The 57,671-nt window shown below is 34.5% G+C and carries 50 protein-coding genes and 3 tRNA genes (1 of these 53 cut by a window edge); 27 read left to right on the top strand and 26 right to left on the bottom strand.

Features of this window, described 5'->3' with window-relative positions:
* The 4 genes from NWE55_RS03135 to dnaB all read left to right on the top strand — a co-directional run.
* A protein-coding gene (locus NWE55_RS03135; protein WP_155092038.1) for an LptF/LptG family permease crosses the window boundary here: on the top strand, window positions 1–252 show its 3' end. 822 nt of this gene lie to the left of the window's left edge; only the last 252 of its 1,074 coding nucleotides appear in the window; its start codon lies beyond the left edge, outside the window; the stop codon is at window positions 250–252.
* A complete protein-coding gene (locus tag NWE55_RS03130; RefSeq protein ID WP_155092037.1) occupies window positions 239–1,132 on the top strand; it encodes a DMT family transporter in 894 nt (297 codons plus the stop codon). The genes NWE55_RS03135 and NWE55_RS03130 overlap by 14 nt, the downstream gene beginning before the upstream one ends.
* 63 nt (window positions 1,133–1,195) lie before the next feature.
* Window positions 1,196–2,149, top strand: a complete 954-nt coding sequence (locus NWE55_RS03125; protein ID WP_155092036.1) for an acetyl-CoA carboxylase carboxyltransferase subunit alpha — start codon at window positions 1,196–1,198, stop codon at window positions 2,147–2,149.
* Window positions 2,150–2,291: 142 nt separating this feature from the next.
* A complete protein-coding gene (gene dnaB / locus NWE55_RS03120; protein WP_155092035.1) occupies window positions 2,292–3,839 on the top strand; it encodes a replicative DNA helicase in 1,548 nt (515 codons plus the stop codon).
* 57 nt (window positions 3,840–3,896) lie between these two features.
* On the opposite strand, the gene NWE55_RS03115 is transcribed toward dnaB, so the two are convergent.
* The 7 genes from NWE55_RS03115 to rsfS all read right to left on the bottom strand — a co-directional run bounded on the left by NWE55_RS03115 (window position 3,897) and on the right by rsfS (window position 9,460).
* On the bottom strand, window positions 3,897–4,649 hold the full coding sequence (locus tag NWE55_RS03115; RefSeq protein WP_258204604.1) for a superoxide dismutase: 753 nt from the start codon (window positions 4,647–4,649) through the stop codon (window positions 3,897–3,899).
* Window positions 4,639–4,917 carry an acyl-CoA-binding protein gene (locus NWE55_RS03110; RefSeq protein ID WP_155092033.1) on the bottom strand — a complete coding sequence of 93 codons (279 nt, stop codon included), beginning with the start codon at window positions 4,915–4,917 and terminating at the stop codon, window positions 4,639–4,641. Before NWE55_RS03110 ends, NWE55_RS03115 begins: the two co-directional genes overlap by 11 nt.
* 17 nt (window positions 4,918–4,934) lie before the next feature.
* Window positions 4,935–5,585 (bottom strand): phosphatidylserine decarboxylase family protein, encoded by a 651-nt coding sequence (locus tag NWE55_RS03105; protein ID WP_155092032.1) that lies wholly within the window; start codon window positions 5,583–5,585, stop codon window positions 4,935–4,937.
* A gap of 2 nt (window positions 5,586–5,587) precedes the next feature.
* Window positions 5,588–6,379, bottom strand: coding sequence for a phosphatidate cytidylyltransferase (locus NWE55_RS03100; RefSeq protein ID WP_155092031.1), 792 nt, complete (start codon window positions 6,377–6,379; stop codon window positions 5,588–5,590).
* A gap of 1 nt (window position 6,380) precedes the next feature.
* On the bottom strand, window positions 6,381–6,992 hold the full coding sequence (locus NWE55_RS03095) for an LUD domain-containing protein (RefSeq protein ID WP_155092030.1): 612 nt from the start codon (window positions 6,990–6,992) through the stop codon (window positions 6,381–6,383).
* 112 nt (window positions 6,993–7,104) lie between these two features.
* Window positions 7,105–9,072 (bottom strand): ATP-dependent zinc metalloprotease FtsH, encoded by a 1,968-nt coding sequence (gene ftsH, locus NWE55_RS03090; protein ID WP_155092029.1) that lies wholly within the window; start codon window positions 9,070–9,072, stop codon window positions 7,105–7,107.
* Between the two features lie 16 nt (window positions 9,073–9,088).
* Window positions 9,089–9,460, bottom strand: a complete 372-nt coding sequence (rsfS, locus tag NWE55_RS03085; RefSeq protein WP_155092028.1) for a ribosome silencing factor — start codon at window positions 9,458–9,460, stop codon at window positions 9,089–9,091.
* 97 nt (window positions 9,461–9,557) lie between these two features.
* Between rsfS and NWE55_RS03080 the strand changes: the two genes are divergently transcribed.
* On the top strand, window positions 9,558–10,289 hold the full coding sequence (locus NWE55_RS03080; protein WP_155092027.1) for a biotin--[acetyl-CoA-carboxylase] ligase: 732 nt from the start codon (window positions 9,558–9,560) through the stop codon (window positions 10,287–10,289).
* Between the two features lie 36 nt (window positions 10,290–10,325).
* On the opposite strand, the gene msrB is transcribed toward NWE55_RS03080, so the two are convergent.
* Together msrB and NWE55_RS03070 are read right to left on the bottom strand one after the other, a co-directional pair.
* The gene (msrB, locus tag NWE55_RS03075) at window positions 10,326–10,727 is read right to left on the bottom strand and encodes a peptide-methionine (R)-S-oxide reductase MsrB (protein ID WP_155092026.1); all 402 of its coding nucleotides are present in this window, start codon (window positions 10,725–10,727) and stop codon (window positions 10,326–10,328) included.
* 80 nt (window positions 10,728–10,807) lie between these two features.
* On the bottom strand, window positions 10,808–11,680 hold the full coding sequence (locus NWE55_RS03070) for an alpha/beta hydrolase (protein WP_155092025.1): 873 nt from the start codon (window positions 11,678–11,680) through the stop codon (window positions 10,808–10,810).
* A 458-nt stretch (window positions 11,681–12,138) separates the two neighbouring features.
* Here NWE55_RS03070 and NWE55_RS03065 point away from each other — a divergent pair, with 458 nt between their 5' ends.
* From NWE55_RS03065 to NWE55_RS03040, 6 genes are all read left to right on the top strand, one after another.
* Window positions 12,139–12,951 carry a M48 family metallopeptidase gene (locus tag NWE55_RS03065; RefSeq protein ID WP_155092024.1) on the top strand — a complete coding sequence of 271 codons (813 nt, stop codon included), beginning with the start codon at window positions 12,139–12,141 and terminating at the stop codon, window positions 12,949–12,951.
* A 56-nt stretch (window positions 12,952–13,007) separates the two neighbouring features.
* Window positions 13,008–14,318, top strand: coding sequence for an MFS transporter (locus tag NWE55_RS03060; RefSeq protein ID WP_155092023.1), 1,311 nt, complete (start codon window positions 13,008–13,010; stop codon window positions 14,316–14,318).
* Window positions 14,319–14,377: 59 nt separating this feature from the next.
* Window positions 14,378–15,352: a hypothetical protein gene (locus tag NWE55_RS03055; RefSeq protein ID WP_258204603.1), complete on the top strand. Its 975-nt coding sequence runs from the start codon at window positions 14,378–14,380 to the stop codon at window positions 15,350–15,352.
* A gap of 199 nt (window positions 15,353–15,551) precedes the next feature.
* On the top strand, window positions 15,552–18,032 hold the full coding sequence (gene lon, locus NWE55_RS03050; RefSeq protein WP_155092021.1) for an endopeptidase La: 2,481 nt from the start codon (window positions 15,552–15,554) through the stop codon (window positions 18,030–18,032).
* A 516-nt stretch (window positions 18,033–18,548) separates the two neighbouring features.
* Entirely contained in the window at window positions 18,549–19,235 is a 687-nt protein-coding gene (gene cmk, locus NWE55_RS03045; RefSeq protein ID WP_155092020.1) for a (d)CMP kinase, read from the top strand.
* A 70-nt stretch (window positions 19,236–19,305) separates the two neighbouring features.
* Window positions 19,306–20,640: an MFS transporter gene (locus NWE55_RS03040; RefSeq protein WP_155092019.1), complete on the top strand. Its 1,335-nt coding sequence runs from the start codon at window positions 19,306–19,308 to the stop codon at window positions 20,638–20,640.
* A 76-nt stretch (window positions 20,641–20,716) separates the two neighbouring features.
* On the opposite strand, the gene NWE55_RS03035 is transcribed toward NWE55_RS03040, so the two are convergent.
* The 3 genes from NWE55_RS03035 to NWE55_RS03025 all read right to left on the bottom strand — a co-directional run bounded on the left by NWE55_RS03035 (window position 20,717) and on the right by NWE55_RS03025 (window position 24,399).
* Window positions 20,717–22,072: a DEAD/DEAH box helicase gene (locus NWE55_RS03035; RefSeq protein ID WP_155092018.1), complete on the bottom strand. Its 1,356-nt coding sequence runs from the start codon at window positions 22,070–22,072 to the stop codon at window positions 20,717–20,719.
* Between the two features lie 300 nt (window positions 22,073–22,372).
* Window positions 22,373–23,134 carry a C40 family peptidase gene (locus NWE55_RS03030; RefSeq protein WP_155092017.1) on the bottom strand — a complete coding sequence of 254 codons (762 nt, stop codon included), beginning with the start codon at window positions 23,132–23,134 and terminating at the stop codon, window positions 22,373–22,375.
* Between the two features lie 86 nt (window positions 23,135–23,220).
* Window positions 23,221–24,399, bottom strand: coding sequence for an acetyl-CoA C-acyltransferase (locus NWE55_RS03025; RefSeq protein ID WP_155092016.1), 1,179 nt, complete (start codon window positions 24,397–24,399; stop codon window positions 23,221–23,223).
* Between the two features lie 501 nt (window positions 24,400–24,900).
* Between NWE55_RS03025 and NWE55_RS03020 the strand changes: the two genes are divergently transcribed.
* The 4 genes from NWE55_RS03020 (at window position 24,901) to NWE55_RS03005 (ending at window position 26,111) form a co-directional block, all read left to right on the top strand.
* A tRNA-Ser gene (locus NWE55_RS03020) sits at window positions 24,901–24,984 on the top strand.
* 7 nt (window positions 24,985–24,991) lie between these two features.
* Window positions 24,992–25,066 (top strand) — tRNA-Pro (locus NWE55_RS03015).
* A 24-nt stretch (window positions 25,067–25,090) separates the two neighbouring features.
* A tRNA-Arg gene (locus NWE55_RS03010) sits at window positions 25,091–25,164 on the top strand.
* A gap of 164 nt (window positions 25,165–25,328) precedes the next feature.
* Window positions 25,329–26,111, top strand: a complete 783-nt coding sequence (locus tag NWE55_RS03005; RefSeq protein WP_155092015.1) for an alpha/beta fold hydrolase — start codon at window positions 25,329–25,331, stop codon at window positions 26,109–26,111.
* On the opposite strand, the gene NWE55_RS03000 is transcribed toward NWE55_RS03005, so the two are convergent.
* The 3 genes from NWE55_RS03000 to NWE55_RS02990 form a co-directional block, all read right to left on the bottom strand.
* A complete protein-coding gene (locus tag NWE55_RS03000) occupies window positions 26,112–26,315 on the bottom strand; it encodes a hypothetical protein (RefSeq protein ID WP_155092014.1) in 204 nt (67 codons plus the stop codon).
* A 77-nt stretch (window positions 26,316–26,392) separates the two neighbouring features.
* A complete protein-coding gene (locus NWE55_RS02995) occupies window positions 26,393–27,301 on the bottom strand; it encodes a lytic transglycosylase domain-containing protein (RefSeq protein WP_155092013.1) in 909 nt (302 codons plus the stop codon).
* Window positions 27,298–27,963, bottom strand: a complete 666-nt coding sequence (locus NWE55_RS02990; RefSeq protein ID WP_155092012.1) for an alpha/beta hydrolase family protein — start codon at window positions 27,961–27,963, stop codon at window positions 27,298–27,300. The genes NWE55_RS02995 and NWE55_RS02990 overlap by 4 nt, the downstream gene beginning before the upstream one ends.
* Before the next feature lie 211 nt (window positions 27,964–28,174).
* Here NWE55_RS02990 and NWE55_RS02985 point away from each other — a divergent pair, with 211 nt between their 5' ends.
* The gene (locus NWE55_RS02985) at window positions 28,175–28,456 is read left to right on the top strand and encodes a GNAT family N-acetyltransferase (protein WP_155092011.1); all 282 of its coding nucleotides are present in this window, start codon (window positions 28,175–28,177) and stop codon (window positions 28,454–28,456) included.
* A gap of 99 nt (window positions 28,457–28,555) precedes the next feature.
* Here NWE55_RS02985 and mtaB read toward each other — a convergent pair whose 3' ends face one another.
* A complete protein-coding gene (mtaB, locus tag NWE55_RS02980; protein WP_155092010.1) occupies window positions 28,556–29,872 on the bottom strand; it encodes a tRNA (N(6)-L-threonylcarbamoyladenosine(37)-C(2))-methylthiotransferase MtaB in 1,317 nt (438 codons plus the stop codon).
* Window positions 29,873–29,958: 86 nt separating this feature from the next.
* On the opposite strand from mtaB, the gene NWE55_RS02975 reads away from it, so the two are divergent.
* From NWE55_RS02975 to trpB, 7 genes are all read left to right on the top strand, one after another.
* Complete coding sequence (locus NWE55_RS02975) at window positions 29,959–31,566, top strand: ABC transporter substrate-binding protein (RefSeq protein ID WP_155092009.1); 1,608 nt, start codon at window positions 29,959–29,961, stop codon at window positions 31,564–31,566.
* 1,028 nt (window positions 31,567–32,594) lie between these two features.
* Window positions 32,595–33,320 (top strand): LytR/AlgR family response regulator transcription factor, encoded by a 726-nt coding sequence (locus tag NWE55_RS02970; protein ID WP_155092008.1) that lies wholly within the window; start codon window positions 32,595–32,597, stop codon window positions 33,318–33,320.
* A complete protein-coding gene (locus NWE55_RS02965; protein ID WP_155092007.1) occupies window positions 33,308–36,310 on the top strand; it encodes a sensor histidine kinase in 3,003 nt (1,000 codons plus the stop codon). Before NWE55_RS02970 ends, NWE55_RS02965 begins: the two co-directional genes overlap by 13 nt.
* 5 nt (window positions 36,311–36,315) lie before the next feature.
* Window positions 36,316–37,425 carry a metallophosphoesterase gene (locus NWE55_RS02960; RefSeq protein WP_155092006.1) on the top strand — a complete coding sequence of 370 codons (1,110 nt, stop codon included), beginning with the start codon at window positions 36,316–36,318 and terminating at the stop codon, window positions 37,423–37,425.
* A gap of 78 nt (window positions 37,426–37,503) precedes the next feature.
* A complete protein-coding gene (locus NWE55_RS02955) occupies window positions 37,504–39,363 on the top strand; it encodes an ABC-F family ATP-binding cassette domain-containing protein (RefSeq protein WP_258204602.1) in 1,860 nt (619 codons plus the stop codon).
* 329 nt (window positions 39,364–39,692) lie between these two features.
* Window positions 39,693–40,334 (top strand): peptidoglycan-binding protein LysM, encoded by a 642-nt coding sequence (locus NWE55_RS02950; protein WP_155092005.1) that lies wholly within the window; start codon window positions 39,693–39,695, stop codon window positions 40,332–40,334.
* Between the two features lie 293 nt (window positions 40,335–40,627).
* Window positions 40,628–41,809 (top strand): tryptophan synthase subunit beta, encoded by a 1,182-nt coding sequence (gene trpB / locus NWE55_RS02945; RefSeq protein ID WP_155092004.1) that lies wholly within the window; start codon window positions 40,628–40,630, stop codon window positions 41,807–41,809.
* 84 nt (window positions 41,810–41,893) lie between these two features.
* Here the strand turns inward: trpB and fumC are convergent, their stop codons facing one another.
* A complete protein-coding gene (gene fumC, locus NWE55_RS02940) occupies window positions 41,894–43,288 on the bottom strand; it encodes a class II fumarate hydratase (RefSeq protein ID WP_155092003.1) in 1,395 nt (464 codons plus the stop codon).
* A gap of 147 nt (window positions 43,289–43,435) precedes the next feature.
* On the opposite strand from fumC, the gene NWE55_RS02935 reads away from it, so the two are divergent.
* Window positions 43,436–43,612, top strand: coding sequence for a hypothetical protein (locus NWE55_RS02935; protein WP_166520748.1), 177 nt, complete (start codon window positions 43,436–43,438; stop codon window positions 43,610–43,612).
* Between the two features lie 390 nt (window positions 43,613–44,002).
* Here NWE55_RS02935 and NWE55_RS02930 read toward each other — a convergent pair whose 3' ends face one another.
* Window positions 44,003–46,480 carry a TonB-dependent receptor gene (locus NWE55_RS02930; protein WP_155092002.1) on the bottom strand — a complete coding sequence of 826 codons (2,478 nt, stop codon included), beginning with the start codon at window positions 46,478–46,480 and terminating at the stop codon, window positions 44,003–44,005.
* 87 nt (window positions 46,481–46,567) lie between these two features.
* Window positions 46,568–46,909 carry an arsenate reductase (glutaredoxin) gene (gene arsC, locus NWE55_RS02925; RefSeq protein ID WP_155092001.1) on the bottom strand — a complete coding sequence of 114 codons (342 nt, stop codon included), beginning with the start codon at window positions 46,907–46,909 and terminating at the stop codon, window positions 46,568–46,570.
* A gap of 42 nt (window positions 46,910–46,951) precedes the next feature.
* Between arsC and NWE55_RS02920 the strand changes: the two genes are divergently transcribed.
* From NWE55_RS02920 to glsA, 3 genes are read left to right on the top strand one after another with little or no spacing between them, the layout of a single operon-like run.
* A complete protein-coding gene (locus NWE55_RS02920; RefSeq protein ID WP_155092000.1) occupies window positions 46,952–47,857 on the top strand; it encodes a CPBP family intramembrane glutamic endopeptidase in 906 nt (301 codons plus the stop codon).
* 8 nt (window positions 47,858–47,865) lie between these two features.
* On the top strand, window positions 47,866–48,897 hold the full coding sequence (locus tag NWE55_RS02915; protein ID WP_155091999.1) for an AMP-binding protein: 1,032 nt from the start codon (window positions 47,866–47,868) through the stop codon (window positions 48,895–48,897).
* Window positions 48,898–48,912: 15 nt separating this feature from the next.
* Window positions 48,913–49,941 carry a glutaminase A gene (gene glsA / locus NWE55_RS02910; protein ID WP_155091998.1) on the top strand — a complete coding sequence of 343 codons (1,029 nt, stop codon included), beginning with the start codon at window positions 48,913–48,915 and terminating at the stop codon, window positions 49,939–49,941.
* 74 nt (window positions 49,942–50,015) lie between these two features.
* Here the strand turns inward: glsA and NWE55_RS02905 are convergent, their stop codons facing one another.
* The 7 genes from NWE55_RS02905 to NWE55_RS02875 form a co-directional block, all read right to left on the bottom strand.
* Window positions 50,016–50,435, bottom strand: a complete 420-nt coding sequence (locus NWE55_RS02905) for a nucleoside-diphosphate kinase (protein ID WP_258204601.1) — start codon at window positions 50,433–50,435, stop codon at window positions 50,016–50,018.
* A gap of 91 nt (window positions 50,436–50,526) precedes the next feature.
* Entirely contained in the window at window positions 50,527–51,723 is a 1,197-nt protein-coding gene (gene pncB / locus NWE55_RS02900) for a nicotinate phosphoribosyltransferase (protein ID WP_155091996.1), read from the bottom strand.
* A 5-nt stretch (window positions 51,724–51,728) separates the two neighbouring features.
* Window positions 51,729–52,430, bottom strand: coding sequence for a hypothetical protein (locus NWE55_RS02895; RefSeq protein ID WP_155091995.1), 702 nt, complete (start codon window positions 52,428–52,430; stop codon window positions 51,729–51,731).
* Window positions 52,431–54,260, bottom strand: a complete 1,830-nt coding sequence (locus NWE55_RS02890) for an ABC transporter ATP-binding protein (RefSeq protein WP_155091994.1) — start codon at window positions 54,258–54,260, stop codon at window positions 52,431–52,433.
* A gap of 103 nt (window positions 54,261–54,363) precedes the next feature.
* Window positions 54,364–56,091, bottom strand: a complete 1,728-nt coding sequence (locus NWE55_RS02885) for a phospho-sugar mutase (protein WP_155091993.1) — start codon at window positions 56,089–56,091, stop codon at window positions 54,364–54,366.
* Between the two features lie 22 nt (window positions 56,092–56,113).
* The gene (locus NWE55_RS02880) at window positions 56,114–57,070 is read right to left on the bottom strand and encodes a glycosyltransferase family 2 protein (protein ID WP_155091992.1); all 957 of its coding nucleotides are present in this window, start codon (window positions 57,068–57,070) and stop codon (window positions 56,114–56,116) included.
* 24 nt (window positions 57,071–57,094) lie between these two features.
* The gene (locus NWE55_RS02875; RefSeq protein WP_155091991.1) at window positions 57,095–57,661 is read right to left on the bottom strand and encodes a DUF4199 domain-containing protein; all 567 of its coding nucleotides are present in this window, start codon (window positions 57,659–57,661) and stop codon (window positions 57,095–57,097) included.
* Window positions 57,662–57,671 lie beyond the last annotated feature (10 nt).

The raw sequence follows: 57,671 nt of genomic DNA, 5'->3' as shown, positions 1-57,671 counted from the left end.
AAGTACAGTGTACCTGTTTCTGCTTTTATTTTAACGATCATTGCTGTCTCTGTATCTTCTATGAAACGCAGAGGTGGGATGGGAATCAATTTAGCTATTGGTATCTCGTTAGCTTTTATATACGTGTTTTTTGACAAGGTATTTAGTGTTTTAGGAGAGGCATCGAGTATTCCTCCTATTGTTGCTGTTTGGATACCAAACGTTGTATTTGCTATTTTAGGTTTATTTTTATTGAGAAATGCTCGCAGATAATATTAAGAGTTACTTCTACCTTCATATAATTGTCTTTATATGGGGTTTTACAGCGATTTTAGGTCAGTTAATTACTTTAAGTGCTTTGCCATTGGTATGGTATAGGATACTTATTGCAGTAATTACTTTGCTCGTTGTATTTGCATTTCGCAAGCAAACACTTCGCGTTAGCAAGAACAAATTGTTGCAGTTTTTAGCTGCAGGTGTTGTCATTGCCTTACATTGGCTCACTTTTTTTTGGGCGATTAAAGTTTCTAATATTTCTATTACGTTAGCTTGTTTGTCAACAGGAGCATTCTTTGCATCCTTGTTAGAACCTATATTTTACAAGCGAAAAATAGATTATATAGAGGTATTTCTCGGCTTAATTGTAATTGGTGCTTTGGTGTTGATTTTTAGTGTTAGCACTGAATATATTGAAGGGATAATATTGGGACTTGTAGCCGCTGCTCTTTCAAGTTTGTTTTCCATAATTAATGGTAAGTTAGTAAAAGATACGGCCGCGCCTATTATCACATTCTATGAAATGTTAGGAGGATTGTTGATTCTCAGTATTTTCTTAGCTGTGACAGGAGGCTTTACTTACGAATTTTTTCAAGTGAGTGAGATTGACTGGTTCTGGTTAGTGGTTTTAGGCGTGTTTTGTACAGCCTTTGCCTTTTTGGGATCAGTGTATATATTAAGAGATTTGAGTCCTTTTACAGTAATGCTCACGATTAATTTAGAGCCTGTATATGGAATTTTATTAGCATTGTTAATCTTTAAAGATGACGAGAAAATGAATGCGACTTTTTATTTTGCTGCCTCGTTAATTCTTTTGACAGTGATAATCAATGGTATTGTAAAAAATAGAAAAAGAAGAAAACTTGCAGTGAAATAGGTGTTCTATTAGTAGAAACTTATATCTTTGTAAATCATAATTGAAACTAAAACCTATTCATAAATGGAATATTTAGATTTTGAACTTCCAATTAAAGATCTTGAGGAGCAATTAGTAAAATGTACGTTGATCGGTGAAGAGTCAGAGGTAGATGTAACGAGTACTTGTAAGCAAATTGAGAAGAAACTTGCTGAAACGAAAAAGAATATATATAAGAACTTAACGCCTTGGCAAAGAGTTCAATTATCAAGACATCCAAATAGACCTTACACAATGGATTATATCAAAGCACTATGTGGAGATACTTTCCTTGAATTGTTTGGAGATCGCAATGTAAAAGACGATAAAGCAATGATCGGTGGTCTTGGAAAGATTGGTAATCAAAGTTATATGTTCGTTGGGCAGCAAAAAGGATATAACACGAAGACAAGACAATACCGCAATTTCGGTATGGCTAATCCAGAAGGTTATAGAAAAGCATTGAGATTAATGCAAATGGCTGAGAAGTTTAATATTCCAGTTGTTACATTAATCGATACTCCGGGAGCATATCCAGGATTAGAAGCTGAAGAAAGAGGACAAGGAGAGGCAATTGCGAGAAATATCTATGAGATGTTCCGTATCAAAGTGCCGATTATTTGTTTGATTATTGGTGAAGGAGCTTCTGGTGGAGCTTTGGGAATTGGTGTAGGAGATAAAGTTACTATGCTTGAGAATACTTGGTATTCTGTAATTTCGCCTGAGTCATGTTCTTCTATTTTGTGGAGAAGCTGGGAGTATAAAGAGCAAGCAGCAGAAGCACTGAAGTTAACTTCATTTGACATGAAGAAAAACAAATTAGTAGATGATGTTATTGCTGAACCTCTTGGAGGTGCACACTCAGACAGAGAGGCTACATTCAAGTCAGTAAAAGAATACATTGAGAAATCATATGCTGAGTTGAGTAAATTGTCAGTTGATAAATTACTTGATAAACGCATGGAAAAATATTTTGAAATGGGAGAATACAAAGATTAGTACTCTTTCTATTTTTATAAACAATTTAATCCGAGATACTGTCTCGGATTTTTTTTATTATCAACAGTTTTGTTTGAGTTGTTGATATTATGTGCTCAAAAAAATGATTTATTAATCTTTAAAAAAGGTGTATTTTCGCAATATGGAACAAGCAAAAGATATACGACCAATGAAATCTTTTTCTAAAGATGTGATTGCTTTAGAGAAAGGAAAATTACCGCCTCAAGCAATTGATTTGGAAGAGGCAGTATTGGGAGCAATGATGATTGATAAGAAGGGAATTGATGAGGTAATCGATATTCTTCAACCTGAAGCTTTTTACAAAGAGGCGCATAAGTATATTTTTGAAGCAATTGATCAATTATTTGTGAGTAATCAACCTATTGATTTACTTACCGTGTCAACGCAATTGAGAACTAATGGCAAATTAGACTTGGTTGGAGGGGACTATTATTTGGTTGGGTTAACGCAGCGTATTACTTCTTCAGCTCATATTGAGTTTCACTCGAGAATCATTCTTCAGAAATTCATTCAACGCAGTTTGATTCGCATTTCTAATGAAATTATCGAGGATGCATACGATGAGACCAGTGATGTTTTTGACTTATTGGATAAAGCAGAGGCAAAACTGTATGAAGTGACCCAAGGTAATATTAAAAAGAGTTCTGAAACAGCGCAGTCTTTAGTCGCTCAAGCTAAAAAGCGAATAGAGGAGATCAGTACGAAAGAAGGTTTAAGTGGTATACCTACCGGTTTTCACAAATTAGATGATTTGACTTCTGGATGGCAACCAAGTGACTTGATTATTATTGCCGCTCGTCCAGGTATGGGGAAAACGGCATTTGTATTGTCGATGGCTCGTAATATTGCAATAGATTCTGGTGCTGGTGTGGCTTTCTTCTCTTTGGAGATGTCTTCGGTACAGTTGATCACTCGTTTGATATCTTCAGAAACAGGGCTATCTTCTGAAAAATTGAGAACGGGTAAATTAGAAACTCATGAATGGGAGCAATTAAACGTGAAAGTGAAAGATCTGGAACGCGCTCCATTGTATATAGATGATACTCCTTCCTTGTCTATCTTTGATTTACGTGCCAAAGCAAGACGTTTAGCTTCGCAGCATGGTATCAAGTTGATTATTATTGACTATTTACAGTTGATGACCGCCGGAGGTAATCAAAAAGGGGGAGGAAACCGTGAACAGGAGATTTCGACTATTTCTCGAAACTTGAAAGCTTTGGCGAAGGAGTTAGACATCCCTGTAATAGCCTTATCTCAGTTGTCCCGTGCGGTGGAGACAAGGGGGACTTCAAAGCGCCCATTGTTATCGGATTTAAGGGAGTCAGGTGCGATTGAGCAAGATGCGGATATTGTTTCGTTTATCTATCGTCCGGAGTATTATAAGATTGATGAATGGGATGATGAGTTAGGAGGGTCTACTACAGGACAAGGAGAGTTTATTGTTGCGAAACACCGTAATGGTGGTCTGGATAATATTAGATTAAAGTTCTTAGGTCATTTTGGTAAATTTGACAATCTGGACAGTGATCTTTCATCTTCGGATGTTTTTGGCTCATCAATGAATACGAATGAGGGGTATGGTAACTCACGTAATTTTGCCAACAGTTTACCTCCTGCAGATGATGTTTTTGGAAGATCAAGTATAAATGATGACGATGTTCCGTTTTAAAAGACGTAGGATATAATCAATAAAAAAATCCTCATTCTATTTAGAATGAGGATTTTTTTATTGATTATATTGATCATTTACCCTTTGCCAATTAATGTACTTGAAATAGGTATCGATGTAATCACTTATGCTGTTTTCAAATTTAGTGTAATAGGAGTGTTCCCATAAATCTATTGCTAAAAGTGGTTTACCTAACTGGTATTCAGGCATCATTGGATTGATATTGTTATCGGTAGCAATCACTGCTAATGTTTCTCCTTTTTTGACAAGCCAAACATAACCTGCTCCGTCTAATTCGTGTGCTTTGCTTTTTAAAAGCTTTTTAAAGTCATTTAAAGACCCGAAATTAGTGTTTATTGCTGTTGCTACGATTTGACTTGGTTCTGTGCTTTTAGGCGTCATAGATTGCCAAAATAGGTAGTGATTGTAATATATACCAGCTAATTTTTTGATTTGTTTATCATTGTTGTTAGCTTGTTTGACAATGTCTTCTATGCTCAAGTTTTCAAACTGTGTACCGTGTATAGCGGAATTTAGTTTGTTGGCATTGTCTAATTGAACTACTGCATAATGCGTATAAAAATCTTCAGCACTAAATAATTCGGGTAACTCGTTGAATTGATAGCTTAATTTTGGCATATCAAACGGTCCTTGCTTTGTTTTAATTGTAGCAGGATCGGGAAAATCTTTCTTTGGTATAATAAAAGATTCCCTTTCTGGAATTTCAACTTCGGTAAGTTTATTTTGATTATTACAGCTTAGTGTAAGTAATCCAAGTAGTATTAATGAATAGATTTTGTTATTCATCATCTTGAGGATTGTCTAATATTTGTTTAGCGAGCTTGATATATTCCTCCTTCGCTTGAGTAGCTGACAGATGGCTAATTTGTGTCCAAGCGTTGAATTTGAAAGCTTTTTTCAAATCAGTAGACATATCTTGAAAGTCTCTGTGACTTAAGCCATTGGTAGCTTGTTTGTAATAAGCATATATGCGCAACATAATATCTGGAGCAAGGTTTCTTGCCTCATTCGAGATGCGTATATATGCTTCGTGAAATTCTTTATCTAAAGTGTTCATCACTTATTTTCGTACAATTACTTTTTTCCTACAATTGATGTTATATTCCCTTTCGCTTTTTGGTTCAATACGACGTTAACATCAGTTCCCAAAGGTAAGTATAAATCTACACGCGAACCAAATTTAATAAACCCAGCATCTGTACCTTGAATAGCTTGATCACCAACTTTAGCATAGTTAACGATACGTTTAGCTAAAGCTCCGGCAATCTGTCTATACATGATTTCGCCATATACAGGGTTGTCAATAACAACAGTAGTTCTTTCGTTTTCTTCACTTGCTTTTGGATGCCATGCAACAAGATACTTACCTGCGTGGTATTTACTGTATTTGATAATACCACTAAGTCCATATCTGGTAACGTGAACATTTATAGGAGACATAAAGATAGAAACCATCAGTCTTTTATCTTTAAAATACTCAGGCTCATATACTTCTTCAATAACTACAACTTTACCATCTACTGGAGCTAAAATTGTATCATCACAAGGTGTAATACCTCTATTAGGATTTCTGAAAAATTGTAAGATTAATAATAATAAAACAATGATTGTACACTGTACAACAATTCGAAGCCAATTAAAAGGTAAATAATCAGCAGCAAAAACTAATGCTATAGTTATTAGCATTGAGTAGAAAATAATTTTAGTTCCTTCCTTGTGAAACATGATTATAATATTTGAAAAATTATATACAAAAATGGTGCTACAAAAATAACACTATCAAGACGGTCTAATATACCGCCATGTCCTGGCATTATTGCCCCGCTATCTTTTACTCCTGCTTCTCTCTTGAATCGAGATTCCACTAAGTCTCCGATAGTTCCAAAAATTCCTACAAAAATAGCACTACTTATCCAAATAACGATAGAAAAGAAGTCAAAATATTGACTTAATATTATTCCTGCTAATATTGTAAATATAATTCCGCCGATAAATCCTTCTATTGTCTTTTTAGGAGATATTCTTTCAAATAATTTGTTTTTACCAAATTTTTTACCAACTATATAAGCAAAGGTGTCATTAGTCCATATCAGAATAAACATCCCTATTATGATTTGTGGTAGATATCCACTCTCTTTTGTTATAGGTAAAAAGAGTAAAGTGATAAAGGGCGCTATAATATATCCAAGGAATATAATTAGTTTAATAGGTAAAGAGCGATTAGGTTGTCTTTTAGAAAACAGTTCCGCCATTAAAGCTAAAAGGGTTAGAATCCCAAAAGTAGCTATCGCTATAGAGGGTAAAAGGTCTCTTTTCCAAAATACAATCGCTATTGCCAAAGCAGCAACAAACAAACAAAGTGACTTTGGTAGTTTAATAAGTTTTGAAAACTCAAATGCTCCTACAAGTAAGAAGAAGCTAAACAGAATTTCAAAGGCTAATTGATCAAATAGTGTTGCCCCTATTAATAAAGCTATATAGACTATTCCTGATATAGCACGAGTTAATGTTTCAGACATTTTATAAATCTTCTAAGAGGATTAAATATAAGTTTTTAGGTGTTCTTCCATAACTTAGGAAGTCACTTTCTACAGCGGAAGGCTTGAAGCAGTTAAAAGCAGTTATATTGCTTGGTAAAGAGCTTCCGTATTTTCTTTTTATCTCGCGTAGTCCATCACTCTTGGTTCGTGTGATCTGACTTGTTTTTGCTAATACTACAATATTGTAGGGTAGGTGGTTTGCTTTATTGTCTTTTAGTTGTCTATCTGAGAATAAAATAGCGCCATCATCAGCGATTAAACTTTCGCAAGTGGTAAAAAAGAAGGCAGGATTGTTTACTTCATTATACTTGACATTGTTCTCTTTTAATAAATGATGTAGAGAACTTTCATAGGTTAGTGCTTTTTTCTCAAACCAATCATTTTCCAATAAAATATTGACGAATGTCTCAGCAAGCTCTTCATTAGTTTCACAATAGAGGAATTTACCTCCATTCTGTGTGAAGTTAATAGTGAATAACTCATCGACAGGAAGAATTTTCTCAGGAAGATATTGACCTCTCTCCTCAGTGTTCTTTTCCTCTTCAGGTGCTGGTGATTCGAAAACTTTAAATAATTTCTTGAAAAAACTCATACGAAAAGTATAGAGATAAAATAATACTACTAGTATTCAAAGATAAAAAAAAACTTAACTTAAAGCTTGCTTTAAGTTAAGTTTTTTAGTGTTTACGTTACCTAAGGGAGGTTTATACTTCAGCCTCAGGCGTTTTATCTGTATCTTCTTCTGTGATATCTTCAATTATCTCCTTGTCAAAAGGACGTTTTCCAAAGATATTTTCTAAGTCTTGTTTGAAAATAACTTCTTTTTCGCATAGTAAATCGGCTAATTGAATAAGTTTTTCTCTATTTTGACTTAGAATTTCCATTGCTCTTTGATATTGTCCTTCTATAAGCTTAGAAATCTCTTCATCGATTACCTTGGCTGTTTCTTCTGAATATGGTTTAGAAAAGTTGTATTCACTTTGACCTGACGAATCGTAATAAGTGATATTACCTAATTTTTCATTTAATCCATAAACAGTTACCATAGCTTTTGCTTGCTTAGTAACCTTTTCAAGATCACTTAATGCTCCTGTTGATATTTTGTCAAAAATAATTTTCTCAGCAGCACGTCCACCCATTGTTGCACACATCTCATCTAACATTTGCTCTGTGCGAACGATTTGTCTTTCAGCAGGAAGGTACCAAGCAGCTCCTAAACTTTGACCTCTCGGAACAATAGTTACTTTTACTAATGGAGCAGCGTGTTCACACATCCAGCTTACAGTAGCGTGTCCAGCTTCGTGAATAGCAATTGCGTATTTTTCTTCTGGGCTGATAATTTTATTTTTCTTTTCAAGTCCTCCAATGATTCTGTCAACAGCATCTAAGAAGTCTTGCATATCTACTTGAGTTTTGTTTTTACGAGCAGCTGTTAAAGCAGCTTCATTACAAACGTTAGCGATGTCAGCACCCGAAAAACCAGGTGTTTGTTTTGCTAAAAAGTCAATATCTAAGTTGTCTACTTTCTTGATGTTTCTCAAGTGAACATTGAATATAGCTTCTCTTTCTTTAACATCTGGTAAGTCTACGTAAATTTGTCTGTCAAAACGACCAGCACGTAAAAGGGCTTTGTCTAATATCTCAGCTCTGTTCGTCGCTGCTAAAACAATAACGTTTGTATGTGAACCAAAACCATCCATTTCAGTTAATAGTTGGTTTAAAGTGTTCTCTCTTTCGTCATTTGAACCAGAGAAATTGCTTTTACCTCTTGCACGTCCTACTGCATCAATCTCATCAATGAAGATGATAGCTGGTGCTTTTTCCTTTGCTTGTTTAAATAAGTCTCGCACTCTCGATGCTCCAACTCCTACAAACATTTCAACAAAGTCAGAACCAGATAAAGAGAAGAAAGGTACATTTGCTTCTCCTGCTACCGCTTTTGCCAATAGTGTTTTTCCTGTTCCAGGAGGTCCTACAAGTAAAGCTCCTTTAGGAATCTTTCCTCCGATGGATGTATATTTTTCAGGATTCTTTAGAAATTCTACTATTTCTACTATTTCATCTTTTGCACCTTCTAAACCAGCAACGTCCTTGAAACTAACTTTTATGCTGTTTTTTTCATCGAATAATTTAGCTTTTGACTTTCCAATTGAGAAGATTTGACCTCCTCCACCAGCGCCACCGCCACCAGTCATTCTTCTCATCATGAATAACCAGAATCCGATGATAATAACAATAGGCAAGAAGCTTATAAATAAGTCTCCCCAGTTACTTTCAGGTTCAGATTTATATTCTGTTAGTTTTTGCTCTTGTACAGCAACGTCTAATTTTTCTTGTAAGATTTTAGGATCACCAATATCAGTAATGAATTGAGGTCCCTTAGTTTCTTGACCAAGGATAGGTTTGCTTTGTGCGTTTTTGAATTCCTCGTTATTTTGCAATACATCAGATTTGATGTACACCTTTGCAGCACTGCGATTAAATTCGATTTTTTCTACATATCCCTTTTCTACGAATTCATATAGTTTGGAAAGACTTAATTCTTTAGTGTTTCCAAAACTGCTTCCTTTCGTCAGCAGTTGGATAACCAAAATTATCACCAGTATGCTACCATACAATAGCCAAGGGTTAAATTTTGATTTATTTTGGTTTGGTTTCATATTTCCTGCCATGAATGATAGTTTTTATTTAGTATTGGCTTGTAATAGTAGTGATTTTTGCATCTCCCCATAAGTTTTCTATGTTGTAAAACTCACGGATGTGTTTTTGGAACACATGTACCACTACATTCACATAGTCCATCAGAATCCATTCTGCATTGTCTTCACCTTCAACATGCCATGGTTTATCGTGTAATTCTTTCGATACAGTTTTTTGGATTGCACCTGAGATAGCGTTTACTTGTGTGTTTGAGTTACCGTCACAGATGATAAAATAATCGCATGGTGTATTGTCTATTTCTCTTAGATCTAAGATAGTAATGTTGTCTCCTTTTACCGCTTCAATTCCTTTTATTACGTTAGCAATTAGTTCGTCGTTGTTGATATTCTTCTCTGCCATTTAATTTTTATCTTATTTATTGCGATTAAATATATTTGTTTTATAATTTGGCTCCAAATATAATGAATCAGTTTAGATTTGTCTATAATTATTTTATATGAATGTTATCAAACTCGATGCCACAGCATCTACTAATACTTATTTAAAAGATCTTTTAACTTCTTATGACTTAGATAATTTTACGGTTGTCAGTACTGAAAATCAATTTGCTGGTCGCGGTCAACGAGGAGAAGTTTGGTCCTCTGAAGTAGGTAGTAATCTTACTTTTAGTGTTTTAGTACGTGATTTTTTGTTTGAGGTAGAGGATGTGTTTTGTTTAAATATTATTGCTGCTTTAGCTGTGCGATCGGCTGTCAAAAAAATATTTACTTTGGAATTAGATGTTAAATGGCCAAACGACATTTTGTCAGTAAATAGAAAAGTTGGCGGTATTTTAATTGAGAATATTTTTAAGGCAGAGGGAGCTATTACATCCATAGTAGGAATTGGATTGAATGTCAACCAAGTTCAGTTTACAGATTTAATTAAGGCAACATCTCTTGCATTGCTTTTGGGAAGTCAAATTGACAAGGATGCGCTCATGCTGAAGGTTGTGGAAGAGTTAGAGATGTATTGTCAGCGTCTGCAAAAAGGAGAAAAAGAAAACTTGTGGCAGGAATATCTTGATGTCTTGTATCGCAAAGGAGTTCCTTCAGCATTTGAATTACCTACAGGCAAGAGGTTTATGGGGATAATTATCGGAGTGTCTATGTATGGTTTTCTTCAAGTTAAATTAGAGGATGACAGTGTGGAAGAATTTGGAGTTAAGGAAATAAAACTACTATACTAAAAAACAAAAAGAGCTGGTCACCTTGACCAGCTCTTTTTATTTTTCTTCTGATTGGAATTTGAGTGATATCGAATTCATGCAGTATCTTTCTCCAGTTGTTTCTTGGGGGCCATCCGGAAATACATGGCCAAGATGACCATTGCAATTAGAGCAAACAACTTCCGTTCTAACCATTCCATGCGATAAATCTTTGATGTATTTGACAGATCCCTTTATGGCTTGGTCAAAAGAAGGCCATCCACAGTGTGAGTCAAATTTGGTATTTGAATCAAAAAGCTTTTGGTTACAAGCTGCACAGTGATAGCTTCCTTTTTCATAAAAATCGTTGTATTCGCCTGTGAAAGGCCTTTCAGTCCCTTTCTGTCTCAATACAAAATATTCTTCAGGAGTAAGTATTTCTCTCCATTGTTCTTCTGATGTACTTTGGTTTTTTTCCATAGCGTGCGTTTTAATTGGTTGATTTCCTTTGCAGTTAACAAAGCTAAAATTCAATAATAATAAAAGGACAAAGTACTTCATTAAGATTCTTTTTGAACAAATTGTAGAATGCGTTCAATCACTTTCTTATCTCCTAATATTTTTCTATGACCTAATTCTTTAGTAATCATCAGTTCGCTATTAGGGCTGTGTTTCTTGATTTGATAGGCTGCTTTGTAGTGAACATCAGCGTCATCTTCATCATGAATGATTAGCAGCGGGATATTTACTTTTTCGGCTGCCAAATGCACGCAGTAACTCTGCATGGACTGCTTGAATTGAGACTCAAATCGCTCTTTTATCTTCGTAGAAATGATGGGTTTTAATTCGATCTGTTGTACAAATTCGTCAATCACATCTTCAACCACATCACCACTGCCAATGACTACAGCTTTTTTTGCTTTTAAACCATCTTTTAGACAATTGATTGTTGTCATACCTCCTAAGGAATGACCTACGACCAAGTCAAATGGGCCAAATTGTTGTTCTACTTCGAAAGCAGAAGCCATGAACTCGGTTAAATTAGTTTTAGTCTTAGGTGATTTTCCATGGCCAGGCGCGTCAAAACTCACAATATCGTAACCTTGTCGCATTAGCATATTTGCTATCGTTACCAATTGTGTTCCTCTTCCATTCCAACCGTGTATCAATAAGGCTTTTTTATCAGCTTGTTTGTTTGTACCATATTGATAAACACATATATCTTTTTTTAAAGCTTTTACTGTTATGACAGAACTAATGCTCTTGTCTAACATCTCTTTCTCTCTTTTAGGTGGCTTAAACTTTATTGGGGTAATAAATAGATTTTGTGCAAATCTCGTCGCCAATTTGATGGAGAAGAATTGTAATGTTTTAGCAGTCAGTATAATTCCTCTTGGAATCTCAAGGGACTGCTTTTGTTTTTGAGTTTCCATTGTTATGCTCTTGTTTGCTGTAAATGTACAAAATTTTAATGCTATGCTTACCTAATAAAAATAGTAAATCGCAATTTTCGTATTTTATATTTTAAAATGTTCTCGGAGTGTTTGCAAACATTTCTATTGTAGTATAAGGCCTTTTCTTTAATGTTTTTAGACGTTAATTATTTGGTTAATAGTACAGATGTCATCACTGATTTAGTTGATTTATCTGAGGTAGATAAGTAATGGTTTTTACATTTATAGCCAAGATTATTCCTTTAAGGTTTAGTTATATTTACGCAAGTTCAATATGTTCTGTAGGTTAGTCATATTACTTAGGTTTTTGTTGTATTTTTTTGTAATGTGTTTATTGTCATTTGATTAATTTAGTAGTAGACTTTTTTATAGTTTTAGAATTATCCCTGGATTAGATATGGATATTTATTATAATTTTGACAAAAAAAACTTACAATATGAGAAAAACAGCTATTCTACTATTAAGTGGTTTATTGTTGGGAGCTTGTGCTACCAATCCTTTTTCAGGAAAAAGTACTTTAGCTTTAACCCCAAATTCACAATTATTTCCAATGTCTTTTCAGCAATATGATGATTTCTTGAAAGAGCACAAGGCTATTACTGGTACTCAAGATGCGAAGCGAATTGAAGATATAGGAAAAAAGATAAAAGGTGCTGCAGAGAAGTGGTTAAATGCGAATGGACATAAGGATTATTTAAAAGATTATCAGTGGGAGTACAACCTTGTAGACAACGATGAGTATAATGCTTGGTGTATGCCTGGTGGTAAAATAGTGTTTTATACTGGTATTTTGCCAATTTGTAAGACAGATGCAGGAATTGCTGTTGTAATGGGACACGAGGTAGCTCACGCATTAGCAAACCACGGCCAACAGCGCATGAGTAATGCAATGTTACAGCAATTGGGTGCGGTAGGCTTAGATGTTTTAACGCAAAAATCAAACCCTCAGGCTAAGCAAATGTGGGCTGCAGCTTATGGATATGGAACACAATACGGGGTAATGTTACCGTTTAGTCGCTCGAACGAAAGTGAAGCTGATAAAATCGGTTTAACGTTAATGGCTATTGCGGGATATAATCCTGAAGAAGCTGTTGCATTTTGGTCGCGAATGGCTGAAAAAACAGGAGGAGGTGATGGATCTTCTTTCACGAGCACTCACCCAAGTAATAAAGAGCGAATCGATCAATTGCGCAAATTGATTCCCGAGGCGAAAGCTGAGGCAGCAAAATATGGCATTTCTTTCAATTAATATATTTGCATAAGAGCTATCCAAGTGGATAGCTCTTTTTCTTATATTTACACTCTATGAAAAACTTTGTTAAAGGAGATAAGAAAACGCTAACTGCTTGGGCTTTTTACGATTGGGCTAACTCCGTGTATGCTTTGGTTATATCGTCGTCTATTTTTCCATTGTACTACGGTGCTCTTTTTAGAGAGTTAGGTGTAGATAGCTTTACATTATTTGATACGGATATCAAAAGCGAGGCTATAATCAGCTATGTAACTGCTATAGGTTTTATGATTGTAGCATTTATATCTCCGATATTATCTGGTATTGCAGATTATTTGGGAACCAAGAAGTTCTTTATGAAACTCTTTTGTGGAATAGGTTCTATATCGTGTATGTTGTTGTATTTTTTTAGTTTAGACTACATGATTTTGAGTTTGTTGTTATACATGTTTGGTTTGATCGGTTTTTGGGGGAGTTTGGTCTTTTATAATTCCTATTTACCAGATATTGCCTTTGAAGATCAGCAGGATAAAATTAGTGCGAAAGGATATGCACTTGGTTATATAGGAAGTGTTATTTTACTGCTTATCAACCTTGCGTTGGTAATGCAAGCGGAAGTTTTAGGATTTGATTCTCCTTTACAAGCTATGCGATTTTCATTCATCTTAGTAGGTTTGTGGTGGATAGGGTTTAGTCTGTATACTTTTAAGTTTTTGCCTGATTTTAAGAATGGAAAGAAAATTACGCGTTCACTGTTCTTTAAGGGGTTTAGGGAATTGAAGAAAGTATGGTATCAACTGGGTGATCACAAGTCGTTGAAGAGGTACTTAGTGGCTTTTTTTGTCTATAGTATGGCAGTGCAGACTGTGATGATTATTGCAGCTTATTTTGGAGAGAAAGAAATAGCATGGGAGTCAGATAGTCAACGAACAACAGGATTGATAATTAGTATATTAGTTATTCAATTAGTTGCTGTCCTTGGTGCAGTGCTAACTTCTAAACTTTCGTCAAAAATTGGAAATATATATACGTTATGTGCTTTAAATGCGTTATGGATAATAATATGTGTTTATGCATACACCATTGTTAGTCCAAATGAATTTTATATAGCTGCTGCTGCAGTAGGTCTGGTTATGGGTGGGATTCAGTCTTTGTCGCGTTCAACGTATTCAAAGATGTTACCCAAAACCACTGATACAACATCCTTTTTTAGTTTCTATGATGTTACAGAAAAAATAGGAATTGTACTGGGGATGTCTATGTATGGTTTAGTTAGTGATCTGACAGGCAAAATGCAGAATGCTATACTTTTTTTAATTATCTTCTTTGCGATAGGTTTCGTTTTATTATTGAGGGTGCCTAATAAGTCAAATCAGATAGGATAAAAAAAATTATAATTATTGACGAATAAACTCTACTTTTAAATATTATTTTAAAAATTACTATGAATAAATTAAATAAACTAACTGTTATCTGTTTGACGCTTTTCTTAGGGATATTTGCTATTTCATGTGACAATGAGTCTGTTGATCCTTTGTTAGATAATAACAAGAAAGTTGGAAAGCCAGTAGTCTATGTCAATACAGATGGTGTAGAAGATTTTTTTAGAGAAAACGTTGTAGCAAAGATCAATGCAAAAGGCGAAATGCACTTTACCTTAGATGCTGTGAAAGGTGAAAAAAAGGATGTGTTGACTATTATGACTAAGACTTTTAAACAGGGTAATTTTCCAACAAATGCTAATAGATCTACTTATTTAGATAGAGAAAATAATCAATATTTTAGTACGATAGATATTGATAGACCGACTTATATCACTGGTTTTGTAACGATTGATTTTATTAATCGCTCGGCTCGAGTTGTAAGTGGTAGTTTTGATATGCGAATGATTCCCGTTAAACCAGAAGGAGAAGATGGTAATGTAGATCCGAGTATTCGCTCTTTTCAAGTAAAAGGTACTTTTGAAAATGTTCCTTATGAACGTGAAGAATCTGAGTATGTAGATGCGCAAATAGATGGAGCTGAATTTAGAAATACAAATGCAACTCTTGAGGAGAACGATACTAATTACATTGTAATGGGAGTTGGACGCGATAATGTAGATCAAGTACTACACTTTACATTTCCAAAAGAAAGAGCAGTTGTAGGGGAAGTAATCAAAATGTCAGAAGAAGGAGTAGATGCATATTATTTTTCTGAGTTTGGGATAAAATATACCTTAGATAAAGAAGATGAAGCGATGCTGAAAGATGCTCAAATTGAAATAGAGGAGGTTGAGAAGTTTATTGAAAAAGTTGATGGTACAGAGGTTGAAAGAACTGTTTTGAAAGGAAGTTTTGATATGAAACTCAAAGGGGTAGATGAGGAAAAAAGAGTTATTCAAGTTAAGTATGGTACTTTTAAGGTTAGTAAAAAATAGATCTAAAATATAATTGTTTAAAAAATCTCTATTCTTTAATAGAGATTTTTTTTTATGGCATAAAGATTGTCCTTACTACTGTGAAGAATAAATAATATATTTGTTAATCTATTGGATATGTGTGCTTTGTAGTAGGTAAGGTAAAGTTTGAAAAACACATAAGAAAAGAATTAACTGACAAAATGACGTAAAATAAAATATGGCGAATCAAAAGATTATTACATTAGACAATTTGTCGTTACAAGATATTGTGGAGGGCGAATCAGAGTTTATTCCATTATTAAGTTCTGAGGACGAGGAGGAAATGAACAAAGAAGTATTGCCTAAAGAATTGCCAATATTGCCTTTAAGAAACATGGTATTGTTTCCAGGAGTGGTAATACCAATTACTGCTGGTAGGGATAAATCTATTGAGTTACTTAACGTAGCTAACAAAGGAGATAAAACAATTGGGGTAGTAGGTCAAATTGACGAAAGTACAGAAGACCCTACATTTGAAGATATTTACCACGAAGGGACCGTAGCTAAAATTTTGAAGGTATTGAAATTGCCTGATGGAAATGTTACTGTTATTCTACAAGGTAAAAAGCGATTTGACATTCTTGAGATGGTTCAAACTGAACCTTTCTTAAAGGCTACTGTAGCTGAACGTGTAGAAAGTAGACCAATTGAAGATGATTCAGAGTTTGACGCTATTGTCGATTCTATTAAAGAAATTGCAGTAGAGATTATCAAGGAAAGTCCAAATATTCCAAGCGAAGCTTCTTTTGCAATCGAAAATATTGAAAGTCAATCATTCTTAATCAATTTTGTTTCTTCTAACATGAATTTAACTGTAGAAGATAAGCAGAAATTATTGAGAATAAACGATTTAAAAGATCGCGCGTTTGAAACTCTTAAGTTGATGAATGTTGAGCTTCAGAAGCTGGAATTGAGAAATAACATTCAAACGAAAGTTAGAATAGATTTAGATCAACAGCAAAAGGAATACTTCTTACATCAACAAATGAAAACAATTCAAGAAGAACTTGGTGGGTTTTCAAATGAAGAGGAGTTTGAAGATATGCGCAAGAAGGCTTTATTGAAAAAATGGCCTAAAGAAGCAAAAGAGCGTTTTGATAAAGAATTGTTGAAGTTTCAACGCATGAATCCTCAAGTAGCGGAGTTTGGTATTCAACGTAATTACCTTGAACTGTTCTTGGAGTTGCCTTGGAATAGTTATTCGAAAGACAATTTTGATTTAAAGAATGCACAGAAGGTATTAGACAAAGATCATTACGGTATAGAGGATGTTAAGAAGCGTGTACTTGAGCACATGGCGGTGTTAAAACTGCGCAATGATTTAAAATCTCCTATTTTGTGTTTATATGGTCCTCCAGGAGTAGGTAAAACCTCTATTGGGAAGTCTATCGCAGATGCGTTAGGGAGAGAGTACGTTCGTATATCACTTGGTGGATTGAGAGATGAAGCAGAGATTAGAGGGCACAGAAAAACGTATATTGGTGCTATGCCAGGGCGTATTATTCAAAGTATAAAGAAGGCAAAAACATCAAATCCAGTATTCTTATTGGACGAGATTGACAAGTTATCTGTAGGGAACAATGGTGATCCGTCTTCGGCTTTATTAGAGGTTTTAGATCCTGAGCAAAACTCAGATTTCTATGATAATTTCTTAGAAATGGGATATGATTTATCTAAGGTTATGTTTATCGCTACGTCTAATAATCTCTCTACGATACAACCAGCCTTGCGAGATCGTATGGAAATCATCGAAATGAATGGATATACTGTGGAGGAAAAAGTGGAGATAGGAAGACAACATTTGTTGCCAAAACAATTGAAAGAGCATGGTTTAGGTGAAAAAGATATTGCGATTGGCAAAAAGCAAATGGAGTATATTGTTTCTCGATATACCAGAGAATCTGGAGTTCGTGGGTTAGATAAGCAGTTGGCGCATGTGGCAAGAGGAATTGCTAAAGCTGTAGTAATGGAGGAAGAGTTCAATAAGAAGCTAACTGAAGCTGATATCGAAAAGATCTTAGGAACGCCGAGATTTGACAGTGATAAATATGAGAATAACGATGTTGCCGGTGTAGTAACAGGACTTGCGTGGACAAGTGTAGGAGGAGATATTTTATACATTGAGTCTCTGGTTTCAAAAGGAAAAGGAGGTTTAAGTATTACAGGTAACTTAGGTAATGTTATGAAAGAGTCTGCAACTATTGCTTTAGAGTATATCAAAGCACATGCAGATGAGTTAGGTATTGCCCAAGATGTGTTAGACCATTATAAAATTCACATCCACGTACCTGAAGGAGCTACGCCAAAAGATGGACCAAGTGCGGGAATCACAATGTTGACCTCAATGGTATCTTCTTTAACACAGAAAAAAGTGAAGAAGAATTTAGCCATGACAGGAGAGATAACTTTGAGAGGTAAGGTCTTACCTGTAGGAGGAATCAAAGAGAAGATTTTAGCTGCAAAAAGAGCAAATATCAAAGAGATTATCTTGTGTAAAGAGAATAAGAAGGATATCGATGAAATTAAAGAAGATTATCTCAAAGGCCTTACTTTTCACTATGTAGATAAGATGCATGAAGTATTAGATATTGCTATAACGAACCAGAAAGTGAAAAACTTTAAGACTTTTAAAGTTGAGAAGGAGAGCAAGCAAGATTAAATAATTATTTTGTAAATAATGAATTGAATAAAAAAACACAACTTAACGGTTGTGTTTTTTTGTTTTATATGGTTTAGTGTTCACTTTATTATTTCTGTTTCGAAGTAGTGAGTTGGGAGAAAAGAACATTTTTTGTTCTGTGATTTTGTGATTTTTAGTTGTTTTTCATTAGAGATGATTGCATTTAAACAGTTTGTTTTTTGAAACTATAGCAAATAGCTTGCTTATAATTGCCTATATCTTTTGATAGTTCGAAGTGTTTTAAAGGATAAATTGAAAAATCAATAAAATTAATCTCAATTGAGATTAATCATAATTTGTAGGTTGTAGAAAATGTACCTTTGTGTGGAAACATAGTTATGATAGGTGTTTAGCGCTCTATCTTGTTGAATTAAATATCTTGATGCTTTGTACTATTTCTATTTTAGAAAAAAGTACAGTCGAATAAGGTATATTCAGTAAATAGAATTATGTTTGACTTATTTATTTTTTGAATTAATTATTAAATTTTCAGTTTTGAAAAAAATCACGATAGCGATTGATGGTTTTTCTTCTACGGGGAAAAGCACATTGGCAAAAGCAATTGCAAAAACACTTGGATATGTATATATAGATACTGGAGCGATGTATCGTGCCATAACTCTATTTGCAATGCGAAAAGGATATATTGATACAAAGCATTTTGATGGGGAGAAATTAGTAGAGGCTTTAGATGAAATAGACGTACACTTTGAGTATAATGGAGAGCGTGGTTTTGCGGAAGTATATTTGAATGGCGAGAATGTAGAAGATTTAGTAAGAACCCTTGAAGTTTCACAATTTGTTAGTCAAATTGCAGAAGTAAAGGAAGTGAGAAAAAAATTGGTTCAACAGCAACAAAATTTAGGGAAAGCTAAAGGAGTTGTAATGGATGGGCGCGATATTGGAACTGTTGTGTTTCCAGATGCAGAGTTGAAGATTTTTATGAATGCTTCAGCAGATGTAAGAGCACAAAGACGATTTGATGAACTTGTAGTTAAAGATGCTACAATTCAATATGCTGATGTATATAAAAATGTAGTTGAGCGAGATCATATAGATACAACTCGCAAAGATTCTCCATTAGTGAAAGCAGAGGATGCAATAGAGATTGATAACTCAAATTTAACTAGAGAAGAACAATATGATATTCTTTTAAAATTAGTAGGTGAACGTGTTAAATAAGGTAAGTAAAAACTATTTTTAAAGATATATTATCTGTAAATTTGTTAATGTAGTTTAAAGAGATTAGGTTATGAATATAAAATCAAAATTGACTATAATGAGTTTCCTGGAGTTTGCAGTTTGGGGAGCTTATTTAACGTCTATGGGGAATTACTTAGGATCTATAGGATTAGGTCCTGAGATTGGATTGTTTTACGCAGTTCAAGGTATTGTTTCTATTTTTATGCCAGCAATTATGGGGATTGTAGCTGATAGATGGATACCTGTACAACGACTGTTGGGAATTAATCACTTACTAGCTGCAATATTCATGTTTGCTACTGGATATTATGGGTTTACAGCGGGGGCTGATGTAAACTTTACTACTATCTTTAGCTTGTATACTGCTAGTGTGGCATTCTTTATGCCGACTATTGCCTTATCCAATTCTGCTGCTTATACTATACTTAAGCACAATCATATGGATACAATTAAAACCTTCCCACCTATACGAACATTTGGGACTATTGGGTTTATATGTGCAATGTTGTTTGTTAACTTCTTTGGGTTCAAAGATGGAGTTCTTGGATTTAACTTTTCTAATGATTTAGCGTTTGCAAGCTTTCAGACGAGTTACCACCAGTTTTATATATCGGCGATATTTGGTGTGATTTTATTCTTGTATAGTTTTGTATTGCCTAACTGTCCGATTAATAAGAGTGATAAGAAATTGTCTTTATCAGATGCCTTAGGACTAAAAGCATTTAGCTTGTTTAAGCAAAAGAAAATGGCAATATTCTTTATCTTCTCGATGTTACTTGGGGTATCATTGCAGATTACAAACGGGTATGCCAATCCTTTTATTTCTACTTTTAAAGACATGGATGTCTATGCAAATTCATGGGGAGCAAATAATGCAAACGCATTAATTTCGCTTTCTCAAGTTTCAGAGACTCTTTGTATCTTACTTATTCCATATTTCTTGAAGCGATTTGGTATAAAAGTAGTTATGTTGATGTCTATGTTTGCATGGGTACTTCGCTTTGGGTTCTTCGGATTAGGAGATCCTGGAAGTGGTGTATGGATGTTTATTATCTCGATGATCGTTTACGGTATTGCTTTCGACTTCTTTAATGTATCAGGTTCACTTTATGTAGATAATGAGACAGGTGAAGATATTCGATCTTCTGCTCAAGGTGTATTTATGATGATGACAAATGGATTTGGAGCTACTATCGGTATGTTAATCGCAAGAGAAGTTGTAAATCACTATGTTTACAGTCAAACTGATTTAGCATTACAATTAGAAGGATGGAGACATTCATGGTTGATATTCGCAGCCTATGCTTTGGTTGTAACAATCTTGTTTGCTATTCTGTTTAAGTACAAACACAAACCTGAGAATGTAGAGAATCTAAAACGTTAGTGTTTTAAATATATTTATATAAACCAAAAAAAAGGGTTGCTTTATGCAACCCTTTTTTTAGTAATATTATAAAAGCTTATTCGTTACCTCTCTTTTTCTTCGCCGCTCTTTTAGCGTCTACGGCTCTGTTTCTTGGCTTCGTTTTTCTTGGTTTTCTCTTACCTGGTCCACCAAGGTTAACTTTAGTATTCTTTTCTTTCTTTTGATGAAATGCAGCTCCTTTTTCTTCTGGCTTTTTAATCTTAACTAATTGCTTTGCTTTGAGCTTAGACTTTTCAAATTCCATTAAAGAAGTTGATATTTCTACTTCTTCAGGGATTTCTGTTACTGTTAATTCTTTTTCCATTAACATTTCAGCAGCAATAAGCATTTCTTCCTCTTTTGGGTCGACCAATGATATTGCAGTTCCCTTTTTATCTGCACGACCTGTACGTCCAATTCTGTGAATGTACTGTTCAGGAGAATCAGTAAACTGCAAGTTAAATACATGCGATATATCAGAGATGTCTAATCCACGTGCCATAATATCTGTTGTCAAAAGACCTCGTAGTTCACTTGCTTGGAACTCAGCCATTGATCGCATACGGAAGTTTTGAGATTTATTAGAGTGAATCACTGTAAATTCATCTGGAAATGCAGCCTCTAATTTTTCCATAACAACATCTGCTAATCGCTTACTATTTATAAAAATTAATACGCGATTATATACTTCTTTATCTTGTAGAAGATGTAAAAGAAGATTCATTTTTGTATTGAAATTCGGTACGTTATAGACAAGTTGATCGATTTTTTCTAATGGTGTCCCAGATGGAGCTAATGACACTTCTTCAGGAAAATCAAAGTATTCATCTAATACTTCATCTACTTCTTCAGTCATAGTCGCAGAAAACAATATATTTTGTCTTTTTGTTTTCATCATCGTTAAGATAGAAGTTAGCTGAGTGCGGAATCCTAAATTGAGGATTTCGTCAAACTCATCAATGACAAGTTTTTGTAGATTGTCAAATCTCAATACTCCGTCTAATGCAAGGTCCATCATACGACCAGGCGTACCAACTAAGATATCTACCCCTTCATAAACGGCTTTTCGCTGCGTATTAATGTTTGTTCCTCCATACACACCAAGCGTGCGAATAGACATATATTGGGTTATTTTTTCAATAACATCTACAACTTGTACGACTAATTCTCTTGTTGGAACAATGATCACAACTCTTGGAGATTCGAAGTTCGCAAATTTCCACTGTTTAAGAATAGGTAATAGGTAGGCGAATGTCTTACCTGTACCAGTTTGGGCAATCCCCATCATATCCCTTCCTGATAGGATCACAGGGAGCGATTTTACCTGAATAGGAGTTGGGGTTGTTATATTAAGCTCATTAAGGGCTTTATCTAAAGCTTTCGGAAGATTGAATTGCTCGAAAGTGTTCATAATAATCTGAATTTGTGCAAAGATACATTTTTATTTTTTTAGTCATAAAAACATATTTTCTACACAGTTTAAAAAAAATGAACAAGATTGAGTGTGAATGTTCAAAAGAAATAAGAAAACAATAGGGTATTATTAGGTATACTTGTTTTAAACCTAAATGCTGTGAAATAGAGTAGCTTTTACTTTAAAGCTGGTAATTAACCCATTAGCCTTACCCGATTTGCTGCGGATAATTGCAGTATAGGCTTGTGTAATACTTTATTGTTGTTTTGAATACCGTTTGGTGAGGTCTGTATGCAATTAAAGAATCTTTTTTATGACTCTTAGTTTATGCGTGTGTCTTCCCGAGTCAATATTGTAAATTCCTAAGTGGTCTAATCGATCAATTCTCACTTTACCATGTGCGTGTATGATATAGTTGTTTTCCATAATAATACCCACGTGTACTATGTTTCCTTCACTATTGTCAAAAAACGCTAAATCTCCTACTTCGCTTTCTTCAATAAAGCTCAAAGCTTCACCTATTGTAGCTTGTTGAGAGGCATCTCTTGGTATATTGTATCCATTGATGCGGTAAACCATTTGGGTAAATCCGGAGCAGTCAATTCCAAAAGGAGTTTTTCCTCCCCACAAGTATGGCGCATTTAAATACATAAAAGCTGTTTTTAAGAACAAGCTTTTGTTGAATTGGCCAGAAATACTTCGACCTTCATATTGAAAATTATCAATATTAATAGAGTCTCGTTTAAGTCCATTAAGGCAACTACCTAAAGGGATAGACATCAATTGGTTGTTTTCTGTCGAAACAAAGTCAACAAGGTCTGAGGCGAATAAAGTAGAAGTGTGTTCTAAGTAGTTAAAGTCGTCTTCAGTAATCAGCTGATATTGTTTGTTGTCCATCCACCCTTCATATTTGTCATAGGATAGCTGTATTTTAGACCATTTTTCAGTTTGTTCTAAAATAGTAAAGTGTTCTCCGAATAGTACTTGTGTTACCATTTCGCTTCTGTCAGATGCTTCAGCTCTTAATGGTACAATGGCAAGATTGCAATATGCAAACATAATAGATAGTTGAATTTATATGCAAAAATAAAAGATGAGTTTGAACTAATCAAACTCATCTTAAAGATATTTTAAAATATTGAATATTATGCTCTTTCTAATACCATAGCAGAAGCACCACCACCACCATTACAAATTGCAGCGGCTCCTAATTTTGCATTATTTTGTTTTAGAACATTTAAAAGAGTAACAATAATTCTCGCTCCTGAACAACCTAACGGATGTCCTAAAGAAACTGCTCCACCATTGATATTTACCAATGCAGGATTAATATCTAATAATTTGGTATTGGCAATTCCAACAACAGAGAAAGCCTCATTAAATTCAAAGTAATCAATATCACTTACGCTTAGGTTAGCTTTTTTAAGTGCGATAGGAAGTGCTTTTGCAGGTGCTGTAGTGAACCATTCTGGTTCTTGTGCTGCATCTGCATACGATTTAATATATGCCAGTGGAGTTAAACCTAATTCTTTTGCTTTTTCTTCGCTCATGATCACTACAGCAGCAGCTCCGTCGTTTATCGTTGAAGCATTGGCAGCAGTAACAGTACCATCTTTAGTAAAAGCAGGTCTAAGGCTTGTTACTTTATCTAATTTAATATTTGTGTATTCTTCATCTCTATTTATTACAATAGGTTCACCTCTTCTTTGTGGTACTTCTACAGGAACGATTTCTTCTGTAAATTTACCAGCATCCCATGCTTTGGCAGACTTTTCATAAGAAGCGATGGCAAATGCATCTTGTTCTTCTCTTGAAATATTATGAGTAGAAGCACATAAGTCCGCAGAAACTCCCATAGCATTGTTATCATAAGCATCTATAAGACCGTCAATTTGCAATCCATCTACCAATGTTGTCGGTCCGAATTTATTGCCATTTCTCATGTGTACATAGTGAGGAATCATACTCATGTTTTCCATTCCTCCTGCTACGATGATTTCAGCATCACCAGTCATAATAGCTTGTGCACCGAACATAATAGCTTTCATTCCAGAGGCACACACTTTATTTACTGTTGTACAAGGAACTTCGTTAGACAATCCCGCACCTAAAGCTGCTTGACGAGCTGGAGCTTGTCCTTCTCCTGCTTGTACTACATTCCCCATGTAAACTTCATCAACTAATTTTGGATCAAGTTTAATTTTGTCTAAAGCACCTTTGATTGCAATTGAACCTAATTTAGTCGCAGGAACTGTTGATAAAGCACCTAAAAAGCTTCCAATTGGCGTTCTTGCAGCAGAAACGATTACTACTTTTTTATTCATAGTTTATGGTATTATTATAAAGTTATTTACTGTTAGTCATAGTATCTCTTGTTAACAAGATGTACTAATGCGTCGGTAAAGTACATAAAAAAAATTAATTTTTATAATTTATAACTATACCAAGGTGATTATACTATTCGATAAGTATTGATAATGCGGTTATTCAATTGTGTTTTCTTTTTTGAATTGTCAAGATACAGAAAGGGGAGAAGTGGTAAGGAATAAAATTTAATAGTCATAACAACTGCAAATATGTAAGGTAAAATGGAAATAGGTAATGTAGTAAGGGTGTTGGAAACCGTTTTATTTTGGGGGTTTGAGGCTGGTTTCAATGAAATGTATTAGAAATAATAAAAATATTTTTCGCTATAGGATGTTGATATATAATGTGTTCGTTTTTTTAGTAAAAAAAAGTGTGATTTTTTGTTTGCAAAACTTGCATAGAATAAAAAGTAGTGCTAAGTTTGCATCCGCATTAGAGAAGTAATTATCTAAAGCAACGGAGAGGTGCCGGAGTGGTAACGGAGCAGATTGCTAATCTGTCATCGGGTAACCGATGCCAGGGTTCGAGTCCCTGTCTCTCCGCAGTTTTCGGGGTGTAGCGTAGCCCGGTCATCGCGCCTGGTTTGGGACCAGGAGGTCGCAGGTTCGAATCCTGCCACCCCGACTAAAAATCCTAGCGATTTGGTTAGGTCCAGTAGCTCAGCTGGATAGAGCAACTGCCTTCTAAGCAGTAGGTCTCAGGTTCGAATCCTGACTGGATCACAAAAGCCTCAACATACGTTGAGGCTTTTTTTATTCTTTTTCTTTTTCCATGTCTTTACGAGAGGTAGTGAAATTCGAGTTATTTCAAATTAATTCAGTTTTATTAGGCACTATTGTTTTTACTTTTTTACATTTGAGATGAACGACAGTAAAACTTCTAACAAATGATTACAGCTATTCAAGATTGTGTCTTAGTCAATCAAAAGAATATTTTTTACAAGCACTTTATGTATTCAGAGGAGTGTAGGGATACGATTGTATTGTTACACGATTCTTTAGGGTGTGTAACTCTATGGCGCGATTGGCCTGAGTTATTAGTTGAAAAGTTACAGTGTAATATCTTGGTTTACGATAGAGTAGGGTATGGCTTATCAGATAGAATGGATACAACTGTTAGAGGAAAGAACTATTTAACACAGGAGGCTGTATTCTTAAAAGCTTTTTTAGAAATATTGGGATTAGAACGCGTGGCGCTTTTTGGGCATAGCGATGGAGCATCTATAGCTTTGTTATATGCTGCTTTATACCCGCAATATACTTCCGCATTAATCGCTGAAGCCGGACATATTTTTGTAGAGGAAATTACTTTAGAGGGGGTAAGGTCAGCTAAATTAGCTTACGAAACAACGGATTTAGCCGATCGCTTAGTGAAGTACCATGGAACCAAAGTAGATGATATAGTGAAAGCATGGGTAGATACTTGGTTGTCTCCCGAATATAAAGATTGGTCTGTAGAGGATAAAATGAGCAATATTACCTCTCCATTGCTTTTCATTCAAGGAGATTTGGACGAATATGGCAGCTTAGATCAAGTAGAGAAAACAATAGCAAAGGCTCAAGGACCGGTCGAGAAAGTTATCTTTTCAGATATAGGCCATACTCCGCACAAAGAGTGCAAAGAGCAAACATTAGACGTTGTAGTATCTTTCTTTAAGCGGTATTTGTAATTACAGCGCCTTTAAAGCCTCTATTTTATCTTGAAAGAGATTTACAAGGCGAGGATCTTTACTTGTCATATAAGAATTTACAAGGCTGTTTAAGTACAAATCCAAGTCAGTAACAGTACTTCCCGGTGCTAAGGTAAACGGTGTAGTTAAATTCTTTTTGGCAATAGCCTCTAATGATTGTTTGATATATGTTTCTTTGTCCATGGGGATGAATAGCTTTTTGCAAAAATAGTAATTATCGGTATTAAAAAAAGGACTGAAAGTATTTCAGTCCTTTTGTATTACTTAATTCCTTGAGTGGGAATCTCGATATAATAGGTTTTTCCCTTTGGTTTAAGACTTGTGTTTACAAGCCAAGGGTTGTATAGCTTCAATAGTTTGTAGTTAATCCCCTGTTCTTTTGCGAAAAGAGGTAAATCAGTGATGTCGTAATCAACTGCTACTTTTTTCATTTTAATAGGTTTGTATGTTTCATTTTTTGGAACATTGAAACCGTACTTTTCGCTGTTGCTCATGATTTCTTTCAGCGCTAATATTCTGAATACGTAACGAGAAGTTTCTTGGTTTAGGAATAAGTCGTAGTAATCAGTTACATATTGACTATCCATAGCTCTGGTCATACCTGCCATTCCTCTGTTGTATGAAGCTGCTACTAAAGTCCAAGAACCGAATTTAGCTTTAGCATCATTGAAGTATTTGCACGCAGCTTCTGTCGCTTTTACTAAGTCATAGCGCTCATCTATTGTTTCGTCTATAACTAAGCCGTAATCTTTTCCAGTTCCTTTCATAATTTGCCAAAAACCACTTGCACCTGCTGGTGAAACAGCATTAGCAAGAGCACTTTCGATGACACAAAGATATTTGAAGTCGTCAGGAATACCATTTTTGGCTAATATAGGTTCGATTACAGGAAAGTATCTATCTGCTCTTTTCATCGTTAAGATTGTCGAACCGTGGAGGTTTGTATTGACAATCATCTCTCTGTCAAAGCGCTCTTTTACATCTGTCAGGTGTAATGGGGCAGCTTCTCCAGCAAAGTCTATTTTACTTGGAATAGAGTGTAAATGAGGGCTACTTGTAGTTGTCTCATTCTCATTTGGATTTTCTGTATGACTTGCAGAAAATATTAATGTAGACGATATAGCAGTTACAGCTATAATAGATAAAATTGTACGAACTGTCTTTTTCATTTTTTTACTTCTTGTATTATGTTTGATAAGTGGCTGTTGAACCACTTGTACTTTGTGAGTATCATTGCGTGTGTTCCTCCTTTGAGAACAATGGCATTCTCTATGTTTTTTATTGGAAATAATTCATCTTTCTCACCATGGATATGTATGACATTTTCTAAATTACTTTCCTGATTCCAATTGAGTATTTTATCAATACACCAATCTAAATACCCTTTACTTCTTAAAGGTAAGTATTTATCGTACATAATCATGCGTTCTTTGTGTTTCTTGCTCAAAAAAAACTGGTAAACCTTTAGAAAGAAATTGACTTTCCCTGTTGGTAGCAATTTGTACAACTTTGTTTTTCTTGCAAAGCGATATAGGTTTGGAAACTCTTTATTAGAACGAACACTTGATATTATAATTGTTTTGCGGACCTCTATTTTTTTTGAAATTTCTTGTGCGATGATACCTCCAAATGATACCCCTATCAAAACCGGATTGGGCTGTGGCATTAATTCAATATATCTGTCGCAATATTCGCTTAAACTTTGCTCCTCTACAATTGGCAACCATTCAAAATAAAAGGGTTCATATAGATCCAAATCAATATTAATTCTCTCAAAAATCAGAGAATTTGAAGTCATTCCTGGAAAGAAAAAAATAGGTATTTTGTTCATTTTAAATAAATTAACTTTATTAAAATTGTAGGGATGAAAAAAAAAACGTAATTTTGATAAATATAATGAATTCAGATACTAAAATGAAAAGGATACTACTTTAAAGTTTTTTTATTTAATATCCCTCACCTTTTACTTCCCACATATTTTATTTTTAGTTATCTAATCGCATTGTATAAGCAATGAAAATATATAAAAACATACTGATATAATGGAAATTAAAGACAATGAGTTACTTCGTCAGTTCGAGTGTGAAACTGATACAGGAATGCTTAGTGTAGAATATTCATTGCAAGAAAGGAAAATATTCTTAACTAAGCTAAAAGGTCTTGAAAATGCTGTTCAAAACCAAGCAGCGGACTTCTTAAAAGCAATTTTGGAATTAGTAAGAGAAAAGAAACTACGCGTGGTGCCTACACACCCAAAAATTGTTTCTTTTTTCAGAAAGAATCCTGGGTACAAAGAAATGTTACCTCCGGGGATTCGAATCTAAAAACACGTAGGTAGAAAAACCTATTTAACACACAACATTGTATTTTGAAAAAAACATTAAAAAAGGTCTGAGTTTATTTTATAAAACTCAGACCTTTTTTTATAGAAATTCTAATCTTACTATTCCATCTGCATCAATCGTTGTCAATTTAATTTGATGTAGTGTATTTACCAGTTCAGGATTCCACGGCGTTTTTACTTTTACATAGTTTTCAGTAAAACCGTGAATATAGCCCTCTTTGTTTTCACTTTCAAATAAAACAGTCTTCTCTTTTCCTAACTGGGATTCGTAGAATGCTCTGCGTTTTTTTACAGAAAGCCCTCTTAACATCTTACTGCGTTTGTTTCGCACATTCATTGGTACAACAGCGTCCATTTCGATAGCTTCTGTATTATCTCGTTCAGAATAAGTGAATACATGCAGATAAGAGATGTCTAAGTCATTTAAAAAGTTATACGTTTCTAAGAACTTTTCGTCTGTCTCTCCTGGGAATCCAACGATAACATCTACTCCAATACAGCAGTCTGGCATCACTTCTCTGATTTTAGAAACGCGTTCTACATATAATTCGCGTAGATAACGTCTTTTCATTTTTTTCAAAATGTCATTGCTACCTGATTGTAGTGGAATATGGAAGTGTGGAACAAACGTTCTACTCTTAGATACAAAGTCAATAGTTTCGTTTTTAAGTAGATTCGGTTCGATAGAAGAAATCCTTAGCCTTTCTATCCCTTCAACTTTATCTAATGCTTGTACAAGTTCTAAGAAAGTGTGTTCGTGTTTTTTATTTCCGAACTCTCCCTTACCATAATCTCCGATATTCACTCCCGTAAGAACAATTTCTTTAATGTCCTGTTTGGCAATTTCAGCTGCGTTTTTTAGTACATTATCCATTGTATCACTACGAGAAATACCACGAGCAAGTGGTATTGTGCAATACGTACATTTATAATCACATCCATCCTGTACTTTTAAGAATGCACGTGTTCTATCCCCAATTGAGTAGCTACCCACATAAAAATCAGCTTCAGAGATCTCACAAGAGTGGACTTGGCCCATCTCATTTTTAGTTAGATCATTGATGTAGTCTGTTATTTTAAATTTTTCTGTTGCACCAAGTACTAAGTCTACTCCGTCTACAGAAGCCAATTCTTCTGGTTTTAACTGAGCATAACAACCTACTGCAGCAACGAATGCTTTGTCGTTTTTCTTTTGAGCTTTTTTTACAATTTGCTTAAATTGTTTATCTGCGTTCTCTGTAACAGAACAGGTATTTATTACATATATGTCTGCAACTTCGTCAAATTCTACACGATCGAATCCTTCATCGGTAAAGCTTCTCGCTATTGTTGAAGTTTCTGAGAAATTGAGTTTACAACCTAAGGTATAAAAAGCTACTTTTTTTCTATTTTCCATAATGTTCTTATACTATATAGTAACTTTGACTATATTTACTTTTTACTAAAAAAAGGATTGCAAATTTACATACAAAAATCGGTTTGATGAAATCAATAATATATTATATATCAATATTTTGTGTTTTAACTTTTATGATTTCGTGTCAAAATAAAAAGATACAAAATGATGAAAATAAAGTATTTAGATATAATGAGAGTGCCAATATAGCGACATTGGATCCTGCTTTTGCAAAAAGCATGAATATTATCTGGCCTTGCAATCAAATTTTTAATGGTTTAGTTCAATTAGATGACAGCTTGCATATTCAAGGAGATATTGCAAAATATTGGAATATAACCAAAGGTGGACTGCAGTACGACTTTATCTTAAGAGATGATGTGTATTTTCACAAACATTCTAATTTTGGAGTAGACAGTACTCGTACAGTTACTGCCAGTGATTTTGTATATAGTTTTGATCGATTGTCGAGTTCGTCTATTGCTTCGCCAGGGGGCTGGATACTCCAAAAAGTAAAAAGCTACCAAGCGATTAATGATACTGTTTTTCGCGTAAATCTAACAGAGTCATTTCCTGCTTTTTTAGGATTGATGTCTATGCGTTATGCCTCAGTGGTACCACGTGAAATCGTAGAAGATAAAAAAGCAGAGTTCCGCTCTAATCCTATTGGGACAGGGCCTTTTGCATTCAAACTATGGGAGGAGAATATCAAATTAGTTTTGCGAAAGAACCCCCTGTATTTTGAGAGAGATAAGAACGGGGTTCAATTGCCTTACTTGGAAGCTGTGGCAGTTACTTTTTTACCAGATAAACAAAGTGCCTTTTTGCAATTTATACAGGGAAATCTCGATTTCATCTCTGGATTAGACCCCTCGTATAAAGATGATATTATAGATATTCACGGTAATTTAAAACCGAAATATCAAGACCAGTTTAAAATGATAACAGGACCCTATTTGAATACGGAATATTTGGGATTTAACTTTTCGAGTGATCATGCGATCATAAAAGATAAGCGTATCAGACAAGCGCTGGACATTGGTTTCGATAGGAACAAAATGTTAGCTTACTTGAGAAATGGAATGGGAGAAAGCAAGGTTGGGGGGATGATACCGAACGGTCTTGAAGGTCATCTCGCACTCGGTGATCGATATGATTTTGGCAAAGCGAAAGAGTTAGTTGATGCTTATAAAAAAGAGAAGAACGAGAGTTCGATTGTTTTGACTTTATCAACGGATGCTTCTTATTTAGATATTGCAGAGTACTTACAACGCGAATGGCAGAAAATAGGTATCGAACTTAAAGTAGATGTGATGCCACCTTCTACCTTAAGACAGAGTATTGCTTCTGGTACTGTTTCCTTTTTTAGAGGTAGTTGGATAGCAGATTATCCCGATGCTGAAAATTACTTATCGCTGTTTTACTCGGCAAATAAGGTTCCATATGGGGCAAATTACACTCGGTTTGACAACCGCAACTATGATGCGCTATTACGCGCTGCAATAGAGGAAGAAGATCTCGATAAAAGAGATCTAATGTACCAAGAATTGGATCGTATAGTTGTAAATGAAAAACCAGTTATCATTTTGTTCTATGATAAAGTGGCGCGTTTTACTTCTAATAAAGTTGAGAACTTAGGTATAAATCCAATGAATAACTTATTTCTCAAAAAAGTTTCTAAAAAGAATAATTAACTTTAGATAGCCAAGGCCTACGCTTATTGTACACTTTTTTGACAAGGGTAAGAGCCGGTTTTTTCTAAGACTAATGGGTTGATAGCTTATAAAATTACCTGAGATTGGTAAATTTTCGAGCTGTTTGGCTTTAGTAATTCTATGAAGCGCCTTACCGCTTTCTTTTTCGTAAGGTTTTGCAGCGATATGCCTTCCTTGAATCACAGATATATAGCAGTGATTTTAGGGGAGCATTTTACTTGTTAGTATTTTCTTTATTCGATTTGCTTCCATATTTTTTCTTGCCATGCTTATTCCTTTATATCATAGGCTTAGGTTTGTTTTTCTATTGTTTTTCGATAAACTAATGAGATCAATGGTGAAAGTATACTAGCACAATAGTTGGGCTAACCCCTTGTTTTACGCATTATTGTCCTACTATTGTCCCGTTATTGTCCTACAATATCCCTACAAGCCCTTATTTTACTAAGGCTAAGGCAAGTTACATGCTTTTGGGTAAAAGCTGGTGTTTTGTATTAAGTAGTTGATTTTTAATAACTTGTATTTATTTTGTGTTAAAAAAAAATAATATTTTTTTTGTTTTTCGGATGATTTTAGCCTGTTTAAGTCAATATTTTGATCATTTTAAAGTGAAATTAAGGTTGTTTTCTAAAAAAAAAGAGAAAAATATGTTCTATTGAAGAAAAAAAAAATGTTTTTTTTTGTGTAGAAAACAAATTTTCATTTTGTTATCGTGATGGCTATATGCATTATACTTTTTTAATAGATTGGATGCTATGTCTTAATTCACTCATCCTTTTGAATTGTTTTCTCCTTGTTTTGCGATTAAGTGGCTGAAGTGATTTTATAGAGATAAGTTTTAGGTTATACTCCAAGACAATGCATGATTGTGCTTCTCGATTAAATGCAGACATATTGTATAAAATAGTGAGATAAATACTCTAAATGGGGTAGATCTTGACTATATAATTTAAGATAAATTAGATTAATGATTATATTTGTTTTTTGATTAAAAATCACCTTACAAAATGACGAATGAACTAACGATTTTAGTGGTTGATGATGAACCTAAAGTTGGCGAACTATTAAAGAAAATAATTGAAAAGAAAGTAAAGTATAGCGATAAATTAGTTGTTACTACTGTTACTTCAGTAAGTGAAGCAATTAATTTTGTCAACAATGATAAACCTGATCTTGTATTTTTAGATATTCATATGCCTGAAGAAAATGGGTTTGATTTTTTAAAGCAAATTAAAGATAAGAGTTTTGAGGTTGTGTTTACAACGGCCTATGAACAATATGCAATTGAAGCAATTAACCAATATAATTGCCTGAAGTACTTATTGAAGCCAATTGATGTAGAAGATGTACAAAGTGTATTTGACAAGTACAAAGAAAAGGAAGGGTATCAGGAGTATTATAAAATTATCAAGCACAATTTAAAGCGCCACTTGCTCAAAATGGATGATATCATATTGTGTAAGGCAGCTGATAATTACTGTGAAATTTACGCAGAGAACACTAAGTTCTTGGTGTCAAAAACGCTGCGTGCAATTGAGTCAAAGATAAAACACTCTAATTTTGTTCGCGTGAATCGCTCTTATCTTGTGAATATGAACTATGTGAAATATATTGAAAAGGATACGAATAGAGTTTTCTTTAAGGAGGAGCTAATTGATAATCCCGAATGTCACGATATAGAGATAATCGTAGCAGCAACCATGATTAGAGAATTGAATAAATGGAACTTGTAAAGAAATGGCACATTTTATTGCTGCTTTTAGTAGGACTAAATGTATTAGGTCAAAATAATTATATTACCAAGAGGCTGTCTGTTAGCGATGGCCTTTTGGCAAATGATATACGTACCTTATGTTTGGATTCTAATGGTGTGTTATGGATCGGGTCAAGATCAGGATTAACGCAAATAATACAAGGAAATATCACAGCCAATGCCGCTGCTACAGAGTTTAGATATACCAATGTTACCGATATTATAGAAGATAGTAATAAGAGTATTTGGGTATCGAGTTATGGACAAGGGGTACTGTATCAAAATGAAGGCACCAAACGGTTATTTACTACTCAAGACGGTTTAATTTCTGACCGAATTCGCAAGTTTTTTATACATCGAGATCAGTTATATGTTGGGACAGTAGAAGGTTTATCTATTATAAATATCAACGACTTTAGTATACGCAGTCCACAATATGTAAAAAATAGAGATCACAATTTTGAAGTTTCGGGTTTCTTTGCCGTAGAGGATAAAGTCTATGCTACCACAATAAACGATGGGACATATTTAATAGACGATACTTCTTTGATTAAAGTGAATGATATTGAACGAGTATTGTCAGTATATCAATATGGAGATTATGTTTTCTATGGCTGTCAATTTGGATTAGTAGTTGAGAATATCAAGACTCGTGAGTTGAATTATCATGCCGATTTGCCAAGTGTTCGATTGATTAAAGAGATAAATGGACAAGTTGTCTTTGTCAGTTCTGGAATGTTTGAGAATAAAGGAGGGATCTACAAATGGGAAAACGACAAAAGTGTAGATGTTACCCAAGAGTTCAATGTTACGTCCACAGATTTGTATTCTCTTGCTTATGATAAAGTAAATGATTTTCTATATGTAGGTAGTGAATCAGAGGGACTTTATAAAGTAGATATGTTTTCTGCTTTGTCTTATGATACTTCTATTGGCCGAATTATGGCATTGACGAGTCACCATAAAAGGCTCTATGTATTTGCAAAGAATGGATTGACTATCAAAAGCGATGACAAGGTAATTTCTCATACACCTAATTTGAAATTCAAGCAATTTCAAGAGAAACACTATCACAAATTTCAAAAGTTAGCGACTAAGGAGAATCACTTTTTTGAATTAGACTATACTATTCCAGCGAATAAAATAATCTATTACAAGGCTATCGTAAAGAATAACGCTATATGGGTCAGTACGAATATTGGTATGTTCGAAGTAGATCTTGATGGTAATATTTTGAGTTATTACAATATTCACCACTATCAATTCGAGTTTATAAACAATACATTGATAGAATCTAATCCTTATGGTGGAGTGAGAGTATACAGTGATATACAGCAGATGAAATACGATTATCACTTGCGTATTGAAGGGACTAATATTCCGAGAGATATTGTCGATATAAAGCAGTTAGGTAATCGTTTGTTTTTTGCAGGAGCATTAGATGGTCTATACTCTTATAGTGATAAGGAGGGGTTCGTTTCCCTTAAAGAGAAAGGGAGTTTTACTGAGCGAAGACTTAAGATGTTGGCTATAAAAGAGCCTAATAAGCGAATGTATGTTGCCACTGATTTTAATGATATTTATTGTCTGAGTGTTGAAAACGACACTGTGAAGATTAATAATCTCATTTCAAATGAAGAGTTGTTTGGCACCAATATAAATTTATTAGAGGTAGTCAATAATAAGCTAATTATAGGGACAAATAAGGGGCTGACCATTATTACCAAAACGGGAAAATTCTACATAAACGAGGAACAGGGGATGTCTAATCCCGAAATAACGAGTGCTACGACCATTGGAAATGTTCTGTATATTGGTACAACAGAAGGAATTTACATTTTAGATACACAGTATTTTCAACCACGAGAACAATCACTGAATGTGAAACTCACTCGATTGTTGATCAATGGGAAAGAGTACACAGATGAATCAGGTAACACGGTTATTAAAAAAGAATTAAAGCTTCCCTATCAGTCAAATTCAATGCAGATTGGCTTTAATGTGTTAGGGGCTAAGTATCCTGATAAGTTATTGTTTAAATATCGATTGAAGTTAACGGAGAACTGGAATGATGTCAAAGGTTCTAAAATTGATTTACACTATTTAGAAGCGGGGATTTACCCAATAGACTTGAAGATATATGATTTTGATTCGGGTACAGAGATGATTTATCCACTCTTGTATTTAGAAATTGAAAAGCCATTTTATTTAAAGCTTTGGTTCTTTATAAGTTGTGGAGCTTTGATTTTCTTGATTACTTATTTAGTTTATCGAAGTCGCTTGGTACGCTTAAAACAACAACAAGAGGTGGAGGCAAGTAAATTGAATCACGAGAAAGACAAGCTATCTTATGAAAAACGCCTTGCGGAAGTGAAGTTATTGTCTGTTCGAAGCCAGATGAATACGCATTTTATTTTTAACGTGTTGAGCTCTATACAGTTTTATATTTTAGACAATCAATCTGAAGCTGCTTTTACGTACCTTGGCAAGTTCTCAAAATTCATCAGAGCCTCCTTGAGTCTTTCATCAAAAGAGCGTATTACTTTAGCTGAGGAATTAGATTACTTGGCAAAGTATGTTGACATTGAAAATATGAGACTTGAAGGAAGGATGAGGTTTACGGTTGAATCGCATTTGATTGTGGAACTAAATGAAGTGATGGTTCCGCCAATGTTGTTGCAACCCTTTGTCGAAAATTCTATAGTGCATGCTTTTCCGCCTTCTATAGAAAGGCCTGAAATAAACATAGAGCTATATCAGAAACTAAACGATATCGAGATTGTTATTACGGATAATGGAATAGGTAGCAATTCTAAGAAAACAAAAAGACATACAGGTACTTCTGTAGGAATGACTATTGTAAGGGAGAGGATGTCTTTTATACAGGATTATTTAGACGAAGATTTAGTGACGACAATTGATGAACACGGGACAAGAGTTGTAATGAAGTTAAAAGGAATAATAAAATAAGTAAGATGAAGCGCTTTGTTTTTTTGATTGTATTTAGTCTGTTTGTATTGGGTAATTTTTACGTATTCTTTCGAGTATATCCTATTTTGGATTTATTATCCCCAAGCTTACATTTTATTTATTGGTTAGTCGTAGTGCTCGTTTGTAGTTCTATTTTTTTGTTTTTTGGCATTGGTCGAAAGTTGCCCGTATACCTCTCAGCTTATTTGTATAAAATAGGTACGGGCTGGTTAATGTTGTTGATTTATGCTTTTTTATTTGTCTTGATATTGGATGTGGTCAGTGTTGTTAATCATTTTTTCGTTCACTCTGAGAATCGAATACTGATATATCATTCTGACCTTCAGTCTTGCCTACTTGTTTTCGGAGTAGTAGCTATAGCATTATTGGGTTTTATAAATTACCAAAGGAAAAGACGAGTGGAGATAGATTTATCTTTTAGTACCAAGACCCGTTACAAGATTATATTTGTATCGGATTTACATTTAGGATATGCTATAGAGAAAAGGGAATTGAAAAAATGGGTAGCGTTAATTAATCAAGAACAGGCGGATTTGGTTCTTATAGGAGGAGATTTAATCGATTATAGCTTACAGCCTGTGATCTACAATGAGTTGGGGAGTTTATTGCAAAAGATAGAAACCAAATATGGGGTATATGCTTGTTTGGGAAATCACGAATATATGGCAGGAGCAAAAGCATGTGTCAGTTTTATGCAAAGTAATGGTATACGCGTTTTAAGCGATCAAACAATTGTTATAGAAGATCTTTCACTGTGCTTGATAGGGCGAGATGACAAAACGAACCCACGTCGCAAAAAGTTAGCGGACATTATAGGAGATATAGACAGGAATCTTACTTGTGTATTATTAGATCATCAACCGTATAATTTGTCTGAAGCCAATGAGAATGGTATTGACTTACAATTGTCAGGACATACACACAGAGGACAAGTCTGGCCCATATCGTGGATTACAGATAGGCTATTTGAGAATGCACACGGATACTTAAAGAAAGGAAAAACACATTACTATGTCAGTTCTGGATTGGGAATTTGGGGAGGACGTTATCGCATCGGTACTCAATCAGAGTATGTAGTCATTAATGTAAAGTAAATGAGCTGTTCTATGGCATTTGTACATATAAGCAGTAATAGTCAAATAAAAGGTTATTTTTGTAAAAAATATTAAATTGTGAATTATCTATCAGTAGAAAATATATCAAAGTCCTTTGGAGCGAGAACACTATTTGAAGACCTCTCTTTTGGAATTAACAAAGATCAGAAGATTGCTTTTGTCGCTAAAAATGGTTCTGGAAAAACAACAATATTAAAGATATTGATGGGCGAGGATTATCCTGACTCAGGGCAAGTTGTTATGCGAAAAGACATTAGAGTTGAGTTTTTAGCACAGGAACCAAACTTGCAAGATGAGTTGACAGTAGAGGAAAGCATTTTTGCCTCGGATAATGAAACTTTAAAAATAATAGAGGAATACGAGAAGGCACTTGAAAATCCTGAAGATACGGAGGCGTATCAGAAAGCATTTGAAAAGATGGAAGCGCATAATGCTTGGGATTTTGAAACTCAGTATAAGCAGATTTTGTTTAAACTGAAGTTAGAAGATTTAAAAGCAAAAGTAAAAACACTTTCAGGAGGACAGAAGAAGCGTTTGGCCTTGGCTATTATATTGATTAATAGACCTGATTTGCTAATCTTAGATGAGCCGACTAACCATTTAGATCTTGAGATGATCGAATGGTTAGAGAATTACTTTGCCAAGGAGAATATCACTTTGTTTATGGTAACGCACGACCGCTTTTTCTTGGAGAGAGTATGTAACGAGATTATCGAATTAGACAATGGAAAGATTTACCAATACAAAGGTAACTATTCCTATTACCTCGAAAAGAAAGATGAGCGCATTGCTGCTGAGAATGCCAGTATCGATAAAGCACAAAATTTATTTGTTAAAGAATTGTCGTGGATGAGAAGACAACCAAAGGCTCGTACGACAAAATCTAAATCGAGAATTGACGATTTCTACATTATAAAGGAGAAAGCTCATAGTCGCCGTATTGAACACCAAGTAGAGTTGGAAATTAATATGGAGCGCATGGGAAGTAAGATTATAGAGTTACATAAGTTGAACAAAGCTTTTAAGGATAAAGTTATTCTAAGTGAATTTAGCTACAGCTTTAATAAAGGAGAGCGCATTGGTATCATAGGAAAGAACGGAACAGGTAAATCTACTTTCTTAAATATTCTTACACAATCCATAAAACCAGATTCAGGAAAGGTAGTACAAGGAGAGACAATTAAAATTGGTTATTACACTCAAGGTGGAATCTACGTGAAGCCAGATCAAAAGGTAATAGATGTAATTAAAGAGTTTGGAGAGTTTATTCCTTTGGCAAAAGGAAGGACAATTTCAGCAGGTCAGTTACTTGAGCGCTTTTTGTTTGACAGGAAAAAACAACATGATTTCGTTGAGAAATTAAGTGGAGGGGAATTAAAGAGGTTGTATTTGTGTACTGTATTAATTCAAAATCCAAATTTCTTAATACTCGATGAGCCTACGAATGATTTGGATATAGTGACGCTGAATGTATTAGAAAGCTTCCTGTTAGATTATCCAGGTTGTCTTGTAGTTGTCTCGCATGACCGTTATTTTATGGATAAGATTGTCGATACGCTATTTGTTTTTAGAGGTAATGGTGAGGTGGAGAATTTCCCAGGGAATTATTCTGACTTTAGAGCGTATGAAGATAGTATTGAGCCTGTAAAAGAAGAACAGCCGAAAGAAAAAGTAAATTGGAAGGAAAGTCAAGTAAAGAATGGCTTAACGTTTCAAGAGCAAAAGGAGTTTCAAAAGGTGGAACGAGAAATTAAAAAGTTAGAGGAAGAAAAAGTAAAGATTGAGGCCTTATTTAGTGAAGGAAAAGTAGGAGATGATGAAATAGAGAAAAAAGCAGGGGAACTTCAAAAAGTTTTAAGTCAGTTGGAGCAAATGGAAGAGCGTTGGTTTGAACTTTCTGCAAAAATGGAGTCATAATCTTATCAAAAGTATATTTGAAAAATGTAAAAAGCGAAGTTAGAAATTTGATTTCTGACTTCGCTTTTTTGTTCTTAAAATATCTTGATTTGACGTTTTTTAGACTTTTTCGGGTTCGTTTGTCCTTTAATTTATGTAAAAAACAGGGTAAAAACAATAGATTAGAGAGATTTTTTTTAATTTATAATCAATTGATTTTTAAGAGTTTGTAAAAATTTAACTGTTAAAAATCTACTTAAAAGTGCTAAAAAAGTAGTGGAATTAAAAAATCGGCGTAACTTTGCCCACAGAAATTTCAAGTGGTGACAGGGCTTGAGAAATTATATTTAATGAGAAAAACATGTTCTTTTTTTATCGGTTCTGCTTTATTAGTAGGAGGTGTAGTTTCAGGTTTTAAGAAATATGAAATTAGCCTTTTAGAACAGTATAAAATTGTTCCTACAGGGACTCTTTCTTATGTAAATCCAATGGAAACACAAATAGAAGGAGACGATAATTTAGCAATTCCGTTTTTAGGAAAGACCTATATGGGATTCAAGCAGGCACTAGGTGTCCGAGAATCATATGGATTATACAAAATTGTTAATTCATTCGGTTACATGGGAAAATATCAATTTGGTAAAGTAGCACTTAAATCAATTGGTATTACAGACACGAAAACGTTCTTAGATGATCCATTGTTACAAGAAAAAGCATTTGATGCTTTGGTAGCAAAAAACAAGTGGATTCTTAGAAATGAGATTAGAAAATTTGAAGGGAAAAGGATTAATGGTATTACTATCACTGAATCTGGAATCATTGCTGCTGCGCATTTAGGAGGAGCTGGTTCAGTAAAGAAATTTTTAAACAGTGGTGGGCAACAAGGCTTTAGTGACGGATATGGAACATCAATTCGCTCTTATTTAGAAGCTTTTAGCGGATATGATACATCTGAAATCTTTGCAGAGAAAAATGCTGTAGTTTCTCTTTAATTAAAAAAGAAAATAATACTTAAAGCGATATATTGAATTTTAATATATCGCTTTTTTGTTTTTTAATTTGGATTATTAAAAAAAAGTATGTTACATTTGTAATCAAATACAAAGTGAAATAATGAATTTAATTCTTACAAATACTTGGTGGTGGACTCAACTTACGTCAAATGTCGTGAGCAGTCCTTGCTATGTATATAAGAGTTAATATGAAATAATATATAATTATACAAAAAGAGGCTTGTCTACGCGACAAGCCTCTTTTTTTTGTTTAAATGTAAAATATAGAAAATATGAAATATCAAGTAGATCAAAACGGTTTTTATGGAAATTATGGTGGAGCTTTCATTCCTGAAGCTTTACAACCTATTATTGGTCAATTGCAAAAAGAGTACATTGACATCATTAATCAAGCTGATTTTCAGGCAGAAATGCAGCAGTTACTTAAAGATTACGTAGGTAGACCCACTCCATTGTATTTTGCAGAGAATCTTTCTAAGAAGTACAATACCAAAGTATATTTAAAACGCGAGGATTTATGTCATACAGGAGCACATAAAATCAATAATACGATTGGGCAAATTTTATTGGCAAAGCGCTTGGGTAAACATAAAATTGTTGCAGAAACAGGGGCAGGTCAGCATGGAGTTGCTACAGCGACAGTTTGTGCATTAATGGGGATGGAGTGTATTGTTTTCATGGGAGCTTTAGATATTGAAAGACAAGCACCTAATGTTGCAAGAATGAAAATGTTGGGAGCAGAGGTACGTCCTGCAATGTCAGGCGCAAAAACTTTGAAAGAGGCCGTAGATGAAGCGTTGCTTTACTGGATAGAGAACCCAGATGACACTTTTTACTTGATAGGGTCAGCTGTAGGTCCGCATCCTTATCCTGATATGGTAAGTCGCTTTCAATCAGTTATTTCTGAGGAGATAAGAAAGCAGTTACTTGAGAAAGAAGGTAGAGAAACACCTGATTATGTTGTTGCTTGTGTCGGGGGTGGAAGTAATGCAGTAGGAGCTTTTTATCATTTCTTAGAAGATGAAACGGTGAATTTGGTTGTAGCTGAGGGAGGGGGAAGAAGTATTGAGGAGTTAGAAACAGCAGCTACTTCTTTTGTAGGAAAAGACGGAGTATTACACGGTAGTAAAACGCTATTTATGCAAGATGAGAATGGAGAGCCTTTAGAAGCATATTCTATCTCAGCTGGTTTAGATTACCCTGGTTTCGGACCTTTGTATTCACATATGAAAGAATTGGGTAGAGCAGAGTTTTTTGCAGTAATGGACAATGAAGCTATGCAAGCAGGTTTGAATTTGTGTAAGGATGAGGGTATTATACCTGCTATTGAGAGTTCGCATGCACTTGCTATTTTGGATAAGAAGCAATTTAAAGAAACCGATATAGTTGTCATTAATTTATCTGGGAGAGGTGATAAAGATTTGGATAATTACAGAAGCTATTTTAATTTCTGAATGATTGAAACACATAAATAAAAGTCCTGCTTGCTAATGCAAACAGGACTTTTTGAAATAAAAATTCTCTTTTTCAAAATATTTTTATAACTCTCCAACCATTTTAGCAGGATCTACCCATTTGTCAAAGTCTTCTGGAGAAACATATCCCAAGCGAATAGCTTCTTCTTTTAAAGTAGTACCATTTTGATGTGCTGTTTGAGCAATTTCAGCGGCTTTGTAATAACCAATATGTGTGTTAAGTGCTGTCACTAACATTAAAGAGTTATCCAATAACTCAGTAATTCTTTTGTGGTTAGGTTCTATTCCCTGTGCACAGTGAATGTCAAATGATACACATGCATCTCCAATTAGTTTAGCGGATTGCAAGAAGTTTGCAGCCATAACAGGTTTAAATACATTTAACTCATATTGCCCTTGTGTACCACTGAAGCTAATCGTTACATCATTTCCAATAACTTGTGCAGCTACCATTGTGAGAGCTTCACATTGTGTAGGGTTAACTTTTCCTGGCATAATAGATGAGCCTGGTTCATTTGCAGGTATGATTATCTCCCCAATACCTGAACGAGGTCCCGAAGCAAGCATACGGATGTCATTGGCAATTTTGTACAGTGCAACAGCTAATTGTTTCAATGCACCATGTGTTTCTACAATCGCATCGTGGGAAGCTAAAGCTTCAAATTTATTAGGTGCAGTTTTAAAAGGTAAGTTTGTGAATTGAGCTATGTAAGCTGCCACTTTTGTATCATATCCTTTTGGGGTATTTAAGCCTGTTCCTACGGCTGTTCCTCCTAATGCTAATTCAGATAAATGCGATAAAGTGTTTTGTAATGCCTTTAAGCCGTAATCTAATTGTGCTACATAGCCTGAAATTTCTTGTCCAAGCGTTAGAGGAGTAGCATCCATTAAATGGGTACGACCTATTTTTACAACAGACATATATTCTTTTGCTTTTTTGTCAAGTGTATTGCGCAGTTGTGTGACTCCAGGTATTGTGTGCTCTATTACTGCTTTATAAGCTGCAATATGCATGGCCGTTGGGTAAGTGTCGTTCGATGATTGGGACTTATTTACATCGTCATTTGCCTTGATATTCTGTTCTCCTTCACCTAATTGATTTCCAGCAAGTACATGTGCGCGATTGGCTATTACTTCATTTACATTCATATTAGATTGTGTTCCAGAACCAGTTTGCCAAATAACTAAAGGAAACTGATCATTCAGTTCCCCTCTTAGAATCTCATCGCATACTGTTGCTATTCCTTCTTTTTTGTCTTGTGGTAACACACCTAAGTCATGGTTTGCAAACGCTGCTGCCTTTTTTAAGTAGGCAAATGCCTCTATAATCTCATGAGGCATTGAAGCTTCAGGTCCTATTTTAAAGTTGTTTCGAGAACGTTCTGTTTGAGCACCCCAGTATTTATCAGCAGGTACTTTTACTTCACCAATTGTGTCTTTTTCTATACGATATTTCATTTGTTATACTACTTTAGTTTGATTTCTCATAAAGGTATTAAATTATTTAGTATCATTCTAAAGTAATATTCAAAATATAAATCATTGTAGGTTTAAATCTATAAAGTACGTATATTTGGGGCTGTATATACAAAAAATTCCGGAACAATGTTTGAATTTCAACAGTATTTAGCTTTCATCATCGGTATGACTGTGATTACGATGGCTTTCTGGCTTTTAATCTTCTTAGTAGGATTTGCTTCTTACTGGGCATTTGGAGGAACTCGTGAGTTCTTAAAAGAAAAAAAAGCTAAAAGACAGCAATTGGAAGAAAGTCAAATGTAAGACTTTGATGAATTAAAAAGATAAAAGAGCTACAATAGAATTGTAGCTCTTTTTTTGTTTTGCCCTATCTTGATTGTATTAGTTGTTGTATTTATTTTATAGTCTGTTTGAGCTATTGTAATAATTGTGCTTTACTGCATTGCGTATTTAAGAGTATCAAAGCTTTCAATTAAAAAAAAGAAGCCAAAGGTAAACTTTGGCTTCTGGATTGATTATAGTTAAAGTTAGTTAGTTTTCTAAAGTCTGGAGAAAAAGATAAGGTCATTTCCTCAGCAATTAATATAACCGTATTGGTTAGGGGCTATTATTAATTTAGCGACTGCAATTTAATTTTTTTAGATTAATCACACAATGTGTTTTGAAACATTAAATTTATTCTAAATAAATCGCTTACATCATTTCCATTTCGCCATTCTCCATATTTCCTTCCCCATTTCCTCTTTGTTTTTGTCTATCGTTTTTCTTTTGATTAAAACGATAAGTGAAAGAAAGATTTATTTGTCTTCCTCTCCATTGCATTTCACTATGAGAGAAAGTTTGAGGTAAGTTTGTATCCATTTCTCTTTTTCTGGAATCAAAAATATCATTGATATTAAAAGTAATAGTAGCTTTATCCTTGATGATATCTTTACTCAAAGCTAAGTTAGCAGATAGATTGCTCTTTACTCTTCCTTGTGCTGTATCATATGGCGCTCTATACATTCCGTTCATTGTCCAATCTATCTTATAAGGCAATGTGATTTTTGAACTAATGCGTGTAAACCAAGCGTATGTATTCTTGTCAAAATTCTGAGACTCTTTGTTTCCATTTAAGTCAGTGAAAGTATAATCTCCTTTCGTTTCTGTACGGTAAAAGTTGAAGTTACCATTTAGTCTCCACCATTTGTACGGAATATAGTTTAAAGTAAAGTCAAAACCATATCTGTATTCTGTTGCTAAGTTTATAGGAGAACTAACTGTAATAGGTGTTCCATTATCAGTGGTTCCTGCAATTCTTTTTACGAATTGAAAGGTATCATCCGTTTTGTTTAAATAAGCAGAAGCACTTAATGTAAAACCTGTCCATCTTTGTGTATACCCCAAATCAAATGCATTTGTTTTTGCAGGATCTAAGTTAGGATTACCTTGAAAGAAGTTAATATTACTCGTATAGTTTGAGAAAGGATTTAAGAAGAAACCTCTTGGTCTCATGATACGCTTGCTATAACTAAGAGATACATTACTTGACTCGGTAAGTTCATAGTTTAAAAAAGCACTCGGAAAGAAGTCATCGTATTTTTTATTGTTGTAATCGTTGTTTCTAAGTTGATTGACATCAATATTGCTATCTTCCCAACGCAAACCTACCATGAAGTTTAATTTGTCCGTTATCTGATCTCCATATTGAGCATAAACAGCATTAACTTGCTCTTTGTACTCCAGTGTATTTGAGATGTTGTTATTGTTGATCCATTGATTATTTACTTGGTTGTAGAAGTCATAATCATTTGTTGTCTTTTTGAAGCTTCCATAATATCCAGCCTCAAAGTTACCTGTTTCTCCAATAGGTAAGGTATAATCTAATTTCACTAAACCTTGTAAGTAATCATCTTTACTATTGTTTTTTTCAAAAGTTCTAATGTTTGCAAAATCATTAATGTCTGCAATATTAGAGTCATCAGTTGACTTGTCTTGTGAGATAGTTCCTTCAATAACTAATTTATGATCGGGATTTGCGAATTTCTTTTCAAACCCAGTAGTGTACTCAACACTATTTCGACTTCCAGTTTTATACTCATTTCGATCTCTTGTGTACATTAGTTCACGATCGGGATTGTAGTATTTATAGTCAACTGTGTTTGGAGCTGTAATATTGGTTCTATTTACATTAACGCTATTTGACCAAGTAAATGATGGTGTGATATAATAGTCAAGTCCAAACATTGCATTGTAGCCTTGTCTGTTTCTATTATTGTCTTTGTACTCATCAATAAATTGTGTGGTGTTACCGTGTTGGTCAAAGTATTCGTTATCGTTTACGCCATATCCTTTAGTTTTCGTATCGCGATAACCTAATGTAGTATAAAAGTTAAACTTCTCACTTCTAAGGTTGAAGTTTCCATTTAACTCATAATTTCTTGGATCCCCTAAAGTACCAGTGATATTTCCGTTAATACCTTCTGCTTTACCTTTTTTCAGTACGATATTAATTATACCTGCTCCTCCCTCAGCTTCATATCGAGCAGAAGGGTTAGTAATTACTTCTACTTTTTCAATAGATTCAGCAGACAAGATACGCATTGCTTCTTGTATATTACTTGCTAAACCAGTTGGCTTACCATCGATTAAAACTTTTACATTTTCGTTTCCTCTAAGACTAACTGCTCCTTCACTATCAACCGAGATTGAAGGTACGTTATCTAATACATCACCAGCTGTACCGCCTTTAAGAACCATGTCAGCACCAACATTATAAACTTTCTTATCGAGTTTAATGTCAACGGTAGATTTCTCTGCTATAATGACAACGCCTTCCAATACTTGCGCATCGTCGTGTACTTTTTGTACACCTATATCGGTATTGCCGTTAATAGCTACCTGATGTAACTCAATCGTTTTGAAACCGAGAAACTCAATTTTTACATAATAGTTACCGTTTGGCACATCAAAGGAAAACTTACCCTTTGCATCAGTCATTCCTCCCGATACAATAGTTTCATTTTGCTCATTTTGAGCGAAAACGCTTGCAAATTCTAAAGGTTGATTGGTACTTGCTTCAATTACTGTTCCCGTGATTGAAGATTTTTTAGAAGCCTGTGCTAATGTTGTTAGACTTGTCAGAAGGACAAACAGCATTAGCAAGGCTTTTGATGTCTTTAGTTTTTTCATTATAGTCGTTAGTTTTTACATATTCTTAGACTATAAATGCTTACTAAAGTTTAATTGGTAGGTCGTTAATATAATGTTAATATTCTACTACAGGATTTCGTGAATCTTTTCTGTAGGTCTTGCAATAACAGCTCGAGGGCCATTTACTACAATAGGTCTTTCAATTAATTTTGGATAATTAACCATAGCTTCGATTACTTCTTCGTCGCTTAAAGTTGCGTCACCAAATGTTTCTTGCCATAAACTGTCTTTAGTTCGCACAAGCTCGATTGGAGAATAGTTTAACTTCGTCAGAATAGTTTTTACATCTGTAGGAGTAAGGTCAGCATCTAAATATTTTATAATTTTGTAAGCTACACCTTGTTGCTCCATAAAAGCGATACTCTCTCGAGATTTGCTACAACGTGGATTGTGATAAATTGTAATCATAAATAGATAATTTTATATCAAATATAGTACAATTTTTGAAATATGAAATATATTGAACAATTATTGCGAAAAAAAGATAATAAAAATTCATGGCACTATTTACCGTTTTCTTTGTTTTTTTTCGGTATTATGTTCCTAAATGCTCTTTTAATTAAGTATTCGGAGGTTTCTACTAACGATGCAATAAAAATGAGTATCGAAAAATATGGTAAAAATATTAATTTCTTGATTAATATTTTACCAATGGCTGTATTGCTTGTGTTTTTATTGGGTTGGGTGCGAATTTTTCATCAACAATCTATTTTGTCCTTAACTACAGCACGCTCACAAGTGGATTGGAAACGCGTTTTACATGGATTCTGTATTTGGTCTGTGATAACATTAGTTTTTATCGGGATTGCCATTATTAGCTCCCCAAAGGATTATGAATTAACATTTAATGCGAGTGCATTCTTTCCTTTTTTATTTATTGCACTTTTGTTAATTCCTTTACAGACAAGCTTTGAAGAATTCTTAATGAGAGGTTACCTAATGCAAGGTATAGGTTTAGCGACTAAGAGTAGAGCAGTTGCATTATGTACTACTTCCATTATATTTGGGTTAATGCACCTGGCAAATCCTGAAGTAGAACAATTGGGATACGGTATTATGATATTTTATATAGGTATGGGCTTCTTCTTCGGTATTATGACTTTGATGGATGATGGAATTGAATTGGCTCTTGGATTTCACGCAGCAAATAATATTATAGGAGCTTTGCTATTAACTTCAAATTGGACTGCATTTCAAACAAATTCCATCTTTTTAGATGTAAGCGAACAGCCCACTATATCTTATTTGGAGACTTTTATTCAGATTGGTATTGTCTTACCTTTGGTATTGTTTTATTTGGGGAAGAAATACAAATGGAATAATTGGACAGGACGTCTTTTTGGACGTATAAAATAAAAGATTAAATGAGAAATTATATACATCCGCACTTTAGGTTAAATGGGCATAAATTCAACTTTATTGAGGAATTGCGCTCCTATGGAGGTGAATTATTGCTTTCTGATGAAGAACACCTAATCGATTTAGGAACTTTAATCGTTTCTTGGTTTGATGAAAAAGAATATGTTGAATTAACTACTTCGGGTACGACCGGACCTCCTAAAGTCATCCAAATTCGAAAGGAGTCAATGATTAATTCGGCTAAAGCAACAGGTACTTTCTTTGGTATAGGTGAAGGTTCGAAGGCACTATTGTGCATGTCAACTAAATACGTAGGAGGAAAGTTAATGTTAATTCGGTCTTTGATTTTAGGATGGGAGTTAGATTTTGTAAAACCTACATCAAGTCCTTTATTAGGCAATGTAAAGACCTATGATTTTGTTGCAATGGTTCCCATGCAAGTAGAACATTCTTTAAAAGAATTGGCTAAGGTTAAAACGATTATTATTGGTGGAGCGAAGGTTAGTCAAGCATTAAAAGACAAACTTAAAGGTGTTGAAACGAAAGTTTATGAAACTTATGGGATGACGGAAACAGTTACCCATATAGCAGCAAAACTCATCGAAGAGGATTGCTTTACAGCATTGCCTCATGCACAGATTGCGGTAGATGAGCGCAAGTGTTTGGTCATTAAGGCCCCTGCTGTGTCAGAAGATCTTGTCGTAACAAATGACATTGTAGAAATAATAGGTGATAGGCAGTTTGTTTGGTGTGGTAGGTTTGACAATGTGATAAATAGTGGTGGTGTTAAATTATTTCCAGAACAAATCGAAGAGAAGTTGTCAAAGAGGATTCCTTATCGTTTCTTTGTAGCAGCTAAGGAAGATGATTATTTAGGTAATAAGTTAGTCTTAGTAATTGAAAGTGAGCCTTATACTTTGCCAGAGGACGTGTTTTGTGATTTACATCGATTTGAGAAACCGAAAGAGGTTCAGTTTGTCAATGCGTTTGTAGAAACAGGATCAGGTAAAGTAAAAAGGAAAGAGAATATTAAATAAAATTGGTTTAGGTAAATGAAAAGAAACGGTTTTTGTAATGCAGTATTAAGCTTAATTATTGCGTGTTTGGTATCGTTTGGTAATACTGCTTATGCAAAGCGAATTATTCAAAAAGGGGATGCTACAAATTTGATAACTGAGAAGATGCTCTCAGATATATTAGAAAAAAATAGGACCTATTGTACAAAAGGAATTGTGGCTGACTATATTCCAGAGTTAGGGAAAATGGATGCAAGAGCGATTGCTTTTTCTGTTGTAAAACCCAATGGTGAGGTAATTAGCGTTGGAGATACTCAGAAGAAGTTTACGATTCAGAGTATATCAAAGATAATCTCTCTCATGGTTGCTGTAGAAGAAAAGGGAGAAAAAGAGATATTCGATCGCATGGGCTATTATGGTACTGATAAGCCGTTTAATCATTACGCTAATCTTGAAACACAGGGAAAACCATTAAACCCTATGATGAATGCAGGTGCAATATTGACTACAGCTTTAATCGATGGAGAAGGAGATATTCCCTTGCAGAAAATTCTTGACATGGTGCGCTATATAACCAAAGACGATACAGTTACTTTTAGTGAAACTGTGTATATGTCAGAGAAGGAAACAGGGCATCGCAATAGAGGTATCTTTTATCTTTTAAAGAATAATGGGTTAGTAGAAGGAGAAGAAGATAAGTTAGATAACTATTTTAAGCAGTGTTCTATCGAAGTTACTTCTGAACATTTAGCGAAGATAGGTTATTTCTTTGCGAACCAATGTGTGAGATTTGACGGAGATACTAAGTATAAGAGCTCAGAGATGTCTAAGTTAATTCAATCTCAGATGTTGATTGCAGGAATGTATGAATCGAGTGGAGAATATGCCAGAACTGTTGGTCTTCCAAGTAAATCAGGAGTAGGTGGGGGAATTGTTGTCAGTGTACCTGGTAGAATTGGCATTGGGACATTTAGTCCGAGTTTGGATCCACAAGGAAACTCTGTTGCAGGATATCACATGATTTTAGACTTAGTAAATCAACTCGACTTGAGTTTATTCAAATAACATTAAGAGATATAAAGAAAAGGGGCTAATCTTAGATTAGCCCCTTTTTTAATTGTATCAGTAGATACTAATGCTTAGAATTGCTCTCTTCCTGAGAAGTGGAAAGCAGACTCGATAGCAGCGTTCTCGTCGCTATCTGATCCGTGTACAGCATTTTCTCCAATTGATTTAGCATATTTTTTACGGATTGTTCCTTCTGCAGCTTCAGCTGGGTTAGTAGCTCCGATTAATTTTCTAAAATCTTCTACAGCGTTGTCTTTTTCTAAGATAGCTACTACGATTGGACCTCTTGACATAAATTCAACCAATTCTCCGTAGAAAGGTCTTTCGCTGTGTACTTCGTAGAATTTTTGAGCGTCTCTAACAGTTAATTGAGTTAACTTCATAGATACGATTTTAAATCCTGCTTCAGTAATCATGTTGATGATTCCTCCGATGTGACCTGCCTCTACAGCATCAGGTTTGATCATTGTAAAAGTTCTGTTCGTTGCCATTATATTCTATTTAAATTTGTTGCAAAAATAGTCTTTTATAAATAAAAGTGTGATAGTTAACTTATATTTATTTTTTAAATCTTTGTAAATATTAGTTTTGTATAGGAATATCTAATAATCGCTGTGCTAATTCAATCATTTCTGGCGTTCCTGTGTGTTTTTTTGGTTCATCTGATAATTTGACAACATCAGTCCAATGTCCTCCTTCAGGAAGTGCTTGGGTCATTTTGATAACAATATTCATTGCCTTTAACCCCACATCATTAGTGAAATCTGTTCCGATGCCAAACGACATGCCAATTTTTCCTTTGCAGTGTTTTGCAATGCGTTCCACTTTTTCTGGATTTAATCCATCAGAGAAAATGATTGTTTTAGATAGGGGGTCGATATTAAGACTTTTATAATGAGCGATGACAAGATCTGCAAATTCTAATGGATCACCGCTATCGTGTCTAACACCATCAAATAACTTTGCAAATTTTCTGTCAAATTGTTCGAAGAAAACTTTGCTTGTATAGGTATCTGTCAATGCTATGCCAAGATCTCCTCTGTAAGTATCAACCCAATGTTCTAATCCCATCGAGTTAGCCATTTTGAAGCCGTATTTAGCAGCGTGGAACATAAACCATTCATGAGCATGTGTGCCAATTGGTTTGGTCCCATATTTCATAGCTAAATGAACGTTAGACGTTCCTATAAACGAGCCCGAACCGTATTTTTGTAAGGTCTCTACTACAATTTGATGTACAGTATAGGAGTGTCTTCTGCGTGTACCAAACTCGGCAATCGTTATTCCCAGTTTTTTATAATTTTCTATTTTCGTGCGTGTTGTCTCTACAATCTGTGCAGCAGAGTGACGCTCGTTATTAGTCATTCGGTAGTATATTTCACAGATAAGTGACATTAAAGGTACTTCCCATAGAATAGTTCTATACCAATAACCTTTGATACTTACTTGTAAATCTTCTCCTTCTTGTTTAATCTCTATTTCAGAAGGATCGTAGTGATAACCTTGCAAAAAGTCTAAATAGGTAGGGTCAAGGTACGGACAAGTAGCTTGTAGAAAGGCTTTTTCAGCTTTAGTAAGCTTTAATTTAGCCATTTCATCTACTGCTGCTTTTAGTGCATCTCCGAATCCTGGTGGGTATTTGTGCTCTCCTCGGTTAATGAAAATATAAGAAGCCTTTGCAAAAGGGAATTGTTTAATAGCAGCGTACTGCATCGTAAACTTATAAAAGTCATTGTCTAAAATAGAAGTGATGACTTGGTTAGTATTTGCTGTTTCCATAGTTTTTATATTAAAATATCACTTTCTAAATCAGATTTTTCTACATCAAATTGAAAGTGGAGTTTCTCCATTAATTCTAATACAAGTTTTTTGTACCAGTTTTCTGATTTAGGATGTATATATATTTTTTCTATTAAGTGATTAATATCCACATTAATCTTAATTCCTTCATTCACGCATTTATCCAAATGAGAAACATCAGTCAACACTCTCACTTCTTTTTCATATTGAAAGCTTTTTCGCTTAAACAAAAAGGGAAAGAAATCGTCTTCAAAAGGAATGTACTCTTTTTTATAATCGATATAATGTACCTCTCCAATAAACTGATCAGCTCTATTTTCTACGGCTAATGCTTTCTGCAGCCTGCCGATAGTGGATTGAATAGCTAATCCCTCACTGTTTTTAGTGAAGATTTGCCACATAGCAAAGGATTCGTATTCATTAATATGCCAACTGCTAATCACAATGTTTTTTCTGCGTTGCTTATATTGATCTAAGAAAGCAGGGTTGTCATGACTAATGCGCTTGATTTCTTCAAATGTAGGTTCACTAAAAGTCCCTTCATACTGATCTTCAAATTTATCAGAGCGCGACATAAACATCTTATTAGACAACAAGAGATCTAAAAACTTAGACAAGTCCATGTATTTCCAAATGACTGTATTTGGATCAGCAGGGAGCTTTATATTCTTGTTTGGTACGTACATTTAATCTAATGTTTGTAAAGATACTAATTTAGAGTAAGTTCCATTGTTATTCAATAATTGTTCATGTGAACCTTGCTCAACAATTCTTCCCTTTTGCATTACGACAATATGATCTGCATTTTGAATGGTAGATAATCGGTGTGCTATAACAATCGACGTTCTGTTTTTCATCATATTTTCCAATGCAATTTGTACCAATTTTTCACTTTCTGTATCCAGCGCTGAAGTAGCTTCATCTAAGATCATGATTGGTGGGTTCTTCAAGACCGCACGCGCAATAGAAAGGCGTTGTTTCTGTCCTCCAGATAATTTGTTTCCAGAATCTCCAATATTGGTTTCTATTCCTTTTGGTAGTTCACTTACAAACTCATAAGCATTGGCTACTTTAAGTGCTTCGATAATTTCTTGATCCGTAGCATCTTGTTTGCCCAACTTTAAGTTGTTTTTAATGGTATCGTTAAACAAAATACTGTCTTGAGTTACTAAACCAATTAGATCTCTTAAATCCTCCATATCAAGATCGCGGATATCTGTATTGTCAATTTTAATAGTCCCTTCATTGATGTCCCAGAAGCGAGTCAGCAAATTGGCAATTGTACTTTTACCACTTCCAGATTGTCCTACTAATGCAACTGATTTTCCCTTTTGAATGTTTAAGCTAAAATCTTGTAAAACATTCTCATCTTCATATTTAAAAGAGATGTTATCGACAGTAATTTGCTGATCAAAGCTCTTTTTACTTATGGCATTGTCCTTACTTGTAATAGGGTTCTTTTCTTCTAATATCTGCAATACACGCTCTGCGGCTGCATCTCCTCTTTTTAGGGAGTAGGATGCTTTTGACATTGCTTTGGCAGGAGTAAGGATGTTATAAGCCATACCGATATAAGCAATAAAAGAAGCACTTGTCAATGTTCCTTCTCCTAAAACCAAATGCCCTCCATAAACTAATAATACGGCAATGGTTACAATACCTAAAAACTCACTTAACGGTGATGATAGGTTTTGGCGATTGAGTATAGTATTGTTTAACTCATAGAAAGACTGTGTCGAATCTTGAAACTTTTTATTGAATGTTTTTTCAGAGTTGAAACTCTTGATGACCTTTAATCCAGCTAATGATTCTTCTATAATAGACAAAAAGTACCCTTGTTCTTCAGAAGCTTTTTGTGAACTTTTCTTCAGTGTTTTCCCTACTTTAGAGATAATAATTCCCGAAACAGGAACAAAGATGAAAACGAATATTGTCAATTCTGTACTGATAGCAAACATGGCGATAATTGTAAATACAATTGTCAAAGGCTCTCTTACTAATACCTCTAAAATAGACAAGAAAGAGTGTTGAATCTCTAATACATCAGAAGTTATTCTTGAAATCACGTCACCTTTTCTTTTCTCAGAGAAGAAAGATAGGGGTAGTTCCAATGACTTTTTGTACATCGCATTTCGAATGTCTTTTAATACTCCATTTCGCAAGAAGGTTATGAAGTACATTGCCCAATAGTTGAATAAGTTTTTCAACAAGAATAGGGAGATAATCACTGCTGCCATGATCATTAACGTATTCTGCGCACCGTGCTCTGAAGAATGTTGTGTAATGAAATAAGACATATAGTCTTCTAAGTATTCTTTTGCATGACCCAGTGTAGTATAGACTGGTTTTTCAGTTATTTTCTTTTCATCTCCAAACAAGACTGTCATCATGGGAATTAATGCCACAAAAGACAGTGCACTGAATAAGGCATATAGGATGTTAAAGAAAATGTTTAGATACGCATAAGACTTATATGGCTTCGCGAAGTAAATTATCTTTTTGAAATACTCGTTCATATTTATTGTTTGTAAAAAAGCAAAAATAAAGAAAAAAGACTGGTAATGCTACCAGTCTTTCTTTTATATTGAAATATGTGTTTTACACACTGTATAAAGCTTGTTAACTCAATTTCATCTCTTTGATGATATCTTGAATTTTTTGGTCTAAAACCTTTTCTGTCGCTTTTACTTTGTCTAAACTTTCTAACGGTTCGTTTACACTGAAGTAGAATTTGATTTTAGGTTCAGTACCACTTGGTCGAGCAGCAATTTTAGTTCCATCCTCAAGGTAGTAAATAAGTACGTTCGATTTAGGAACATTGATTTTCTCTACTTCTCCTGTGATGATATTTTTAGCTTCGCTACTTTGGTAATCTTCCACGCAAACAACACGTTGTCCGATGATTTCGTGTAGAGGGTTTTCTCTTAAATCTACCATCATTTGTTTGATTTCCTCAGCACCTGAAATACCTTTTTTTACAAGGGCAATAAGGTGTTCTTTGTAGAAGTGGTTATCGATGTACAGATTCATTAATTCTTTGTAGAAAGAGCTTCCAGCAGCTTTAGCTGTTGCAGCAATCTCACAAGCTAATAAAGTAGAGGCAACTGCGTCTTTATCGCGAACAGCATCTCCTACCATATATCCAAAGCTTTCTTCACCTCCTCCAATGAATTTTTGATCAGCGCATTCGTTGATGAATTTAGCAATCCATTTGAATCCAGTTAATCCTACTTTGCATTCTACACCATAGCTTTCTGCTAAATCTAACATCATAGGAGTAGAAACGATTGTAGAACCAATGAACTCATTGCCTTTAAATCCTTTATTTCGCTTCCATTGCTCCAATAAGAACCCTGTTAATACAACGTTAGTTTGGTTTCCGTTTAGCAAGATCATTTTACCATCCAAGTCGCGTACTGCTATTCCAATACGGTCAGAGTCAGGGTCAGTACCGATAACGATATCAGCATCTTTTTCGTCTGCTAATTTAAGTGCCATTGTCAATGCTTCTGGCTCTTCTGGGTTTGGTGATTTTACAGTAGGGAAGTCTCCATTAGGTTCAGCTTGTTCTTTTACGATATAAACATTTTTATATCCCGCTGTTTCTAATGTGCGAGGAATTAACTTAATTGAAGTACCGTGTAGTGATGTATAAGCAATTTTTAGACCGTCTTTTGCACTTTGAGGTGTGTTAAAACTTGCATTTTCAATTGTTGATTTAATAAATGCTTGATCTAATTCTTCACCTACATAGGTAAGTAGAGCGTCATTGCCTTTAAAGTTAATTTGCTCGTAAGTTAATTTATTGATTTCGTTTATTACAGCAGCATCGTGTGGAGGAACAATTTGCGCTCCATCTTGCCAATAAACTTTATATCCATTATATTCAGGAGGGTTGTGAGAGGCAGTCAATACAATACCTGCATTACATCCATAGTGTCTTACAGCAAAAGAAAGTTCAGGAGTTGGTCGCATTTCACCGAATAAGTACACTTTAATACCATTCGCTGTGAATACATCAGCTACTACTTTTGCTAAATCTTGACTATTGTGACGGCAGTCAAAATTAATAGCAACTTTCCATTCTTGGTTAGGGAACGATTGTTTGATATAGTTTGAAAGACCCTGTGTGTTTTTACCTAAAGTGTATTTGTTGATGCGGTTTGTACCTACACCCATAATACCTCTCATTCCACCAGTACCAAACTCTAAGTTTTTGTAAAAACTGTCTTTTAAAAGAGCAGCATCAGTGTCAATCATTTTTTGAACAGTACCCTGAGTTTCTGAGTCAAAAGGAGCTTTTAGCCATTGCTCCGCTTTTTCTAAGATTTCTTTTTCTACTTGCATAATAAGTAATTTTTAGTGTTTACTATAAACCGCTTGTTTCGGCGATTTTATATCTACTAATGTTTGATTTATTTTTTAATATCATTTCCCCAATGAATCCAGCTAAGAACAATTGCGTACCTATAACCATCGTCGTTAGAGAAATGTAGAACCAAGGATCTTGTGTCACCAAAATAGCTGGTTCGCCCATGTATAATTTGTATAGCTTACGCGCTCCAATGATGAAAGCAGCGATAAATCCTATGCCAAACATTATCACGCCATTAGCACCAAAAAAGTGCATTGGCCTTTTACCAAATTTAGACAAAAACCAGATAGTTATCAAATCTAAAAAGCCATTTATAAAACGACTCATACCAAATTTAGTCGTTCCATATTTTCGAGCTTGATGTATTACTACCTTTTCTCCAATTTTAGTAAAACCTTCGTTTTTAGCCAAAACAGGGATGTAGCGATGCATCTCACCAGAAACTTCAATATTCTTGACAACTTCGTTTTTATATGCCTTTAAACCACAATTAAAATCATTTAATTTGACTCCAGAAGTTTGACGGGCAGCCCAGTTAAATAATTTGGAGGGTAAGTTTTTTGAAATGACAGAATCATATCTCTTTTTCTTCCAGCCTGATACTAAGTGATATCCCTCTTGTGTAATCATCTTGTACAATTCAGGGATTTCATCCGGACTGTCTTGTAAGTCTGCATCCATTGTGATAACAACCTCTCCTTCGGCTTGTGCAAATCCAGCGTGCAATGCTTGTGATTTACCAAAGTTACGTTGAAATCGTATTCCCTTTATATGAGAATCGTCATGTGATATGTCAGAAATTATTTTCCAAGAGTCATCTGTACTGCCATCATCGATAAAAAGTACTTCATACGAAAAGTTGTTTTTCTGCATGACTTTAGTTATCCACGCATATAACTCAGGCAGCGATTCTGCTTCGTTTAACAGTGGTATGACAATGGATAGATTCATAGGAAAAGCGTATTTATTTGACGATTATTGTTGAGGTTTATTTTCTTCAGCTGTCGTAGTAGGTTGCGTGAATTCTGACTTGTTTCTAAAGACAGCAGCAAGCAAGAAACCTAAAATACTATTTATAACAATGTGTATTGCCCACATTGATAATGTGGATTTAGGAGAAAATTGGTCTAAATTTTTAGCCGCCTCTATCTGCTCGTTAATTTGGTCTTGTGGAATTTCTAAGTTTGTAAGCGTTTCGATTTGCATTTCCATCATAATCTGGCGCAAAGTATCGTTAGCTGAAGGATCAACTACATTGAATAATACCACTAATAGGAGATATTTTACTGTTATTCCAATGGCAATCGAAATAAAATAAGGTGTAAACGCTTCTCTAAAGGTAACGAATCCACCTGCTTTTCTTCTCGCCATAAAGATCGTTATGACACCAATAATAATGAAAAAGGCAATATTAACCATTCCGATTATCTTATTGGCAAATAACGTTACATCTGTAAAAAATAAGGCACAATTAAAGATGATATAATAAATGGATAAAATAATTCCAAATTGTATTCCTACTTTATTTAGGGGATTTTTCATTGTGAGTATT

The organism is Myroides albus, assembly GCF_024722315.1.
GTDB classification, from domain to species: domain Bacteria; phylum Bacteroidota; class Bacteroidia; order Flavobacteriales; family Flavobacteriaceae; genus Flavobacterium; species Flavobacterium album_A.
This window is presented reverse-complemented; position numbering and strand designations above follow the sequence as displayed.

Coding starts and splice junctions, on each gene's coding strand:
- mtaB (WP_155092010.1), bottom strand. CDS start 29,872: ATGGAAAATAGAAAAAAAGTAGCTTTTTATACCTTAGGTTGTAAACTC.
- msrB (WP_155092026.1), bottom strand. CDS start 10,727: ATGGAAAAAAACCAAAGTACATCAGAAGAACAATGGAGAGAAATACTT.
- NWE55_RS03125 (WP_155092036.1), top strand. CDS start 1,196: ATGGAATATTTAGATTTTGAACTTCCAATTAAAGATCTTGAGGAGCAA.
- NWE55_RS03030 (WP_155092017.1), bottom strand. CDS start 23,134: ATGTTTGCATATTGCAATCTTGCCATTGTACCATTAAGAGCTGAAGCA.
- NWE55_RS03105 (WP_155092032.1), bottom strand. CDS start 5,585: ATGTTTCACAAGGAAGGAACTAAAATTATTTTCTACTCAATGCTAATA.
- NWE55_RS03070 (WP_155092025.1), bottom strand. CDS start 11,680: ATGGAAACTCAAAAACAAAAGCAGTCCCTTGAGATTCCAAGAGGAATT.
- NWE55_RS03100 (WP_155092031.1), bottom strand. CDS start 6,379: ATGTCTGAAACATTAACTCGTGCTATATCAGGAATAGTCTATATAGCT.
- lon (WP_155092021.1), top strand. CDS start 15,552: ATGGCGAATCAAAAGATTATTACATTAGACAATTTGTCGTTACAAGAT.
- NWE55_RS02985 (WP_155092011.1), top strand. CDS start 28,175: ATGGAAATTAAAGACAATGAGTTACTTCGTCAGTTCGAGTGTGAAACT.
- NWE55_RS02965 (WP_155092007.1), top strand. CDS start 33,308: ATGGAACTTGTAAAGAAATGGCACATTTTATTGCTGCTTTTAGTAGGA.
- NWE55_RS02995 (WP_155092013.1), bottom strand. CDS start 27,301: ATGAAAAAGACAGTTCGTACAATTTTATCTATTATAGCTGTAACTGCT.
- NWE55_RS03115 (WP_258204604.1), bottom strand. CDS start 4,649: ATGATGAATAACAAAATCTATTCATTAATACTACTTGGATTACTTACA.
- NWE55_RS03095 (WP_155092030.1), bottom strand. CDS start 6,992: ATGAGTTTTTTCAAGAAATTATTTAAAGTTTTCGAATCACCAGCACCT.
- NWE55_RS03055 (WP_258204603.1), top strand. CDS start 14,378: ATGAATAAATTAAATAAACTAACTGTTATCTGTTTGACGCTTTTCTTA.
- glsA (WP_155091998.1), top strand. CDS start 48,913: ATGAAAAGAAACGGTTTTTGTAATGCAGTATTAAGCTTAATTATTGCG.
- NWE55_RS02920 (WP_155092000.1), top strand. CDS start 46,952: ATGAAATATATTGAACAATTATTGCGAAAAAAAGATAATAAAAATTCA.
- NWE55_RS02950 (WP_155092005.1), top strand. CDS start 39,693: ATGAGAAAAACATGTTCTTTTTTTATCGGTTCTGCTTTATTAGTAGGA.
- dnaB (WP_155092035.1), top strand. CDS start 2,292: ATGGAACAAGCAAAAGATATACGACCAATGAAATCTTTTTCTAAAGAT.
- NWE55_RS03065 (WP_155092024.1), top strand. CDS start 12,139: ATGAGAAAAACAGCTATTCTACTATTAAGTGGTTTATTGTTGGGAGCT.
- NWE55_RS02990 (WP_155092012.1), bottom strand. CDS start 27,963: ATGAACAAAATACCTATTTTTTTCTTTCCAGGAATGACTTCAAATTCT.
- NWE55_RS02960 (WP_155092006.1), top strand. CDS start 36,316: ATGAAGCGCTTTGTTTTTTTGATTGTATTTAGTCTGTTTGTATTGGGT.
- NWE55_RS03040 (WP_155092019.1), top strand. CDS start 19,306: ATGAATATAAAATCAAAATTGACTATAATGAGTTTCCTGGAGTTTGCA.
- NWE55_RS02880 (WP_155091992.1), bottom strand. CDS start 57,070: ATGAATCTATCCATTGTCATACCACTGTTAAACGAAGCAGAATCGCTG.
- NWE55_RS02915 (WP_155091999.1), top strand. CDS start 47,866: ATGAGAAATTATATACATCCGCACTTTAGGTTAAATGGGCATAAATTC.
- NWE55_RS03025 (WP_155092016.1), bottom strand. CDS start 24,399: ATGAATAAAAAAGTAGTAATCGTTTCTGCTGCAAGAACGCCAATTGGA.
- trpB (WP_155092004.1), top strand. CDS start 40,628: ATGAAATATCAAGTAGATCAAAACGGTTTTTATGGAAATTATGGTGGA.
- NWE55_RS02975 (WP_155092009.1), top strand. CDS start 29,959: ATGAAATCAATAATATATTATATATCAATATTTTGTGTTTTAACTTTT.
- NWE55_RS03130 (WP_155092037.1), top strand. CDS start 239: ATGCTCGCAGATAATATTAAGAGTTACTTCTACCTTCATATAATTGTC.
- pncB (WP_155091996.1), bottom strand. CDS start 51,723: ATGGAAACAGCAAATACTAACCAAGTCATCACTTCTATTTTAGACAAT.
- NWE55_RS03000 (WP_155092014.1), bottom strand. CDS start 26,315: ATGGACAAAGAAACATATATCAAACAATCATTAGAGGCTATTGCCAAA.
- NWE55_RS02970 (WP_155092008.1), top strand. CDS start 32,595: ATGACGAATGAACTAACGATTTTAGTGGTTGATGATGAACCTAAAGTT.
- NWE55_RS03035 (WP_155092018.1), bottom strand. CDS start 22,072: ATGAACACTTTCGAGCAATTCAATCTTCCGAAAGCTTTAGATAAAGCC.
- NWE55_RS02935 (WP_166520748.1), top strand. CDS start 43,436: ATGTTTGAATTTCAACAGTATTTAGCTTTCATCATCGGTATGACTGTG.
- NWE55_RS03005 (WP_155092015.1), top strand. CDS start 25,329: ATGATTACAGCTATTCAAGATTGTGTCTTAGTCAATCAAAAGAATATT.
- fumC (WP_155092003.1), bottom strand. CDS start 43,288: ATGAAATATCGTATAGAAAAAGACACAATTGGTGAAGTAAAAGTACCT.
- NWE55_RS02890 (WP_155091994.1), bottom strand. CDS start 54,260: ATGAACGAGTATTTCAAAAAGATAATTTACTTCGCGAAGCCATATAAG.
- NWE55_RS02895 (WP_155091995.1), bottom strand. CDS start 52,430: ATGTACGTACCAAACAAGAATATAAAGCTCCCTGCTGATCCAAATACA.
- NWE55_RS03110 (WP_155092033.1), bottom strand. CDS start 4,917: ATGAACACTTTAGATAAAGAATTTCACGAAGCATATATACGCATCTCG.
- rsfS (WP_155092028.1), bottom strand. CDS start 9,460: ATGGCAGAGAAGAATATCAACAACGACGAACTAATTGCTAACGTAATA.
- NWE55_RS02930 (WP_155092002.1), bottom strand. CDS start 46,480: ATGAAAAAACTAAAGACATCAAAAGCCTTGCTAATGCTGTTTGTCCTT.
- ftsH (WP_155092029.1), bottom strand. CDS start 9,072: ATGGCAGGAAATATGAAACCAAACCAAAATAAATCAAAATTTAACCCT.
- NWE55_RS02885 (WP_155091993.1), bottom strand. CDS start 56,091: ATGCAAGTAGAAAAAGAAATCTTAGAAAAAGCGGAGCAATGGCTAAAA.
- arsC (WP_155092001.1), bottom strand. CDS start 46,909: ATGATTACAATTTATCACAATCCACGTTGTAGCAAATCTCGAGAGAGT.
- NWE55_RS02905 (WP_258204601.1), bottom strand. CDS start 50,435: ATGGCAACGAACAGAACTTTTACAATGATCAAACCTGATGCTGTAGAG.
- NWE55_RS03080 (WP_155092027.1), top strand. CDS start 9,558: ATGAATGTTATCAAACTCGATGCCACAGCATCTACTAATACTTATTTA.
- NWE55_RS02875 (WP_155091991.1), bottom strand. CDS start 57,661: ATGAAAAATCCCCTAAATAAAGTAGGAATACAATTTGGAATTATTTTA.
- NWE55_RS03060 (WP_155092023.1), top strand. CDS start 13,008: ATGAAAAACTTTGTTAAAGGAGATAAGAAAACGCTAACTGCTTGGGCT.